The organism is Oceanobacillus sp. HCA-5259 (genome assembly GCF_037892815.1).
GTDB lineage: Bacteria > Bacillota > Bacilli > Bacillales > Amphibacillaceae > Oceanobacillus > Oceanobacillus indicireducens.
In genome coordinates this window covers 1-43456 of the sequence record NZ_JBBKBV010000032.1, presented here as the reverse complement: position 1 = coordinate 43456, position 43456 = coordinate 1, and the positions used below count along the sequence as shown (strand labels likewise).

General features: G+C 41.6%; 42 protein-coding genes and 1 tRNA gene. 4 read left to right on the top strand and 39 right to left on the bottom strand.

Going from position 1 to position 43456, the window contains the following annotated elements; translation table 11 throughout:
* Positions 1 to 274: 274 nt before the first annotated feature.
* The 14 genes from lysS to spoIIE all read right to left on the bottom strand — a co-directional run bounded on the left by lysS (position 275) and on the right by spoIIE (position 16084).
* Positions 275 to 1759, bottom strand: a complete 1485-nt coding sequence (gene lysS, locus WKU33_RS15045; protein ID WP_156857398.1) for a lysine--tRNA ligase — start codon at positions 1757 to 1759, stop codon at positions 275 to 277.
* A 113-nt stretch (positions 1760 to 1872) separates the two neighbouring features.
* Complete coding sequence (gene folK, locus WKU33_RS15040) at positions 1873 to 2361, bottom strand: 2-amino-4-hydroxy-6-hydroxymethyldihydropteridine diphosphokinase (RefSeq protein ID WP_156857399.1); 489 nt, start codon at positions 2359 to 2361, stop codon at positions 1873 to 1875.
* Complete coding sequence (folB, locus tag WKU33_RS15035; protein ID WP_156857400.1) at positions 2361 to 2723, bottom strand: dihydroneopterin aldolase; 363 nt, start codon at positions 2721 to 2723, stop codon at positions 2361 to 2363. Before folB ends, folK begins: the two co-directional genes overlap by 1 nt.
* Positions 2716 to 3543, bottom strand: coding sequence for a dihydropteroate synthase (folP, locus tag WKU33_RS15030; protein ID WP_156857401.1), 828 nt, complete (start codon positions 3541 to 3543; stop codon positions 2716 to 2718). Before folP ends, folB begins: the two co-directional genes overlap by 8 nt.
* Positions 3544 to 3804: 261 nt before the next feature.
* On the bottom strand, positions 3805 to 4731 hold the full coding sequence (cysK, locus tag WKU33_RS15025) for a cysteine synthase A (RefSeq protein ID WP_340455363.1): 927 nt from the start codon (positions 4729 to 4731) through the stop codon (positions 3805 to 3807).
* A 139-nt stretch (positions 4732 to 4870) separates the two neighbouring features.
* Positions 4871 to 5776 (bottom strand): peptidylprolyl isomerase, encoded by a 906-nt coding sequence (locus WKU33_RS15020; RefSeq protein ID WP_340455362.1) that lies wholly within the window; start codon positions 5774 to 5776, stop codon positions 4871 to 4873.
* 21 nt (positions 5777 to 5797) lie between these two features.
* Positions 5798 to 6667 (bottom strand): Hsp33 family molecular chaperone HslO, encoded by an 870-nt coding sequence (hslO, locus tag WKU33_RS15015; protein WP_156857404.1) that lies wholly within the window; start codon positions 6665 to 6667, stop codon positions 5798 to 5800.
* A gap of 13 nt (positions 6668 to 6680) precedes the next feature.
* Positions 6681 to 7457 carry a type III pantothenate kinase gene (locus WKU33_RS15010; protein WP_156857405.1) on the bottom strand — a complete coding sequence of 259 codons (777 nt, stop codon included), beginning with the start codon at positions 7455 to 7457 and terminating at the stop codon, positions 6681 to 6683.
* Between the two features lie 153 nt (positions 7458 to 7610).
* Positions 7611 to 9692: an ATP-dependent zinc metalloprotease FtsH gene (ftsH, locus tag WKU33_RS15005; RefSeq protein ID WP_156857406.1), complete on the bottom strand. Its 2082-nt coding sequence runs from the start codon at positions 9690 to 9692 to the stop codon at positions 7611 to 7613.
* A gap of 104 nt (positions 9693 to 9796) precedes the next feature.
* The gene (gene hpt, locus WKU33_RS15000) at positions 9797 to 10339 is read right to left on the bottom strand and encodes a hypoxanthine phosphoribosyltransferase (protein WP_156857445.1); all 543 of its coding nucleotides are present in this window, start codon (positions 10337 to 10339) and stop codon (positions 9797 to 9799) included.
* 28 nt (positions 10340 to 10367) lie between these two features.
* Positions 10368 to 11756: a tRNA lysidine(34) synthetase TilS gene (tilS, locus tag WKU33_RS14995; protein ID WP_156857407.1), complete on the bottom strand. Its 1389-nt coding sequence runs from the start codon at positions 11754 to 11756 to the stop codon at positions 10368 to 10370.
* A 57-nt stretch (positions 11757 to 11813) separates the two neighbouring features.
* Positions 11814 to 12731, bottom strand: a complete 918-nt coding sequence (locus tag WKU33_RS14990; RefSeq protein ID WP_156857408.1) for a protein kinase domain-containing protein — start codon at positions 12729 to 12731, stop codon at positions 11814 to 11816.
* Positions 12694 to 13434: a VWA domain-containing protein gene (locus WKU33_RS14985; RefSeq protein WP_188858596.1), complete on the bottom strand. Its 741-nt coding sequence runs from the start codon at positions 13432 to 13434 to the stop codon at positions 12694 to 12696. Before WKU33_RS14985 ends, WKU33_RS14990 begins: the two co-directional genes overlap by 38 nt.
* Positions 13435 to 13639: 205 nt before the next feature.
* Positions 13640 to 16084: a stage II sporulation protein E gene (spoIIE, locus tag WKU33_RS14980; RefSeq protein WP_156857410.1), complete on the bottom strand. Its 2445-nt coding sequence runs from the start codon at positions 16082 to 16084 to the stop codon at positions 13640 to 13642.
* Between the two features lie 434 nt (positions 16085 to 16518).
* On the opposite strand from spoIIE, the gene WKU33_RS14975 reads away from it, so the two are divergent.
* Positions 16519 to 16592 (top strand) — tRNA-Met (locus WKU33_RS14975).
* 323 nt (positions 16593 to 16915) lie between these two features.
* Here the strand turns inward: WKU33_RS14975 and WKU33_RS14970 are convergent.
* From WKU33_RS14970 to WKU33_RS14870, 21 genes are all read right to left on the bottom strand, one after another.
* Positions 16916 to 17299 (bottom strand): S1 domain-containing RNA-binding protein, encoded by a 384-nt coding sequence (locus WKU33_RS14970; protein ID WP_156857411.1) that lies wholly within the window; start codon positions 17297 to 17299, stop codon positions 16916 to 16918.
* 72 nt (positions 17300 to 17371) lie between these two features.
* Complete coding sequence (locus WKU33_RS14965) at positions 17372 to 17752, bottom strand: septum formation initiator family protein (protein ID WP_336252832.1); 381 nt, start codon at positions 17750 to 17752, stop codon at positions 17372 to 17374.
* A 5-nt stretch (positions 17753 to 17757) separates the two neighbouring features.
* Positions 17758 to 18357 (bottom strand): spore cortex biosynthesis protein YabQ, encoded by a 600-nt coding sequence (gene yabQ / locus WKU33_RS14960; RefSeq protein ID WP_336253658.1) that lies wholly within the window; start codon positions 18355 to 18357, stop codon positions 17758 to 17760.
* Positions 18354 to 18659 carry a sporulation protein YabP gene (gene yabP, locus WKU33_RS14955; RefSeq protein ID WP_156857414.1) on the bottom strand — a complete coding sequence of 102 codons (306 nt, stop codon included), beginning with the start codon at positions 18657 to 18659 and terminating at the stop codon, positions 18354 to 18356. The genes yabQ and yabP overlap by 4 nt, the downstream gene beginning before the upstream one ends.
* Before the next feature lie 52 nt (positions 18660 to 18711).
* Positions 18712 to 18966 carry an RNA-binding S4 domain-containing protein gene (locus WKU33_RS14950; RefSeq protein WP_336252831.1) on the bottom strand — a complete coding sequence of 85 codons (255 nt, stop codon included), beginning with the start codon at positions 18964 to 18966 and terminating at the stop codon, positions 18712 to 18714.
* Between the two features lie 2 nt (positions 18967 to 18968).
* Positions 18969 to 20414, bottom strand: a complete 1446-nt coding sequence (gene mazG, locus WKU33_RS14945) for a nucleoside triphosphate pyrophosphohydrolase (protein WP_340455359.1) — start codon at positions 20412 to 20414, stop codon at positions 18969 to 18971.
* Complete coding sequence (locus WKU33_RS14940) at positions 20411 to 21994, bottom strand: putative polysaccharide biosynthesis protein (RefSeq protein ID WP_336252829.1); 1584 nt, start codon at positions 21992 to 21994, stop codon at positions 20411 to 20413. The genes mazG and WKU33_RS14940 overlap by 4 nt, the downstream gene beginning before the upstream one ends.
* A 101-nt stretch (positions 21995 to 22095) precedes the next feature.
* Positions 22096 to 22632, bottom strand: coding sequence for a stage V sporulation protein T (spoVT, locus tag WKU33_RS14935; RefSeq protein WP_336252828.1), 537 nt, complete (start codon positions 22630 to 22632; stop codon positions 22096 to 22098).
* A gap of 113 nt (positions 22633 to 22745) precedes the next feature.
* On the bottom strand, positions 22746 to 26270 hold the full coding sequence (gene mfd / locus WKU33_RS14930; RefSeq protein ID WP_336252835.1) for a transcription-repair coupling factor: 3525 nt from the start codon (positions 26268 to 26270) through the stop codon (positions 22746 to 22748).
* A gap of 70 nt (positions 26271 to 26340) precedes the next feature.
* Entirely contained in the window at positions 26341 to 26571 is a 231-nt protein-coding gene (locus WKU33_RS14925; RefSeq protein ID WP_336252827.1) for an anti-sigma-F factor Fin family protein, read from the bottom strand.
* A gap of 73 nt (positions 26572 to 26644) precedes the next feature.
* Complete coding sequence (gene pth / locus WKU33_RS14920) at positions 26645 to 27208, bottom strand: aminoacyl-tRNA hydrolase (protein ID WP_336252826.1); 564 nt, start codon at positions 27206 to 27208, stop codon at positions 26645 to 26647.
* A gap of 303 nt (positions 27209 to 27511) precedes the next feature.
* Positions 27512 to 28141 (bottom strand): 50S ribosomal protein L25/general stress protein Ctc, encoded by a 630-nt coding sequence (locus WKU33_RS14915; RefSeq protein ID WP_156857421.1) that lies wholly within the window; start codon positions 28139 to 28141, stop codon positions 27512 to 27514.
* A 98-nt stretch (positions 28142 to 28239) separates the two neighbouring features.
* A complete protein-coding gene (locus WKU33_RS14910; RefSeq protein ID WP_156857422.1) occupies positions 28240 to 29193 on the bottom strand; it encodes a ribose-phosphate diphosphokinase in 954 nt (317 codons plus the stop codon).
* Between the two features lie 18 nt (positions 29194 to 29211).
* On the bottom strand, positions 29212 to 30585 hold the full coding sequence (glmU, locus tag WKU33_RS14905) for a bifunctional UDP-N-acetylglucosamine diphosphorylase/glucosamine-1-phosphate N-acetyltransferase GlmU (protein ID WP_336252825.1): 1374 nt from the start codon (positions 30583 to 30585) through the stop codon (positions 29212 to 29214).
* A gap of 192 nt (positions 30586 to 30777) precedes the next feature.
* Positions 30778 to 31068: a septation regulator SpoVG gene (gene spoVG, locus WKU33_RS14900; RefSeq protein WP_156857424.1), complete on the bottom strand. Its 291-nt coding sequence runs from the start codon at positions 31066 to 31068 to the stop codon at positions 30778 to 30780.
* Between the two features lie 132 nt (positions 31069 to 31200).
* Positions 31201 to 32010 (bottom strand): pur operon repressor, encoded by an 810-nt coding sequence (gene purR / locus WKU33_RS14895; protein ID WP_336252824.1) that lies wholly within the window; start codon positions 32008 to 32010, stop codon positions 31201 to 31203.
* Positions 32011 to 32074: 64 nt separating this feature from the next.
* Positions 32075 to 32929, bottom strand: coding sequence for a 4-(cytidine 5'-diphospho)-2-C-methyl-D-erythritol kinase (ispE, locus tag WKU33_RS14890; protein ID WP_340455358.1), 855 nt, complete (start codon positions 32927 to 32929; stop codon positions 32075 to 32077).
* Between the two features lie 151 nt (positions 32930 to 33080).
* Positions 33081 to 33260, bottom strand: coding sequence for a small, acid-soluble spore protein, alpha/beta type (locus tag WKU33_RS14885; protein WP_156857427.1), 180 nt, complete (start codon positions 33258 to 33260; stop codon positions 33081 to 33083).
* A gap of 231 nt (positions 33261 to 33491) precedes the next feature.
* Positions 33492 to 33734, bottom strand: a complete 243-nt coding sequence (gene veg, locus WKU33_RS14880) for a biofilm formation stimulator Veg (RefSeq protein WP_156857428.1) — start codon at positions 33732 to 33734, stop codon at positions 33492 to 33494.
* 443 nt (positions 33735 to 34177) lie between these two features.
* Entirely contained in the window at positions 34178 to 35089 is a 912-nt protein-coding gene (gene yabG / locus WKU33_RS14875) for a sporulation peptidase YabG (protein ID WP_156857429.1), read from the bottom strand.
* 76 nt (positions 35090 to 35165) lie between these two features.
* Positions 35166 to 36476 carry an alpha/beta hydrolase gene (locus tag WKU33_RS14870; RefSeq protein ID WP_340455356.1) on the bottom strand — a complete coding sequence of 437 codons (1311 nt, stop codon included), beginning with the start codon at positions 36474 to 36476 and terminating at the stop codon, positions 35166 to 35168.
* A 495-nt stretch (positions 36477 to 36971) separates the two neighbouring features.
* Between WKU33_RS14870 and WKU33_RS14865 the strand changes: the two genes are divergently transcribed.
* Complete coding sequence (locus tag WKU33_RS14865; protein ID WP_336252822.1) at positions 36972 to 38762, top strand: cation:proton antiporter; 1791 nt, start codon at positions 36972 to 36974, stop codon at positions 38760 to 38762.
* A gap of 205 nt (positions 38763 to 38967) precedes the next feature.
* On the opposite strand, the gene WKU33_RS14860 is transcribed toward WKU33_RS14865, so the two are convergent.
* Positions 38968 to 39228, bottom strand: coding sequence for a metal-sensitive transcriptional regulator (locus WKU33_RS14860; protein WP_156857432.1), 261 nt, complete (start codon positions 39226 to 39228; stop codon positions 38968 to 38970).
* Between the two features lie 210 nt (positions 39229 to 39438).
* Between WKU33_RS14860 and WKU33_RS14855 the strand changes: the two genes are divergently transcribed.
* Positions 39439 to 41133, top strand: a complete 1695-nt coding sequence (locus tag WKU33_RS14855; protein WP_336252821.1) for an FAD-dependent oxidoreductase — start codon at positions 39439 to 39441, stop codon at positions 41131 to 41133.
* A gap of 12 nt (positions 41134 to 41145) precedes the next feature.
* Complete coding sequence (locus WKU33_RS14850) at positions 41146 to 41391, top strand: glutaredoxin family protein (protein WP_156857433.1); 246 nt, start codon at positions 41146 to 41148, stop codon at positions 41389 to 41391.
* A 52-nt stretch (positions 41392 to 41443) separates the two neighbouring features.
* On the opposite strand, the gene WKU33_RS14845 is transcribed toward WKU33_RS14850, so the two are convergent.
* The 3 genes from WKU33_RS14845 to WKU33_RS14835 all read right to left on the bottom strand — a co-directional run bounded on the left by WKU33_RS14845 (position 41444) and on the right by WKU33_RS14835 (position 43373).
* Complete coding sequence (locus WKU33_RS14845) at positions 41444 to 41572, bottom strand: hypothetical protein (RefSeq protein WP_255454408.1); 129 nt, start codon at positions 41570 to 41572, stop codon at positions 41444 to 41446.
* Positions 41573 to 42327: 755 nt separating this feature from the next.
* Positions 42328 to 42651, bottom strand: coding sequence for an AzlD domain-containing protein (locus tag WKU33_RS14840; protein WP_156857434.1), 324 nt, complete (start codon positions 42649 to 42651; stop codon positions 42328 to 42330).
* A complete protein-coding gene (locus WKU33_RS14835) occupies positions 42648 to 43373 on the bottom strand; it encodes an AzlC family ABC transporter permease (RefSeq protein ID WP_156857435.1) in 726 nt (241 codons plus the stop codon). The genes WKU33_RS14840 and WKU33_RS14835 overlap by 4 nt, the downstream gene beginning before the upstream one ends.
* Between the last annotated feature and the right edge of the window lie 83 nt (positions 43374 to 43456).

The following is a 43456-nucleotide window of genomic DNA, read 5'->3' as shown; positions in this document are numbered from 1 at the left end:
TTGTTTGCCGTTTCCTAACGGCGACTTTTCTAATATACCACGTTAGAAAAATTATGTCAACAACTTTCTTCAAATCTTTTTCGCTGTTTCCATTTAATCCGTTGCAGCTGTTTTGGCAACGAATATAAATGTATCATGTTTGAGTTTTAAATGCAAGGACATTTTTTTAAAAAATACCTAGAAACTTTTCCTTCCTATATATATTACCTAAGAAACAAATACAAAATAAAATACCCAGCTTACTATGAAAGTAAACTGGATATTCCTTTTATATTTATTTCGTACGCATTTGCGGGAATAACAAGACATCACGAATGGATGGTGCATTGGTCAGTAACATTACTAAACGGTCTATTCCTATTCCTAATCCTCCGGTAGGTGGTAAGCCATATTCTAATGCCTCAATAAAATCTTCATCCATTAAGTGGGCTTCATCGTTTCCTGCATCTCTTTCAGCAACTTGGTCTTCGAAACGTTTGCGTTGTTCCATTGGATCGTTCAATTCACTAAAGGCATTTGCATGTTCACGACCAACAATGAATAGCTCAAAGCGATCTGTGAAACGAGGATCCTCTTTATTTGTTTTTGCTAACGGTGACACTTCTACTGGGTGACCGTAGATAAATGTAGGTTGAATGAGTGTATCTTCTACTTTTTGCTCGAAGAATTCATTTAAAATGTGTCCGAATGTCATATTTTCTGTAATCTTTACATTATGTTCTTTCGCCAACTTACGCGCCTCGTCATCTGACAGTTGCTCACGGAAGTCAACCCCGGTTGCTTCTTTCACCGCATCCGCCATATGGAGTCTCTTCCATTCCGGCTTCAGTTCGATTGTGTAATCTCCATATGTGATTTCGGTAGAGCCGAGCACTTCAAGTGCAATATGAGCAATCATGCTTTCTGTAAGTCGCATAATATCTTCATAGTCTGCATATGCTTCATATAGTTCAATCATCGTAAATTCAGGGTTATGACGGGTAGATACTCCTTCATTACGGAAGACTCGCCCGATTTCATATACTTTCTCCATTCCACCAACGACGAGTCGTTTTAAATGTAACTCGATAGCAATTCGCATGTAAAGTTCAATGTCGAGTGCATTATGATGAGTGATAAATGGACGTGCCGCCGCTCCACCAGGGATACTATGCATCATTGGCGTTTCCACCTCAAGAAATCCTTGGCCATTTAGATATTGTCTCATCGCTTGAATGATTTTACTGCGTAGAATGAAAGTTTCGCGACTTTCAAGATTCGTGATTAAATCTAGGTAACGCTGACGATAACGTTGTTCCACATCTTTTAGCCCATGGTACTTCTCAGGTAGGGGACGTAAAGCTTTCGTCATTAATTGAAGTTCTTCCGCTTGAACAGAAAGTTCTCCGGTATTTGTTTTAAACATTTTACCGGATACCCCAATGATATCTCCAAGATCCAGTGTTTTAAACATTTCATAAACATCATCACCAACCTCGTCTTTACGTACGTAGATTTGGATTTGACCGCTCATATCTTGAATATGCGTGAAGCTCGCTTTCCCTTTGCCGCGTTTTGTCATAATCCGACCTGCGACGACTGCTGGTATAGCTTTTTCCTCTAGCTCTGCTTTAGAAAAAACATCATATTTTTCAATTAAATCCGCTGCTAAATCGGTTCTTTCAAACTTATCACCGAACGGATCAATGCCCCGGTCTTGTAAATCTTTCAACTTATCTCTCCGCACCTGCATTTGTTCTGTAAGTTCTTCTGACACCATCAATCACTCCTGTCTTTGATATATGTAAACAATCAATTATCCTAGAATTTTATTTAAGCGTACCATAACGAAGAAAAACCTACCAGTAAACACCGGCAGAGCCCTTCTTTGAACTAGATCTTCTTTACCGTCTCCAGCTCTTTCTGCGGAAGTTCCGCTAGCTGTTCCCGAACAGTATTACCTGTATCCGGCAAGATAACATCACCTGCAATTTCTGCAAGGGGAACGAGCACAAAGGCACGTTCGGACATGCGCGGATGCGGCAATGTTAAACGGTCTACTGTACTATTTTCTTGATTATAGAGCAAAATGTCAAGGTCTATTGTTCGGGGACCGAAACGGATATCCCGAGTCCGGCCTAGCTTTTCCTCTATTCCTTGTGTCGTATCCAATAACTCAATCGGTTCAAGCAAGGTTTGGATTTCTATTACCATATTTAAAAAATCAGCTTGGTCTAAATAACCGACCGGTTCGGTTTCATAAATCGAGGAACGCTGTTGAATAGCGATTGATTCATGTGCTTCTAGTAAGTTTAAAGCTTCACTCAAATAGAAATCCCGCGGCTCGATATTTGTTCCAAGTGCGATATATACTTTATTCATTATTTTTTCTCCCTATATATTTCTACGGCGACTGAGTGATATTGTCCATCAATCGGAGGATTCGGTTTAATAACCTGGACACGGCAGGCAGATAACAAATGAAAACTTTCGAGTAGACTCTTCGCAATCGTTTCAGCAACTGTTTCAATCAGATTCTTCGGTTCGCCCTCTACAATGCTTTGAACGATATTAAATACTTCTCCGTAATGAACGGAATCCTCCATCGCATCCGTTGTACCGGCCTGCTGCAAATCGAGAAAGAGTTCAAGATCAACCATAAAGCGCTGACCAAGTTTCCGCTCTTCAGGAAATAGACCATGATAACCGTAGAACTGTAATTGCTTCAAAATTATTTTATCCATGATAAGCTCCTTTTCCAAGCATAGCGTCTGTCATCATTGCAAGTTCTGCATTCATTTTGACGTTATGGACCCGCACCATTTGGACACCCTTTACAATTCCGAGGCAAGTTGTTGCCCCTGTGCCAGTATCTCGCTCTGCCGGTGGAACGTCAAGAATATGACCAATCATTCGTTTCCGCGATGTTGCGAGTAACAATGGATAAGAAAGTTCTTGGAATCGCTCTAGCTGCTGCATGACGAGTAAATCATCCTCTCTAGACTTGGCAAAACCAATTCCAGGATCAAGGATAATATTTTCTTTGGGGATACCAGCCGCTTTAGCAATGGCAATACTTTCTCTAAGGTCCTCTAGCATATCCTCAATTAGATTGGTGTAATTTTCATCAGTCCGGTTATGCATCAATATAATTGGTACCTGATGTTTCGCTGCAACTTTAGCAATATCAGGATTTTTCTTTGCTCCCCATATGTCGTTAATGATATCCGCTCCAGCTTCAATTGCCGCTTCAGCTGTATCTGCTTTAAACGTATCTACCGAAATTGGCACATCTACTTTCGCTTTAATTGCTTGAATGACTGGAACAATCCGGAAGATCTCTTCTTCACTCGTAACCGGTATGTGCCCAGGACGAGTCGATTCTCCACCGATATCGATAATATCTGCCCCTTCTTCAACCATTCGAACTGCTTGTGCAACAGCCTTTTCCACCGTAGTATAGCTGCCACCGTCCGAGAAGGAATCAGGGGTTACGTTCAAGATTCCCATAATATGGGTTCGCTCCTGTAAATGCAACTGTTTCGTTCTTGTTTTTAAAATCATACCTTCTCCTTCTCCTCATCATCACTTTATTCCTATATCCTATCATATTCCTAAAACACAGGCATCTGTTTATCACGTATTAACGGTCTGTTATACCCCCACTGGATGAAGTTTCACTTTATTAATTCCCCAAAAACAAAAGAATAGCACCCAACGTAGAGAATGCTAGCATATATAGTTATTCACAGTTTCCACCTCATAACCTTCTATACAAAAAAAGGATTAACAGATTCAATCTGTTAATCCTCGTCATCAAACTTCTTATTCTTCATCAAATTGATATAGTGCGGTGGATAAGTAACGTTCCCCATTGTCTGGTAAAATAGCCAAAACCCTCTTACCCTTACCTAACTTATCTGCAACTTTTAGCGCTGCTGCCACTGCTGCCCCGGAGGAAATTCCGCCGAGAATACCATTTGTAATTGCAAGTTTACGGGATACTTCAAACGCCTCGTCATTCTCAATTTGAATGACCCCATCGTATAGCTCTGTGTCGAGTACTTTCGGTACAAATCCTGCACCTATCCCTTGAATCTTATGCGGGGACGGAGATCCGCCGGATAGCACCGGGGAGTCCTTTGGTTCTACAGCGAATAATTGCACTCCTTCAAAGTGAGATTTCAGCACTCTACCTGCACCTGTAATCGTTCCACCGGTTCCAATACCGGAAATGAATGCGTCAAGACCATCTTTCATTTGACGGATGATCTCTTTTCCTGTTGTTCTTTCATGGATTTCCGGGTTTGCCGGGTTATCGAACTGCTGTGGCATGAAATAGCCGTGCGCTTCCTTCAATTCATTAGCTTTACCGATTGCGCCTTTCATTCCATCCGCGCCCGGTGTAAGAACGAGTTCAGCACCATATGCGCGCAATAGATTACGACGCTCCTGACTCATCGTGTCTGGCATGACAAGAATAGCTTTATACCCTCTTGCCGCTGCTACCATCGCAAGTCCAATTCCAGTGTTTCCGCTTGTCGGCTCGATAATTGTATCTCCGGGCTTTAAATCCCCCGACTCTTCTGCAGCTTCAACCATTGCTACAGCAATCCGGTCTTTTACCGAGCTTCCTGGGTTCATGAATTCAAGTTTTACATAAACATCTGCTGAATCTTCGCCTGTCAGATTGTTTAACTTCACGATTGGTGTTTCACCGATTAATTTGGTAATATCATTTGCCACACGCATGTGATCACTCCTAATCCCTAGCATTTTTGTATGAATTGTTAATTACAATGTATGTTTAATTTATCGATTTGTCAACCATTTTAACGTATTCACTCATTGAATTAGCTGATTCGTTCCATGTTGTGGGCGGACCATGTATTTAGTTACCGTAGAGCCAATCTATTTCATGTTTTTCCCAAAGTGGGGCGGCTTGAAGCGGAAGATTCCCTTCATGCAGGGCAAGTTCATTTTCTACGTAAGGTTTAATTTCCTCATAGCTGAACTTGATTTTCGGAAGAGATTGATGTAAATAGATAATACCGACCCCGTTACCTGTTGTAAAAGGGGTACTATAGGAGTGCTCTTCCATCTCATTTGCAATTTCTTCATAACCATCCGGGAAGAACTGGCTGTTCGTATTGATGAAACCAAGATAGCCCCCGCTATTTTTTGTTTCTTCATCTATGGAATATTCCCTTGCCAGCTGGTCAAAATTCGCTCCCTGTTCAAGCTCCCCATAGATTTTTTCCGCTGTTTCCATATCCGATACAAGAATATGGGATAGCTGCATGGCCGGACTGAAATCATATTGATTCTTATACACGTCATAATACTCTTCCACTTCACCTTCCGGAATGGAAATATCTTCTGTCAGTAAAAACTCAAGCTGGTAGCGATAAACAATCTCTTCCCGCCATTTCTCCTCCGCCTTTGCAAGTTCATCTTCTGCAAGCGGTCCTTGCATGGATGTCAGATAAGCAAGTTCTCTTTCAATGACCTTCTCACTGATTTCAATGTGCTTCTCATTGGCCAATTTGGAAACGAGGTGGCGATCAATTAATGATTGCAGCGTCTTTTCCCCATGGGTTTCGCGAAGAGCAGTCATCCATTCTGCATAAGTTATATCTTCTCCGTCAATCGTTGCAACAGGTTCATTGCTTCTAATGGCCGTTTCTTCACCGTCTTCACTCACAATTACATTCTCATTTTGATTCATGAACAGGAGAGTGGCTATATTTGTAATAAGGAGGACCGTGATAATTCCCCATAATAATTTTCTTGACATACGATTCCCTTTCTCCCTCGTTTATTGTTTCAACTCTTCTAATTCTTCTGTTGTAAAATCATACTTTTCATTACAGAAGTGACAGGTTGCACTTGCTCCACCGTCTTCCTGGATCATGGCATCAATTTCCTCGTTGCCAAGACCGCTTATCGCATTTGCAATTCTTTCTCTTGAGCAGCGGCAGCGGAATTCAAGGGGCATCTTCTCATGAATTGTAAACTCTTCACCTTCGAACAGTTTTTCCAAGAGTTGTTCTGGTGAGTATCCTTCTTCAATCAACTTGGAAATTGGCGGGAACGCTTGAATCTGTTCCTCTAACCGTTCGATTACCTCTTCATCCGCACCAGGCATGACTTGCACAATGAATCCGCCAGCCGCAAGAATGGTATGATCCGGGTTTACTAACACACCTGCTCCGACCGCTGAAGGAACTTGTTCTGATGTCGCAAAATAATACGTGAAATCTTCACTAATTTCGCCTGAAACAATCGGAACCTCGCCTGTAAAATGGTCTCTCAATCCAAGATCTTTCACAACACTTAAATTACCTGACGTTCCTACAGCTCTAGCAACATCCAACTTACCTTTGTCATTTAATTCAAAGTCTACGTGCGGATTCGTAACATAGCCGCGCACATGACCAGATGCATTCGCATCTACTACAATCGCTCCAAGTGGTCCGCCGCCTTCAATTTTAATTGTATTGGAGTTGTCATCTTTTAGCATCGCTCCCATCATAGCAGCAATCGTCAGGGTTCGACCTAATGCAGCAGAGGCTGTTGCCCAAGTATCCTGTCTTCTCCTTGCCTCCTCCACTGTCGCAGTAGATGTTGCTGCATATGCACGGATTCTCCCGTTATAAGCAGTTGTCTTTATTAAATAATCCTTCATGTTCGTATCTCCTTTAACGAATATCTTTTAACCTGCGATAAATAATGTTCAATCCTTTTAGTGTCAGATGGCGATCTACCACATCAATTGTTCGTGAACCCTTCCCGATTAAACCAGATATCCCGCCGGTAGCAATTACCTGAACATCTTGATTAATATCCTCTTTCACTCTGTCAACTATACCATCTACCAAGGATACATAGCCGTTATATATTCCGGACTGCATCGCTTCAACTGTTGATGTTCCAATAACTTTCTCCGTCCCCTTGATTTCAATCTTCGGCAGTTTGGAAGCTTTACTATACAATGCTTCCATGGAAATATTAACTCCCGGAGAAATGATGCCACCGTGATAAGAGCTATTCTCATCGATGTAGCAAAAAGTGGTCGCCGTTCCAAAATCAATCACAATAACCGGCGCCCCGTAATTTTCTATCGCACTTACCGCGTTGACAATCCGGTCTGCCCCGACCTCCTTAGGATTAGGGTAACTCATGTTAATATATTTAGAAATATCCTGCTTCCCTACCACGACTGCATCAATTCCGAAATAATTCCGGCTCATTTTTTCCAGTGCATACATAATCGGTGGTACAACAGAAGAAATGATAACTCCATGGATATCAGAAAACGTGATTCCTTTATAGTCAAACAAGGAATGAATGAGTACGCCGAATTCATCCTCTGTTTTATGGCGATCTGTTTTAATCCGCCACTCATATAGTAGGTTGTCCCCTTCAAAAACCCCTAAAACGGTATTTGTATTCCCCACATCCAGAACAAATAACATAACAATCAAACCTTCCTATTTTTCTATGTTTAAATATAGCATAGGTAACAGTGAAAAAGAAAATCACAGGTACCCAATAGTAATGTTAAGCGCGCTTCAGCTTTTGAAACAAAAAAGCAGCCATATATATTAGCATGGCTGCTTTTTAATTTGTTATTTATCTTTATAATTATTGTCTTCTTCATCTACTGGAGATATTGGTTCTTCGCCCATGATCGGGTCATTGATATGTCGTTTATTCTTGGAGTCGCCTTTAGCTTCATCTGCATGTTCTTCATGCTTTTTCTCCTCGACTTCTTTTTTCACTTCTTCAAAAGATTTCCCGATCTTTTCTCCATCGTCTTCATCTTCTTTTGAATTGATAGAAACCTTCACATCATCTTCGTCCACGATATCTTCCAGTGGTTCTGGTAAAACACCTTTATGGAAAAGAGATTCAATCTGACGGCGGTCGAGTGTTTCGACATCAAGGAGTGTCTGAGCGATTAACTCCAACTGTCCGCGATGCTCAGTAAGGATCTTCTTCGCACGTTCATAACAGTAATTGATGAAGTTCTGCATTTCCTTATCAATTTCATAAGCGATTTTCTCACTGTATGTTTGGTTATTCTGCAAATCACGACCAAGGAACACATTGCCACCGTCCCCACTGGAGAATTGTAGTGGGCCAATTTCATCACTCATACCATACTCGGTAATCATCTTATGAGCGATGCTTGTTGCACGCTGGAAGTCATTATGTGCTCCCGTACTCACTTCGCCAAAGATGATTTCCTCGGCGACACGTCCACCAAGCAGTCCGGTTATCTTATCAAACAGTTCCGGTTTCGTCATGAAGTAACGGTCTTCTTTAGGAAGCATGACCGCATAACCGCCGGCCTGGCCTCGAGGTACAATCGTTACTTTGTGTACGACATCTGCATCGTCAAGTACCATCCCGATTACGGTGTGCCCACTTTCATGATAGGCAACAATATTTCTTTCTTTATCCGAAATAACGCGGCTCTTCTTCGCAACCCCGGCAATCACCCGGTCGGTTGCTTCATCGACATCCAGTGAAGATATCGCTTTTCGGTTATCCCTTGCAGCAACAAGCGCTGCTTCATTTAACAGGTTCTCAAGGTCCGCACCAGAGAAGCCTGGGGTACGCTGGGCAATTACTTTCAAATCGACTGTATTATCCAATGGTTTATTACGTGCGTGAACTTTAAGCACTGCTTCCCGTCCTTTAACATCCGGACGGTCCACCATGATTTGACGGTCGAAACGGCCTGGGCGCAGCAAAGCAGGGTCAAGAATGTCTGCACGGTTTGTAGCTGCGATAATAATGATACCTTCATTTGCGTTAAAGCCATCCATTTCAACAAGCAACTGGTTCAATGTCTGTTCACGTTCATCATGTCCACCACCGAGACCCGTACCACGTTGGCGTCCTACTGCATCAATCTCGTCAATAAAGATGATACATGGCGCATTTTTCTTCGCGTTTTCAAATAGATCACGTACACGGGATGCACCGACCCCGACAAACATTTCAACGAAGTCCGAACCACTAATAGAGAAGAATGGAGTTCCCGCTTCCCCTGCGACGGCACGGGCAAGTAATGTTTTACCTGTTCCTGGCGGTCCTACTAAAAGAACCCCTTTTGGAATTCGAGCACCGACTGCCGTGAATTTACGTGGATCTTTCAGGAATTCCACAACTTCAACTAATTCCTGTTTCTCTTCATCCGCTCCGGCTACGTCTTTGAAACGCACCTTTTCCTTTTCGCCGGAAACCATCTTAGCCTTACTTTTCCCGAAGTTCATCACACGGCCGCCACCGCCGCCACCTTGTGCTTGACTAAGAATGAATAAGAAAAATAGACCTATTAATAGGAAGGGAACTAAAGTCGTAAGGAATGTAACCCATGGACTTGGCCGTTCTTCTTCCTCTGCAGTTAATATACTTTGATCTCTTGCAATTGTTGTAATTTCAGCAATTACATCTGTGTTATCTGGTACTTGGGCAACAAAAGATTGGCCACCATCATTCAATGTACCGAAGAAACGGACGATTCCGTTTGCCGGCTGCAGTGTCAATTCTTTTATTTCACCATTATTTAAAGCACTTATAAATTGCTCCACATCATATTGTTCACTTTCTTCTCCTGGGCCATTTATGATGCCGAATACGCCGATTATGACGAAGAAAATCAGGACCCAAAAGAACACATTACGAAATATCTGACTCATTGCTTACCTCCTCCCATACCGGGAAAAACTATATTACATAGTACCATATGAAAAAGTCATTACACAACTAATTTAGCTTTATCATCCATTTTTATTTTTCAGGACTATTTTTCCTGATAAATCTCTTCTTTTAACACCCCGATATACGGAAGGTTTCGGTAACGTTGGTCATAATCTAAACCATAACCGACGACGAAAGCATCCGGTACTTCAAATCCAACCAAGTCTGCGGATATCGCAGCAGTGCGCCCTGATGGTTTATTCAGCAGGGTTACAATTTTAATAGAATTCGCTTTCCGGTACTTGAAGAGGTCGACTAAATAACTAAGCGTCAGTCCGCTGTCAATAATGTCCTCAATAATAAGCAGGTCGCGCCCTTCTACTTTTGTATCCAAGTCCTTTACAATTTTGACTTCCCCACTTGACTTCGTTCCGCTTCCATAGCTCGACACATCCATAAAATCGAGTTCCACATGGATATCCATGTGGCGAACGAGGTCCGACATAAAGGGTAGAGCACCTTTTAATACACCAATTGCAAGGGGAAACTTGCCATCGTATTCTGTAGAAAGCTGTGCTCCGATTTCTTTACATTTTGCCCGAATTTCTTCTTCTGTAATTAGAATATCCTTTATATCCTTATGCATACTGTCCTTTAGCATCCTTATCCTCCTACTAGTTGCCTTTATCCAATTGAATATATATAAACTGCTTAGCATTTACTTCTCTTCGTACACCTTTTTTTAATCCAATTAACCAAAGTATATGATCATCGTCATCCACGACGATAGGCCACGTTTCACGTTCATGAAGGGGAACTTTTGCATCGATAAAGATATCTTTCAGCTTCTTTGTTCCTTGGAGCCCTTTCCAGCTCATCCGGTCTCCATTTTTACGCGTTCTCACATGAAGAGGTAAGGTAACCTCTTTCGTGGGAATATAGAGCGAGAAGGGGTGGGCTCTATCACGTGTTGCTGTATATGTAGCTGTAAGTACCGATCCGTTTGGCAAGTATGTTTTGCCGGGAATGGTTAAGGTTAGGTTAAAGGACTGCTGCCCGGGATTATTCGCTTCGAAGTAAAGTGTCAGTCTGTCATATGCCCGATTCAGCTTCAAACCGTGCGGGAAATCTAGGGTTGCGTTCCCAGTGCGGCTTTTAATGAGGGTAAGAAATTGCTCCTCATGTTCATAAGAAAGTTGATTGGGTAATATTTCATACAGATAGTTCAATATTAGATGAAAGGCGCGTCTTTGTAAAGATTGGGAGTACTTTTTAAATAAATTAATTTCAACTGTTACCTGCCGCTTTCCCTTTTCAAAAATTACCGCACGTTGAAGTACTTTTTCCGCCTCTTTTTGCAGGAATTCTTCATCTTCCGCAAGCGTCATACTAAGATGCTGTGCTGTCACCTGGATATTTGTATTGCGTTCCTTTAGCAGCGGAACGACATGGTGGCGGTAATAGTTTCTTGTAAAATCACTTTCCAAATTCGTTGCATCGATCCGCGGCTTGATTTCGTTCTCTGCGCAGTAAGATTCTATCGCTTCTTTTGTAACAGCAAGGAGTGGCCGGATAAGCATTCCCCTCCCAATTGGACGTGTAATCGGAATTCCTTGGAAAGCTTGGGAAGATGCAGTCCGAACAAGTTTCATGATAAGCGTTTCCACCTGGTCATCCCCATGATGACCTAAAGCAAGATAGTCGGCTTCAAGATCTGCCATTTTCTCTTCAAAAAACTGATACCGAATTTTTCTTGCTGCGACTTCCGTACTAAGCCGCTCCTTATCCGCAAATGCCTGCACATCAAAGGAGGCACCATGAAACGGGATGCCCCAGCTTGCGCAAATATTCTTCACATAAATAAAGTCATCCTCCGCATCCTTCCCACGCAGCTGGTGATTAAGAGAAAGGGCATGTATATCCAACTCCCATTCCTTCCTCCACTTCACCAACAAATGCAATAGACCGATGGAATCCGGTCCGCCCGAGACTCCGACAAGTACCCGCGCGCCTTTATGTAAAAGCCGATGTTTTTTAATAAAGGATTGTACTTCTTTTTCCATTTCCTCGCTCCGTCCATAATCGATACTGTTCTTATCTTATCATAGTTACCGCTGCCTCTAAAAGCACAATGAGGTAAGGATGGAAAGGATACTAAATAGGAAAATCCACATGGCCTCCGATAAGCCGATTTTCCCTGTTTTACTTCTGCTCTGATTTTTCCGGGAAAAGATAATTTGTTTTAATTCTCGCTGCATTTCAGCACTTGTTGTATATTTGCCGGTAATTGCCTTCTTTAGCACAGGTGCGTAGGGTTGTAGTGCTTTCACTTTATCGATCTTTTTAAATAAAAGATTTGCTCTCTTCGTTTCTGGCCGCGCGAACCGCTGTGGGTAGAAGATTTCGAGGAAGATGATTGCAACCGAGAATAAATCATAGCTTGGTTCAGCTCGTCGGGAACCAAGACCCCAATATCCTCGGTCGTAAAACTCGGTATACTCTTTAATGGCCCGTCCGATTTGTGTCACCCCACCAACATCAATCCAGCGAATCTTCGGTGGCGCTTGGCTAATCAGGAGATTGTCAGTCTTCAAATCCCCAAACACCCAACCTGCTTTATGGAGCTTTTCCAAATCCTCTAAAAGTTGGACCATAAGCAGACCGAGCCAGCTTGCCCCATTTTTCCTGAAAAATTGCTGCATGCTCTCACCTTGCACATATTCCATAACATAGAATGTATATGTTTGCCTGTTCGGTGCAAGCCAATCGTCCACATCTAATAAAGCAGGCCCAAGAAGATTCCCTCGGACCTGCTTTAATGCTTTTAACACATTGACCTCCAAGGTCATCGATGTTTGTTTTTCACTTATTTTGAGAGCAGCTGTCTGTTTCCCGAATTGACAAAGGTAGACAGTACCAATTGCCCCTTCGCCGATCTTCCGTTTGATCAGGTAACTGTTTCCTTTAAATTTCCCTTGAATCTGAGTCCCTGAAGGTATACTAGTAACCTGTTTCTTCCAAGCCCGGTTCATCGCCATGACGAATACTCCTTAATAAACCCTTTTTACCAAACTGATAGATAGCCTCCCGAAGTGCGGGACCGGTCGGAGTGATTCCACCACTGGTTATCTTCGGGAATACCGATGAGATCGAATCAAGCTTCGGTGTCCAATCGAGCACCTTCTGGATATTTTTCCTTTTCCCTGGGAAGCTGTAGATGGTGAAGCGATTTTTTCCCGCCCGGGCATTGAGACTAATGGAGAGATCAATCAAAGCTTCCTTCACCATCTGGAGCTTATGATGCATGCTCGCGCTTGTATCTAGCAAAATCAATACCTCAAGATCAGTAGTTTCCCCCAACTCCTCGACTACTTCAATAATTTCACCGCGTTTTTCGGGTTCGAGGTCCTCAAGGCGCTGGTCTTTTCCAAGAATTTGTTTTAGCTCCTGATTAACAAAACCTTGCAATGTCTCGTTCATCGCTTGCTTCGTCACCATCTGGACAGTCTGGGATAATGCTTCACTATAAACGAGTTGACTTACTCCGCCCCCTGATAGAGCGATATCTTCTACTTCCTCAAGACCATGACTGTCTTCATTCTCATCATGATCAAGAATTCCAATAACGTTCACAGTAATCCCCTGCTCGAAAGCAAGGGCTGCTGTTGCCGCCGGATCCTCTCCGTAGTTCGAGCACCCATCCGTTAACAATAAAATTTGCCTTAATGTTCCTTTTTTCATTACGTTACCCTCCCGTTTCCTAGTTTTACTAGCATCACCAGAAAACAGATAGGATATACTTAGCCAAGTGCTTTATTTAGGCAAAGTGAAACTTCATTCAGTGGCGGGTTCATCCTCCACCGAATATTAGATGAACCAATCGAGCCGTTACAAGTATGTTCAACTCCCTCATAGAATTATAGAACCTTCTTGAAGTGGGAATTTATCAACCAGTTACACTGCGATAAATCGGAACTGACGCCCATTTCGGCTGGTTCTTTTTAATCTTCGCAACAAGAACGGTCATATCATCATCGATTTCTCCCGATTTTGTGCGAATCACCTCCTCTAGTAAAAGATCCGCGATTTCCTGTGGATCTTCCGTCTTCATTTCTTTTAGTGTCCGCTTCAACCAAAGATCTGTATTTTCCACATGTCTAGGACCATCGAACACCCCGTCACTAATCATAATTAACAGATCCCCAGAAATGAGCTGGTCACTTACAATATCAATATCAACATCGTGGAGAATCCCCATCGGTAAATTACCCGCTTCTATCTTTAATATTTCATCCCCCCGTTTCACAAAGCTTGGTGATGCACTAACCTTAAGGAACTTCACCATCGCATGGTTCAGATCAATAACAGCTAGATCCAACGTGGCAAACATTTCATCAGTTGTGCGCAGGGCAAGTATCGAATTGATCGATTTAATCGCCACTTTTTCCGGAATACCGATTTGTAAGATTTGCTGAAGCAGACGAAGCGTTTCCTCACTCTCCTCATGGGCTCTTCTACCATTTCCCATCCCGTCACTAATCGCCATGGCATACTTTCCTTCACCAAGTTCCATCGTTTTAAAGCTATCACCGGAAATGAAGCCACCACCTTTCGCCGCATTGGCTGCTCCTGTTTCCACAATATATTCTTTCGCTGACCCGAAAGACAAGTAGCTGTACCCATTTGGGAATGGTGAGATTTCTTCATCTTTTACAACGATCATTTCCCCCAAAATATCTGTCAGTACGGGAGCAATGAGTTTCTCCCCTTCCCCATGATAATCATAGAAGGAGACCATTATTTCAATATCGACACTCCCTTTATTCAGCTGATAGATATCCAATTTTTCCAATTCAATACCGAGTCCTTTTAATGCTTCGATAATTTGCAGTTCTTGTTTTTCATGATGTTCCCTTTCTTTTAAAATCTCATTGGCAAAGTCATCCATCACTTCAGAGACACCAAATAGTTGATCGGCCACAATTCGCTTGCTTTCCAAGACCTGTCTCCTGAGGTGATCGTTCGCCATATAGAACGTCATCTCCTCCTTCATGACTTCAAGCGTTTTCTTCGATTTGACACAATGATTCTCAAACTCCTTTCTGATTTTCAAGCTCGGTTCTTGATTTTTCGCATAGGCTTCCTTGACCCCCTCCATAAGCTGATACGTTTTATCGAAATCCTTCTCCCAGCAGCGTTCCTTCATGAAGCAACTCTGGCATGTCCTTTCCGTCACCTGACTAAGAAATTGATCGGTATCCCGTTTCTTTGCCAAGTGACTGGATGGATCACTTTCACCCACGGCGAAACTGCGGGCAAGTGCATCGAACACACCGGAAAACTGTTTCACCCGTTTTGCCGTCACATCACGCACCTTCTGAGAGTATTGCTGCTGTTCCTGTGCATGTTCTTCCGTTCCTGGTATGTAACGAGAGATACTTGAAAACCAGCTTGCCGGTGTAATAAAGAAGAGGAAAATAGCAATAAATGACTCGGTTAGCGAATGGGCTAAGGTAAAACTCTCTCCGTAGATGACGATAAGTAAAGTCCCGACCAATAAACCGGCTGCGACACCAAACTTCCTCCCTTCTTTTAATAAACCTCCTAATAGTCCCGAAAAAGCTAGTAAACTCATCTGAAATAGATTGGCCACATTGGCAAGGGATAAAATTAAACCGACAACGACACCGACAGTAGATCCGATCGCTGCCCCGCCGACATAAGCAAAGACTAAAACAAAGTAACGGGCAAATATTTGCTCTAATGCAGCTCCGTAGATAACCCAGCCAATTGTGCCGGTTAAAATCGAGGCAATTAAAATAATCATACAGACAATCTCTTCATTTCTTAGAGCCGGTTTATATCTTTTTGGTGATAATAAAGGAATGCTCTGCATAAAGATAAGTACAAGCACCGCACCAAGCACACCTTCCACAACAATGAGTAGCCATTCATAAGACGTTATGGGTCCCTGCAGCGAATATAAGAAAATACGCGGCAGCATCGTCGCAAACCCAACTGCAAAAGGAAGTATTAATTTCTCCCTGTTAAGTTGCATGAATATCGCGAGAAGGATTAGAAATACAAGAACAGAAAGCATAATGAACCCAGTGTGTTCAAATGAATAAGTCACCGCTCCTAAAGAAATGGCTAACAGCGCATGTAACGTTTTCTTACGTTGCATCAGCCATACACTTGCAAGAAATGCTAGAGCAAACGGAGAAACTGCTGATAAAATGACTGCCCTCCCCAGTAAAAAGCCTATCATCACTAACAACAGGCCTCGATCGATAAACAATACTTTCGCCTTTGTTTTCCATGGATGCTGTTTCTTCTTCTGGACCTTTTCTTTCCAACCGACATACCCCGCCGGTTCCACCGATTGCATCATTCACCATCACTCCATTCTTTTCTGTTTAGTAAACCATATTCAGAAAACTTTTGTTGTCAAAATTTCAGTGCTCGTCCTAAAAATCGTTCGACGGAAAGAGATAAAGAACCCAAGATTAAGGCACGAACGCCTGTCTGCTTCTAATCTAGTAAACTCGATGGCAGCAGCGAGAAGTCGGTAGAATGGAAGCGGCCAGAAATCTGCAGAAATGATGAATGTTTGACGAATAAGTGGGAAAGAAGGAGCTAGGCGTGTGAGATTCGGGCCGGTATTTGTGAACTTCGATATTTTAGTTGTTAACTTCAGCGAATACTTTTTGAACTTCAGCATCTTCATGATGAACTTCAGCAATACCACTGTGAACTTCAACATTCTTTAAAAAATCATTGACATAACCTTATTCTTGTTGTATTATAAATCTCGTTGACAATTTTGGCGGCGTAGCTCAGCTGGCGAGAGCGTACGGTTCATACCCGTAAGGTCGTGGGTTCAATCCCCTCCGCCGCTATATCCAAAAGTAAAAAAGACCGGTTAGGGACTGACGAATTGGACTGTGGTGCAGGAAGATAAAGGAAACACGGTGAGGCAACGAACCGATGTTGACTTATCGACCGGAAGCACAGGAAATTCGTGCAGTCCCTGGTCTTTTTTACTAGACGATTCAAAAGTAAAAAAGACCGTTTAGGGATTTCCACACAAATCCCTAAACGGTCTTTTTCAATCTCCCAAACAAAGAGCCAATAAAAACACAAAGCAGCAGACCCATCTTCTAGATGAATCTGCTGCTTCTCTATCACAGAGCATTGTAATTTCCTTCGGGCAGCAAACTTATTAACCGCGCTTAGCACCTCGACCTCCACGCTTGGATTCCGTATGCTTCTTAAGTGAGGCTAGACGATCTTCAGAATCCTTAAGGAAACGACTCATTTTCGATTCGAAACTTTCTTGACGCTCTTTTACATTCTTTTGGCGAACCGGACGTTCCTTTGCCTTCTTGATTGATAGGCCGATTTTACCATCCTTCTCGACATTGATTACTTTAACTTCAACAGTATCGCCAACACTTAAGTGATCGTTAATGTCCTTTACATAATTGTCAGCAACCTCACTAATGTGGACCAAGCCTGTTTTACCTTTCTCGAGCTCAACAAACGCTCCAAAATTTGTGATTCCTGTAACCTTACCTTGCAGCTTGCTGCCTACTTCGATTGACATAAAAAAAATGCTCCTCCTTAAAAGTTTGAGTGAAATTCTCTACATATAGTATATGTCTGTTCATGTAAAGTGTCAATATGACGGGTCTTCATTCGGAAGTTTAAAGATCAATTCTCCCTTTTTTGTAAAAAAGTAATTCGTTCTAGCGATATCCAAAACGTATTCTTCATCATTTAATAGTTCAATTTCCTCAAGCAGTTGTTCTTCTTCCTGCTGTAACCCCGCTAACTCGGATTGCAGCTGCTCGTATTCCTCCGTTTTTTCGGCATGTAGTGCCCGTTGGTTCCAATGATAGACTCCCATAAAACCAATAATCAACACGGTCACAAGGGAAGATAGAACAAGACGACGAATTAAGCGCTGCTTCTTGCGTTTCTGTCTTTCTATGTATGCATCATACTGTTGTACATAGCTCGAATCTAATCTCGTTACCCTTTCTCTTTCTGCGGACAATCATCCTACCTCCTTTTAAACGTGGCATACTTTAAGCCCTTTTTTAATATATCTCTTATTGTACTATAAATTGGATATAATTTGTGTAAAAATTTAATAAGATTTTCAGGAATGAGGGGTTTAAGTAGCTTTCCGATTAATAGGAACGGAAATAGGATAACTTTCAATAAAATTGCCAGTATCTTTACTATCATATTTAAAAGAAATAGGATGATGCTAGCACTTAGAAGAAATATCCATTTAATCGGTGTGACAATAAGAATGAAGAATACTTGTTTGAAAAACCTAAAAACCGCACGAAATACCGAAATTAATCGTTCCAGCCCCTGCCGGTAGACAGTTTTCAATAAGGCTTGATAAAATGAGAAACCTAACAGACAAGCTAAAAATATATAAAAGCGAATTTCCCCTGAATTGACAAGAAATAAAAGATAGAAAATAATAAGAGTCTGTAAAAGCCAAAAACCAATTTCAAAAGAATAGCTGATGATTGGTCGCTTTTTCCAATGAACAGAAATACGCCGGAACGTGTCCTGGGCAAGCCCTAAGTAAATTCCACTTAGCACCATAACAGCCATTGTCGTAAATTGCACGGAGAGCGTCATCGGAATAACTTGCTAAGGAATCCCTTAGCTTTCTCCCCGCTTGCTTCATCAATATAGGAAAACTCATAAATTTTTCCTTTTATCGTTACATTGCCAGCATTGACATCAAGGTTTTTCAACTGAAGGTTTTGTCCGCGGATGATGAGATAGCCTTGCACAGTTTCTAGTAGAAATTCTTCATTATCAAAGCTATCGACTTCCTTGACGCCACTTATTTCAAGCGTTTTGCGGTTCACGAGTCTTACCTGATGGTCTAAATCTGTCCGATTATTATTAGATGGATAATTCCCTAATTCATTCATAAAAAAACCTCCTTCTCATTGTAATTTATGAGAGGAGGGACAAGTATAGAACTTATATTTTTTCTTCTTTTATGACGGTATATAATGTTTCTGCTTCGCCCTTTCTTACCGTTTCCCTTGTATCGTTCACTTGGACAGTGACAAGCTTCTGTCCAAATTCGATCGTGAGGGTGTCACCAGGGGCAATCGTCGTCGATGCCTTCGCTTGATTCCCATTCACTGCAATCCTGCCTTGTTCAGCAACTTCTTTTGCAAGTGTCCGACGTTTAATCAACCGGGATACTTTTAAAAATTTATCCAAACGCATTGTTATTCACTCTCCTTTGCTTCTTGCCAGTACGCTTCCATTTCGTCTAGCGTTGCTTCTTCCAATCTTTTCCCTTTTTCCTTGGTTCTTTGTTCCACATACGTAAATCTTGAAGTAAACTTCTGGTTCGTGCGATTCAAGGCAACTTCCGCATTAATCTGATAAAACCGCGTCAGGTTAGCAATGACAAATAGAACATCACCAAACTCATCCTCAATATCTTCACGTTTTCCACTTCTAATCGCTTCTTCGACTTCCTTTATCTCTTCTTCAAGCTTGGCCCAAACGTCTTTTACCTCAGCCCAGTCGAAACCGACCTTCGCTGCCTTTTGCTGAATTTTCGCTGCTTTTGCAAGTGCTGGTAGATGCTTCGGAACTCCCTCCAGGACGGAATTCCTTTGTTTACCCTTTTCTTGTTCCTTCAGCGCATCCCAATTCGTAAGCACTTCATCAGCCGAATCAACTTGAACGTCACCGAAAACATGGGGATGACGATGAATCATCTTTTCAGTAGCCGACAGGATGACATCATCAATTGAAAAATATCCCGAATCTGCGCCAATTTGACTATGGAGGACGACGTGCATGAGAAGATCACCGAGTTCCTCCGTAATATTCTCATCATCTTCTTGATCAATCGCATCAATCAGCTCGTATACTTCCTCAATTGTATGAGCTCGCAAAGATTCATGTGTCTGCTTCTGATCCCACGGGCAACCTCCAGGCCCACGCAGTGCAGCGATTACTTCCACAAGACGGGTAAAGCGGTGGGATAGTTGTTCATGATTAATTGGCGGAACATAAACACTTGTCAGGTTATTAACCTCAATAGATCTGTCCAGATCTTCTAACCTGAGCTTCGTAAGCTTTTCTCCAGCCGTCCCAGCCGCTTCCACAATCGTCACTTCATACTCAGGAGGTAAGTCTTCAAGCAAGCTAAGCTTTACTTCTGACGCAATGAAGGAATCATATACTTGGCAAAAGACGAGATGCTGTTCATAATTCAACTGTCTACGCTCGAAGCTCGTCCCATCGACAAATTGAAATCCATCAATCGGATCAATTTCGAGCGAGGTAAATAGTGCATCCAGATAACTTTGTCCACCCAAAATTTCAACAGGGATCTCCTGTTGCTCCAATAGCAGTTGCACCGTTTGCTCGGCAAGCATCGGATGCCCAGGAACGGTATAAATAATAGAACCCTCTTTCGCCTTTTCCAATAAATAGGCACTGATTTTCTCATAAACACCGGAAAAATCTGCCGTCTCCTCATAAACCTTGTCAAAGGAATGAAAATGGACTCCTTCCTGCTTTAAATCAGCAATAACAGGATGGTCCAACGTCCGTGTGTAGACAACTTTTTCAGTATTTACTAGTTTCTTATATACTCCTAACGGAAGCTGATTTAAATCACCAGCTCCAAGGCCAATTACTTCAATTTTGTTCATGGACTCTTCCTCTCCTTATAAATACGCATCCAAACATGCGACCATGGCAACATATTTATTTCCTCGGAAATAAAAGTACGCCCGCGCAATAAAATGAAAAGATAAATACATGCTCCCGTCCCAGCTACAAAACCAACGTAAAGCAGGGAACCGAACCGCGAAGGCTCAGTCGGGACAAATAAATCGATAACAAAAATATATATAAGCATAGCAGAAACAGCAAGTACCAAGGTCGACCAATTGATTTGTCTCATTAACTTTAATGCCGGCAATTTTCGCTTCAACCCTATATAGACAAGTAAGGAAAAGCATGCTAAACCTAGAATCGTAGCAAGTGCTGCTCCAGTTATTCCGAAAATTGGCACAAGCATCCGATTCCCAAACCACTTTATAAAGATTGAAAAGATGATAAAAACAGCTGTCTGCTTTGTCCCGCCGAGTCCTTGTAAGATTGTCGCACAGGTTACTCCGATGGAACTGAGCAAGATCGCAATAACGAGAATCCGTAAATCATTTGTTCCTAGCGTATCCTGATACAATAACATATTTGCTTGAGGCATAATTGCAATTAGACCTGCAGTAGCGCCTACCGCTAAATAAAACCCAATCGCAATACTACTACGGATATGCTGATAAAATGCAGCTTTCTCGTCTTGTAATTTCTGTTGTGAAACAGATGGGATCATCGCTAGCGCAAACGACGAACCAAGTACAGTCCCTAACTGAATAAGCGGCTGGCCCCGATCGAGCACCCCTTTTGCCTCCATAGCCTTAGTCTGCGAGAGTCCATATTCCTGTAAACCGGAAACGAGCGTGAACGCATCAGCAAACTGAAACAGAAGAAGCACCATATGATTGAGCGAAGCAACAAGACCGAACAGGAGCAATGTCTGAATATAATAACGCCAGGGAATAGTTGCTTGCAGCGGTAGAACCGGTTGTTCCGACTTGCGAATAAACATAGTTAACAAAAGAATAGCTGCAAGACCGCCACCAATACTTGCAATTGCCGCCCCTTCCCCAACCCGGTAAAGGTCTGCTCCTGTGAAGCTAACGTAAATCGCAACGGCAATAATTAGTAATACGCGAAAGAGCTGCTCTCCCATTTGCGAATAAGCGGTTGGTTTCATATTCCCATTTCCCTGAAACACTCCGCGGAGCAAAGAAGTAAAAGGGATAAGCAATAAACTCAAAGCCACAAGCTGATAGGCCTGTGTTAAACTAGGATCTCCAATCCAACTTGCTAAACTACCAGCAGAAACAAATAGCAACACGGCTAGTGTTCCTACTACAAGGAGCAGAATAAGAAAGATCGGGAAATAAAAATTAGCAGTCGTCTGGGTGTGACCCTTTTCTTTTGACTCCGCTGTCAATTTCGATATTGCAGATGGGAAACCATATAACGCAAGAATCATCCCCATCCCAAGCAATGGATACACTTGCTGATAAATATAAAATCCGATATCACCTGTAAGATTCTGAAGCGGAATCCGGTATCCGGCACTCAGCACTTTACTGATCAACCCAGCAATTGTTAAAAGCAAAGCTCCCCGCAGCCAACCTTTACCATCACTACTCATTAAAAAACGTCCCTTACAATACATAATTTGAGTCCATTATACCACTTAAAACACAAAAATGAGCCATTCAAGGATACCCCTGAATGACTCATTCCATAATGTTACTCCATTTGCTTTCCTAAAAATACCGCCGCTGTTTCGGTTACTTTCGCTTCTACATCGGTCAGTTTATCACCCTCTGTCGAAAACAGGAATACACAGCCAATCGGGTCGCCATTAGCGATGATTGGACTCAGGCAATAAGAATCAAGTTCCAATTCCTTGCCTTCCAACAGCTCCATCGTTTCTTTATCGGTTTTAAGTAGTTGGGAGCGATTTTCTATTGCTTTCGTGACATCTGAACCAATCATTTTATTTAAATAGTCCTTTTTCGATTCACCGGCAACCGCAATGACGTCATCACGATCACAAATTAACACTGGTATTTTTAATGAATCAAATAGAGACTCTGCATATTCCTGCGCGAAATGTCCCAGTTCGCTAATAGGCGAATATTTCTTTAAAATAACTTCTCCATCCCGATCGACGAAAATTTCAAGCGGGTCTCCCTCTCGAATGCGTAATGTACGCCTTATTTCTTTAGGAATAACAACTCTGCCTAAATCATCGATCCGTCGTACAATTCCTGTCGCTTTCATACCATGCCTGCCTCACTTTCAACTAAAAATTACAATTCTTAAGAAGTTGTAAATATCACCAGTGTTGTTTTAGTATGAGGCAACTTGGGATAAATATACATGATGAGAAAAGTTTAGGATTCGCGGTTTACTTCTGCCAAATTTTTAATCAACTCTTCTGCCACTTTATATCGTTCATGTTCGGTTTCCCTCTTCCATGTGACGACAATTTTAAGCTTCGTGTTTTCTGTTCCGAGTTGGACATTACGACCAAAGCGGTTTGCGAGTTCAAAGAGCTTCGCACCATCGACCATGTGGCTCCGATCTTCTTCCAATAATAATTCTAATTTTTTATTTTTCTCGGTAATAAATTCAACTCGTTCTTTGCGGCCATACAAGCGAAGTTTCGAGACAGTGAATAAATGTTCCACTTCTTCCGGATAGTCACCAAATCGATCAATGAGCTCATCCTGCAAGTCCGTAATATCCGTTTCTGAATCGATCGTCTGGAATAATTTATAAATATCAATCTTCTGCTTGCCATCCGGGATATAGTCTTCCGGAATATAAGCATCAATCTTCAAGGATATCTCTGGATCAAATGGCGTAATATCCTCGATTTCTTTCCCTTGTTTACGGGCATCGATTGCATCTTTCAACATTTTCGAATACAGATCATACCCCACGGAATCGATGAATCCATGCTGCTGGGAACCGAGGAGATTTCCTGCACCGCGAATCGATAAGTCGCGCATCGCAATCTTAAATCCAGAGCCTAGCTCCGTGAATTCCTTGATCGCCTGTAAACGCTTCTCAGCAACTTCGCTTAAGATTTTATCTTTTCGGTAGGTAAAATATGCATAAGCGACTCGGTTCGAACGACCGACACGTCCTCTCAGCTGATAGAGCTGACTTAATCCCATGCGGTCCGCATCATTGACAATAAGTGTGTTCACATTTGGAATATCAACACCCGTTTCAATAATCGTCGTACTCACCAACACATCAAATTCACCTTCAAGAAAGCTTATAATTACATTTTCAAGCTCTGACTCGTTCATCTGTCCATGGGCGACCCCAACACGAGCACCGTCAACGAGCATGCCGACATCCCGGGCAACCTTATCGATATTCTCGACACGGTTATAAAGGAAAAACACTTGCCCCGCGCGAGCCATCTCCCGTTCAATAGCTTCCCGTACGAGAATTGGATTGTATTCCATTACATACGTCTGAATCGGGAAACGATTTTCCGGCGGTGTTTCAATAACAGATAAATCACGCACACCGAGCATCGACATATGAAGGGTACGCGGAATTGGTGTTGCTGTTAGAGTAAGGACATCTACATTCGTTTTAATCTGTTTAATCTTCTCCTTATGCTTCACACCAAAGCGCTGCTCTTCGTCAACAATCAATAAGCCTAAATCAAAATACTCCACGTCTTTTGATAACAATCGGTGAGTACCTACAACAATGTCAACAGTACCTTTCTTCAAGCCTTTCAATGTCTCTGTTTGTTGTTTTCTTGTGCGGAAACGGCTTAATAATCCGATATTAATCGGGTAATCCTGGAACCGTTCACGGACCGTTTCGTAATGCTGTTGGGCTAGGATCGTTGTCGGGACAAGGAAAGCGACTTGCTTTCCGTCCATAATCGCCTTGAATGCAGCCCGAATGGCCACTTCTGTCTTCCCGTATCCAACATCGCCGCAAAGCAGCCGATCCATTGGCTGTCGTCTCTCCATATCCTGCTTAATTTCCACAATACAGCGCAGTTGATCTTCCGTTTCTTGATACGGGAAGGCCGCTTCAAACTCCCGCTGCATTTCAGTATCCGGGGAAAAGGCATATCCTTTCCGTGATTCCCGTTCAGCATAAAGTTTAATAAGATCATCTGCAATATCCTCAACTGAAGACTGGACCCGGCGTTTTACCTTTGTCCACTCTGATCCGCCAAGTTTATAAAGCTTCGGTTCCTTTCCTTCCGAACCGACAAATTTCTGTACGAGATCGATCTGATCAATCGGGACGAATAACTTGTCATCCCCAGAGTAACGAATCAGCATATAGTCATTATGCATGCCATTCATTTCTAATGTTTCAATTCCTAAATATTTCCCTACTCCATGATTCGCATGGACGACATAATCCCCGACATTTAATTCCTGATAACTCTTGATGCGCTCCGCATTGGAAATTTTTTGGCTTTTCGGTTTCCGTTTCGTCTGTTTTTTGAAAAGTTCATTTTCCGTAATCACAACTAGTTTATGCATCGGAAGTTCAATCCCGCTCGATAAGCTCCCTGTAACAATGGTCGGCTTCGTTACCGGAAGCTGCAACTCCTTCGCAACGACTGATTCAATTTGATAATCTTCTAAAATTGATTGGATCTTTCCGGCTCGTTCCGCGTTCGGTGCTAGAATTAAGACAGATACGCCACCTTTTTCCCAGCGTTCGAGTTCACCTTTAAATAAAGGCATCTGTCCGTGGAATTCCTGCATTGCCCGAGATGAGAGATTAATAATATTCTCTGGTTGTGTATTCGGGATATGTCGGAGGAAAACAGACATATATATGCGCTGTTGCTTCATCTTCTCCATTACGGTCTGCCAATCAAAGGAAAAATGGGTGTCTTTCACCATTCGGTTCGATTCAAGTAAGCTGCTATACCACTCGGCCTCCTCTGTATCAAGGTTCGTAGCCGTTTCTTGAATTCTTCCCATTTCCTCTAAAATAAGCAGACCGTCACTCGGAAGATAATCTAGTAAACTCTTAGGATCTTCGTAGAAAAATCCAATATACTTATGCATCTCCTGAAAGCGTTCCATGTTCCTGAGTCGGCTAATATCATACTCGACCGTTTCAAGCAGCTCTTCCTTTGCTTCTTTCGATGTTTTATTCTTGAGGCTTTCCGCCAGTGCCTTTTCAATTCGTGCAGCAGCGGCAAGAAGGTCTTCCTGCGTGAGAAGAAGCTCGGTTGCCGGGCCAATTGTAATTTCTTCAGTCCGTTCGAGAGACCGTTGTGTATCCGCATCGAAAAAGCGGATGGAGTCAATTTCCACATCAAATAATTCAATCCGGACTGGATGTTCCTCTGTTAGTGGATAAATATCAATAATTCCACCGCGTTGGCTGAATTCTCCCGGCGCCGTTACCATCTGCGCTCGTTCATAGCCCATCTCGACTAAAAAGGAGAAATAAGCTTCTACATCTATTTCTTCACCCTCTTTAAAATAGAGCTGATATTTCAACCATTCACTAGGATGTGGCAGCATCCGTTTCAGGCCTGCAATCGGGGCAATTAAAATATCCGCCTTCCCGGCAGTCCAGGCCGAAAGTGCTTCCAAACGCTGACTTCTCAATTCGGGGCTAGCTGTCGCAATTTCTGATGCGATCAGCTCGTTCACCGGGTATAGATGTACCCGTTCCTCTCCTACAAGCTCGGCTAAATCGTCATATAGCTGCTCCGCCTGCAACAATTGATGAGTAACTAATAATACCGGTCGCTTCAACGACTCATTAATAGCTGAAACGAGCATACTCCTAGCGGGCCCAGTAAGACCCGCCACGAGCTGCTCCCTCATCCCATTCGATATTCCACTCATAATCGACTGGAAATCTTCTTTTTCCTGTAAAAACTGATATATTTCTTTAATCATTATACCACTCTACCTATTTCAAAATAAATGCAAAAAACGCTTTGGTCCGTACCAAAGCCTGTTCAACCTATTGTATAAAATAATCGAGTTCATGATAATGAGGATGCTCCTGCAATGCAGCCTCACACGTATCACAAATCGCGTAAATCTTTATATCACCATTTGCCTGATATTCCATCATTTCCTGTTTTTCCTTTGCTGTTAATCGATCAATTCCAAGAACCGAGGCATCTAGAACTTGTTCCTCCAGTCTGCCAATCTCTTGGGTGCAATGTCTGCAATGATAGATAATTGCCACGTAAATCGCCTCCTCGGATATCTATACTTAAAGTGTATCCGAAAAAGCCCCGATTATACGCGCCTACTCACACTTACTCGTTATAATCATTCATGACATCAATGAACTTTTTACCTGCCACCCACTCTTCGCAAGCGTCAGCAGATTTCGCGATACTTTCCTTGATCGTGTCCCGTTCTGCTTTAGCAAAATCAGCAAGTACATAATCAACGACAGCAACCGTATTAGCCGGTCTACCTACGCCGAAACGAATGCGGTTAAACTCTTTCGTTCCAAGATGTTCGATTATAGAACGCATCCCATTATGACCACCATGACCACCTTTTGCCCGCAAGCGAATCTTTCCGGTCGGTAAATCAAGATCATCATAAATGACGAGCAAATCTTCCGGTTCAATGCTGAAATACTCCATTAATGGGCGGACAGCATTACCGGACAAGTTCATGAAGGTCTGAGGTTCTAAGAAAATGACCTTTTCCCCAGCGAGGTTCTCCATTGCATATTCACCGTTGAACTTCTTCTTATTCAATTTAAACCCATGACGGGATAACAACTCGTCGACGACCATAAAACCAATATTATGACGTGTCTTCTTGTACTTTCTTCCAGGGTTTCCTAACCCGACAATTAGCTTCATCCTTATTCTTCCTTCTGTAAAATTTTATCACGTATGAACAGTCTGTAATACCCCCTCCTCAAAATATGAGGGAAACCCAAAATATGAAGGTGTGGGGATATACAGTCCGTAAATACCTGATTCTGTTCAACTAACATTCAGGGGCGGGTGGTAAGGAAACCCCCACTGAATGAGTTTCACTTCATCCGGAATTTTCAAAAAATATGCCCTTATATTCTCATAACACTTAACAAGCCCTCCTATAGAAACCAATATGTTCCTGCTAGGAGGGTTGTTCTTTACTATATCATTAAACTGCTTAAATTATTCTTCGTCTGATTCTTTCGCATCAACAAGCTCAGGCTCTGCACCATCGTCAGGAAGCTGTGTTTCTGGCTCCTCTTCAGTTGGAGGTACGATTGTGACAATAACTGCATCCGGCTCATCCACAAACTCATACTTATCAGATGCTGGTAAATCCTGCACGGTGATTACATCTCCAATTTGAAGTTCAGATACATCCACTGTAATCTCATCTGGGAAGTTAGCAGGCTTTGCATTAACAAGCACTTCATACTGTGGCTGCTGCATGACGCCGCCCTCTTTTGCACCAGCTGCTTCTCCTTCGATACGTACCGGTACAGAAACTTCCATTTCCTCGGACATATCAACAACGTAAAAGTCAACATGGATGAGCGAGTCTTTAATTGGATCGATTTGATATTCGTGAAGCATCACATCAACGGAAGTGCCATTTTCAACATCCAATGTGATAATTGCGTTTCTTCCTTCGTCACGAACTGTTTTCAATAATTCAACACTATCAACTGCAACGGTTTTCGAATCTTTATCTTTACCGTAAACAACTGCAGGAACTTGTCCATCTGCACGTAATTGTTTTGTTACTGAATTACTTAAATCGTCCCTCTTTAATGCTTTAAGCTTTATTGCCATCTTCATCATCCTCCAAATAATTTTCTATTGTAAAATAGACAAATTTGATCATGTAATTAAGTATAGATATATACCTTTTTACGTAATGAATGAAACTATTAATCGAATAGAATGCTTACAGACTGCTCTTCGTGAACACGAATGATTGCTTCACCAATTAAAGGAGCGACCGACAAGGCAGTAATTTTATCCAGTTTCTTCTCTTCTGGAAGTGGAATACTGTTCGTAACAACCAACTCTTTGATCGCGGAATTTTCAATTCGGTCAATAGCTGGACCTGATAAAACAGGATGTGTACAACAAGCATACACTTCTGTCGCACCATTTTCAATTAAAGCGTCTGCCGCGAGGGTGATTGTACCACCTGTATCAATGATATCATCAATTAAAATTGCAGTTTTACCTTCCACGTTCCCAATGATATTCATGACCTCTGCAACATTTGGCTTCGGTCTGCGCTTATCAATAATCCCGAGAGGCGTTTTCAGACGGTCAGCAAGTTTTCTTGCTCTTGTTACACCACCATGATCCGGAGAAACGACGATAATGTCTTGTAAATTCTTTTCCTCAAAGTAGTCAGAAAGAATCGGCACACCTTGTAAATGGTCAATTGGAACATTAAAGAATCCTTGAATCTGCGGTGCATGAAGATCTAGTGTGATGACACGCGTTGTACCAGCTGTCTCAAGTAAATCAGCAACAAGCTTCGCTGCAATTGGTTCCCTTGCACGCGCTTTCCGGTCCTGTCTTGCATATCCATAATAAGGCATCACGATATTGATTGATTTTGCTGAAGCACGTTTCAGTGCATCGATCATAATTAATAATTCCATTACATGATCATTAACCGGTGCACAAGTGGATTGCAGAACGTAAACATCACTGCCACGAATGCTTTCCTCGATATTAATTTGAACTTCACCGTCACTGAATCTTGATACGGTACATTTACCCAGCGGGATACCAAGATGTTCTGCGATCTCCTCTGCCAGTGCGGGATTTGAATTTAGTGTAAATAGTTTTAACGAGCCATCCTCATATTTAGATGCCATGGAATTAACCCTCCGTTGTTATTTTTTTCCTTTAAATCGTTCTGCATAATCTTCTTTATTCGTTTGTCTTGCTCTTGCAATTGATAAAGCATTTTTCGGTACATCTTTATTGATTGTTGAACCTGCAGCCACATAGGATCCTTCGCCAATCGTAACCGGCGCAATCAAGTTTGAGTTACAGCCGACAAATGCATTGTCTTCAATTTTTGTAAGGTGCTTTTTCTTCCCGTCATAGTTAACTGTAATCGTTCCGCAACCAATATTTACATGTTCCCCAACATCCGCATCACCCATATAACTTAAATGGGAAACCTTACTATTATTGCCAAGGGAGGTTTTCTTCAATTCGACAAAGTTACCGACCTTCGTATCGTTGCCGATAACAGACTCTGGGCGCACATGAGCAAATGGTCCAACAGCGACGCCTTCACCGATTTTACTATCGTGAACAACGCTTTGCTTGATCACTGTTCCTTTACCAATCGTCGACTGGTGCAGTTCACTGTTCGGACCAATCACAGCATCTGCTTCTATGGTTGTCTTTCCGGTAATCCGTGTTCCTGGATAGATCGTCACATCTTGACCGATAACAGCATCTGCTCCGATATACGTATTGTTCGGGTCAATAAGCGTAACCCCGTTTCGCATATGCAATTCATTGATACGTTGCTTCATAATCCGCTCCGCTTCAGCAAGCGCCACTCGGTCGTTTACCCCAAGTGTTTCCTCAAAGTCCGGTGTGAGATAAGCGGTTACTAATTTATTTTCGGCTTTTAAAATTTCAATAACATCTGGTAAATAATATTCACCCTGGGCGTTATCATTGGAAACTTTCCTAAGTGCCTCAAATAAATCTTGGTTATTAAAGCAGTATGTACCAGTATTTATTTCATTAACGAGTAATTCGGCTTCATTCGCATCTTTATGTTCGACAATGCGTTCCACTTCTTTATCCGCATTCCGAATAACCCTCCCATATCCAGCAGGGTCAGGAGTGTTCGCTGTTAAAATTGTTGCGCTAGCTTTCGTTTCCTCGTGATGTTCTACTAGCTTGCGGAATGTTTCTCCTGTAATCAGCGGGGTATCTCCGCATGCAACAATCGTCGTCCCTTGGGCATCCTTTAATAGATCTTCCGCCTGGAGGACAGCATGGGCTGTTCCTAATTGTTCTTCCTGCACAACATATTCTGTTTGTGCTCCAAGCTCTTCTTGAACTTTTTCCGCACCAAAACCAACAACTGTAATATTTTTATCTAAATTAACGACATTTAACTGGTCAATGACATGCTGTACCATCGGCTTTCCCACCACAGGGTGCAGCACCTTATAAAGCTTTGATTTCATTCTTGTACCTTGCCCTGCAGCAAGAATTACCGCATAGCGATTTGTCATAAAGAAACCTCCATTATTCTATTTGTCCACTTTAAAATATATCGTAAACGTATGAGGATTTCAAGAATTGTTGAATATTGCGCTGGATTTTAAACGCCGAAAAAAGATGGTATTGGAAGGTTTGTGAATTAATGGCAAAAAAAAGAGGCTAACCTGTGTAAGATTAGTCCCCCCTGTCTATCATCAATCATTTTAGGAAGCACCTGCTTCTTCAAATTCGACTTCATTTTCTCCCGATAGTCGGTAAGCTTCCAGTACCGCCTCTTGAATCTTATTTCTCGTATTTGAATTAATTGGATGGGCAATATCTCTAAACTCTCCATCCGGCGTACGTTTAGACGGCATTGCTACGAAAAGTCCATTATTTCCGTCAATCACACGAATATCATGGACAACGAATTCTTGGTCCAAAGTAATTGATGCAATTGCACGCATTCTGCCCTCTGTATTTACGCGGCGCAATCTTACGTCAGTAACTTCCACGATGTGTTTCACCACCTTTTCCCATTTGAACTCTACATGTATAGTTCAACAAAACTCTTAAAATTCCTGCTTTAATTCATAAAAAATTAATTTTCTTACTAAAAGTTTTAAAAGGAAAAGATTACGGTGAAATTATTTGAAATTACCAGGTACAATCTCCATCTGATTTCCCTTTGTATCCACTTCGGAAATCTTAATCAGTGATGTATAGTTGGTTACTTTTCTTTCTTCGTCTTCGTCATCTGCTTCCGCGAATACTCCAATTGCTTTCACTTCCGCATCAAACTCGGCAAGTAAATTCGTAATCCCTGTTATCGTTCCTCCTGCCTTCATGAAATCATCGATGATACATACATTTGAACCTTCTTTCAAACTGCGTTTCGGAAGGACCATCGTTTGAATTCTTCGGGAGGAACCTGAGACATAATTGATACTGACCGAGGAACCCTCCGTCACTTTCGGGTCCCTTCTTGCAATTACGACCGGTACCTGGAGAAAAGATGCTACTGCATAGGCAAGTGGAATCCCCTTCGTTGCTACGGTCACAATTGCATCAAGTTCAATTTCTGAAAATCTGGAAGCAAAAATACGGCCGATTTCTCGGACCGTTTTCGGGTCACCTAAAAGGTCACTCATGTATAGATAGCCACCGGGTAAAATCCGTTCCGGGTCTTTTAGCTTTTCACATAATTCAAGGATGAAAGACTCGTCATAAGCATCAGCATTTTTCGGAATATAACGGACGCCTCCACCAGCTCCTGTCGTCCGGTGAAGTATCCCCAGCCCTTGCTGCTCAAACACGTCATGTATAATATCAAGATCCTCACTTATCGAGGACTTTGTTGTACCGCATAAGTCCACAAAGTAAGGTAATTGTGTATGTGTATGGGGGTTTTCCAAGAAAAATTGTGTTAACACGATTAAACGGTTACTTCTTTTCATTACGACACCTCAAAACCGTATATTTTATCTAAATATACCACTTTCGTACGTGTTTTGGCAATATTTAGCCGAGGAGGCGGACGAGATACACTTCATCACAGAAACCGCGCATTCCATTATAAATCTTCTTCGCCTTCTCTTGATGCTCCACTAAACCATATACGGTCGGTCCCGTACCGCTCATTAAAACACCGGGTGCCCCCAAATTTTTCATCGTATCTTTAATCTGCTTTACTTCCGGATGAAGCGTAATTGTAATTGCTTCCAAAGAGTTGCCAATATACTTACAGATTGCGGATAAATCTCTCGCATGAAGCGCTCGAATAAGGGCTTCATTATTAGGATGCGTTAGCTCCTCCACTTTTACATGTTGGAAAATCGTTCGAGTCGATACACCAATATCCGGTTTTGCCAAAACAACCCAACAGGGCGGCGGAGAGGGAAGCTTTTCCACAATTTCACCGAAACCACGCGCAATTGCCGTCTCACCGTACAGACTAAACGTCGCATCGGACCCGCACTTCGCCGCAATGAGGGCTAAGTCCGCCAGTTCAAGGTCAAGGGACCATAATCGATTGAGTCCTCGAACCACAGCCGCCGCGTCGGTACTACCGCCCCCGAGACCGGCCGAGACAGGAATATGTTTATCAATCTTAATATGGACACCTTTTGTAATACCAAATTTTTCTTTAAAAAGCTTTGCCGCCCGATATGCTAAATTCCGCTCATCATTCGGTACATAACGGCTTTCCATGGAAATTCTAATTCGATCTTCTTCAAGAGATGTAAATTCCAGTCGATCAGCTAAATCAATTGTCGTCATAATCATTTCCACATCATGGTATTCATCAGTTTCCCGTTTGCGCAATACATCAAGCGACAAATTTATTTTTGCTGGTGCCTTCTCTATGATCGTCATGCTCCTTCACCTGCTCCTGAAACGAAAAGTTAAACAAATTGTATCATAATCCCCATAGAGGTGCGACCTTCAAAAGCAGAAGCGCCCGCATATCGACGTACGGCGCCGGAGTGGGACTAACGGAACCTTCGCAAAGGAAAAAAGCAAGCGACTAGCGCTTGCCTTTTTCTAGGTTCTCCTCAGCCATTTCAATAGCACGTTTCACCATATTCCCGGCATCCCGTGCTTTGATGCCACCCCAGCCCTCTTGCTGGACCGTGTCGTAAAACCCTAACTCTTTGGCGATTTCTTCTTTCAGCTGGTCTGACATGATTCCTCTACGCCTTCCCATGAAAAAACAGCTCCTTTTCGTTAGTATCGTTACGACACACTTAGCTTGACCTATCTGCAAAGAATGAACCGCGGAAGGTTACGGAAACGGTGGGAAAATCGAACAAAGGAGCTTGAGCCGGACGTGCTAGCCCTGGATACTTAAGTTATCACAGCATTTTTATTTTATACTTATCTTTTTTAAAAAAATAAAGCAGTGGAGTTGTAATAATCCACTGCTTTATTCGCGTCTCTATCTTTGGTCTAAAAATTTTAGTTCAACTGTCTCTGTTAAAATGTCTGCGTAGCTGTATGACACACGTTCGAATGCATTTTCGTCTTGATCAAGTTCCACGATAAATACAGAAGGATAAGTTTCTGCTAATACCCCGGATCTGACAATCGTTTTTCTTCTGCCTCCATTTGCCTTCAAGCGCAAACGTCTACCTATTTGGCAGTCAAGACCTTGCTTAATTTCGTTCAATGTTTTAGCCAATACACTCCACCTCACTGCTTCTTATTATAGCATAGGCTCGTTCATTAGTCAAATGAAACTAAATATTATAACAGGATTGCATTTTACCTGTCAACAATAAAATTAGGTCTTATTACGTATTATTAGTAATTATTAACTTTTTATGTACGGTTTGCATAAAAATTATCGGATAACGCTTTATTACTGCCCAAGTCTCCAAAAAAACAAGACAAATATCCTGAGCTAGAAAGCAGATAAAGGAGAGGAGAGCAGCGCCCGCATACACACTTTTTTCAATATCGGGTTTAGCATGAGTATTAAAGTCCATTATGTGTAGCGTTTCAGCGGGGATGATTACACATCGTATCGCCGCTGGAGAGCACTGACAGAGCTTATCAGTGATCTACTCCCTGCATTTTATTGTCACTGGAAGTCACGGACAAGCTCTTCGTATTTTTTAGGTTTTAAAATTCAATGATGTTATTGGTTGAGGTGTTTGGCTCGGTAGGTTCTTCTTCTGTGCCGTCAAGGTAAGGCATTCCCGTTCGAAGGAGACCGCGAGTTTCGACGCCACCCATGCCTTTTTCTCCAGTTAATGTGTTGCGGAGAACGTCCGAAACATTGACGCTTTCCATAAAAGGAGTATAAGCAATTTTTGCTGCGATATAAACAGGATCCAATGCGTGAATGTTAATTCGGTATGGTGAGCTTGCGAAATTCGCACCAGCTCGGATAATCGACTCAAAATGGGATTGGCACGCACCGGCAAAAATAACGAGCTGATCAAGATGGGGATTCACCCTTCTTGCTTCCCGCACCGTTTCGGCAAAATACTTGGAATTTCGGTATGCACGTAAATCCTTTTTTTCGCCTTTGTTTTTTGAATAGGAGTCATGACCGGTAATGATAATTAAATTTGGCTGAATCCTTTCAATCAGTGGGCCAATCGCCTGGGGCATATCCTTTTCAAGTAAGTGGACACCGTGCACATGTAAGCCTACCCGCTGATAAAGACTGATACATTTCCGCAAATAAATCGGGTCACCATCCAAGTGTAGGACCTTAGCAGGAAGCTGGAAATATGAAAAGTTCCGCTCATAACCGCCACTTATCTGATGTGCTTTTTTCTCCCGCATCAACTGGTAATCTTGACGGAATAAACGATAAGAAAATTCTTCTTTCTCTTTCGATTTTTTTTGCCGTATTTCCAAATCCGCACGAGCTACTATCGTTAAATCTTCAATTGGCGCATCAGCTTGCAGACGCATTTCCGTACCACGCAAGAGTACTTGCTCTTTTTCTAATTCGGACACACGAAAAACTATATCATGGTTATAGGATTTCCGTGTTACAATATCACCAATTTTTATATCCATATATCCACCTCATCGCCCAGCATTCCTTTTATAGGCTATGAAAGATGTTTATAATCTGTGCTTTTAAATCCGTGCTTCACTGTTTTAAAACTTGCCTTAAAAAAGCTAATTTTTTCTTTGTATAATCAGTGGTGTAGGTGGAATAGGTATCCATAAAAACATGGCTTAATCTTACTTTATTTTTATCAATTAGATACAGCTCATTTGTTACACCAAGACGATTTAATTTTGCCGCCAAATCCTTTGCTTGATCAGGGAATGTACCTGTATTCCCATCTGCAATAAACACAGGTGGAAAATGTTCCGTCGCGTGGTCAATTACATTTCCTTGTTCAGCATATTCATCCGTACCATTAAGCAAATGTTCCTTTTGGAAATAATTTCTGCTGAATTGATAGAAAATCCAATTAGAAGAAGCAACTGGGGATTTTGTTTTCCCCATTCTTTCTAAATCAAGTGCCGCAGAATCTAAAACAGCAGCTTTAATAGCATCCCGAGAGATAACAGGAGTAATTCCTATTTTCTCTGCATACGCCTGATTCGTTTGCACGTTCAAAAACTGTCCGACAATCTGCCCTCCAGCACTGCTACCCGCAAAAATAACTGCTGACATATCTACCCCATATTTATTCCCCTGTTCTTGCATAAATTCGACAGCCTGAGACAATTGTTGTAAAGGCACTGGATAGGTATATCCTGGAGATAGAGCATAATTGATTGAGACGACATTATATCCTGCATCAAGCAACTGCTCATAGTAAGCATTATCCTCCAGCTTTTTATCACCTATCGTCCAACCACCGCCATGCACAAAAAAATACGTTGGTCTTTCTATATTCGGATCGTTGTTTACAATATACACATCTAAATAGCTATTTGGATAATCCTTGCCATACTCAATATCACTTATCTTTAAATGACCATGTTCCAACGTTTTCTTTTCCGGGGGAAGTGCATCATAACTATTGCCATATCCCTTGTACGATTGAACGACACTCATTAATGGAGCGGGCGTTATAAAGTTTACAATCACAACAAATGAAACCAAACTTGAAATGACAATTCCTACTGATTTTAGCAACCGACGTGTAATTCTCCACCTATTCGACCCAGTATTTTTATCACGTTCAAATAACTTTCCGCTGATAATAAAGCAATAAAATCCAATTCCAATTACAAGCATTTGAGCCACTACAAAAGCTGGATACCAATCCGTAATAAGCCAAGTCACTTCAAACAAAATAGCAAACCCACTGGAAGCAAGCGTAACAGTTCGAATAATTCCTCCATTCCTTTTAAGATAAAGGCTGGAGATAACAAGAAAAATAAGCAAGCATAAAATCAGTACACCTATCATTCTGCCAGCATTCACATAATAACTTTCCATCCACACTAGGAGTATGAATAGTCCCCCCGCTATACTCCATACATAACGATATAAACGGCGGCTTTTATTCCCCATTAGCATTTACATCACCCAACACATTTTTAGGATTTTTTATACACTTTCTTTAATCAGGCTTCCACTTATTTTCTAAATCAAACGTATACGACAAAGAGAAGGCCACAATTACTATTATACAAAACAATTCCCCTTAAGATTAAAATCTTAAGAGGAAATTGATACTTATATCTTCATCTTAATTGAGCAACATATTTATGATATATTCTTCTTTTAAATCAGGAGAAGCTTCGCGCTACAATAGTATGAAATGAATGCGCTTTAGCTTTTGACTTTTCCGTCCGTGCCCCGTCACCATGTTTGAAAGAAGGGGGAATGACAGCCGATTAAAGTGAAATTAAAAACTACTTTTTCAATAAAACATAGGGCTGAAATTACCGCATTTCTTAACATGAATACAAAAGAATCGGAGAATGGTATATGGAAAATATTGTTTTGGTTAGTATCGCAGTTATCATTGTCGTTGGTATTTTCTCACAATGGCTAGCTTGGAGGATTCAATGGCCATCCATTGTCATCATGTCAATTGCCGGTTTATTGCTGGGACCTGTATTTGGCCTGTTTAATCCACAAGAAGCTTTGGGAAACCTGTACAGTCCATTGATCTCGCTCTCGGTCGCGATCATTTTATTTGAAGGCAGCTCGAGTCTTGATATTCGAGAAATCAAAGGCGTATCCAAATCCGTCTTTCGGATTGTTACGATAGGTGCATTCATCGCTTGGATCGGTGGAGCAATTGCTGCGCATTTTATAGCCGGCCTGAGCCTAGAAATTTCATTTATTATCGGTGGTCTATTTATCGTAACAGGACCTACCGTTATTCTTCCTTTGCTAAGAAACGCAAAGTTAAAACCGCGAACGGCAGCAGTACTTAAATGGGAAGGTATTATTGTAGATCCCTTTGGTCCGCTGCTTGCACTATTTGCTTATGAAATAATCAAAGTATTAACGAATGATAGCCTGCACGCAAATTATATATTTAATTTCCTTTTAAGTGCAGTTATTGCTATTATTCTCGGTTATGTAATCGGTATGCTTGTCAGTTTTATGATTAACAAAGGATTATTTCCGGAATATTTAAAGTCCCCTATTATCATTTCCTTTGTACTGCTTTGCTTTACCTTGGCAGAAGTTGTGATGCATGAAACAGGTATGCTCGCAGTAACCGTAATGGGATTAACGATAGGTCGTACGAAACACTATATATCATCGATTGGGCAAGACGTGAGCCAATTTGTGGAAAATGTTTCTGTTTTATTAACGTCAACCATTTTTATTTTACTAACCGCTTCCTTGACACGTGAAACCATTGCCGAAATGTTTACATGGCCAATTATCGGGTTCGTTCTTGTAATGCTATTTATCGTGCGTCCTTTATCCATTTGGCTTTCTACTGCCGGTACAGAGCTTTCCAATGCTGAAAAAATTCTGATTGGCTGGATAGCGCCACGAGGAATTGTCGCACTATCTGTTTCCGGATATTTTGCGACCATTCTCTTGAATGATGGGGAAGGTGCTGCAATGCTTACAGCCCTAACCTTTGCACTTGTATTTATTACGGTTTGCGCACATGGTTTTTCCCTCAGACCAATCGCTAAGGCTCTTGGGCTCGCTAACGACGCTGCACCCGGTATCCTTTTAGTTGGGGCCAATAGTTTTTCAATTGCACTCGCGGATTATTTACAGAAGATAAATATACCTGTGTTAATTAGTGATTCTTCGGCCACACTGCTTCAACCTGCCGTGAAAAAGAAAATTCCTGTCTACCACGGTCAAATTCTTGCAGAACACAGCGAATACGAGGTAGACCTGACACCATATGAAACCATCCTTTGCTTAACTGGAGATGCTGCATTTAATGTGCTAGTCAGCCAATCCTATGCACCAAAATTCGGACATAATCACACCTTTACGCTTACCAGCGAGAGCTATAAGCAGCAGGATTCGAAAAAAATTCCTTTTGCAGGGAAGGCTAACCTTTTATTTCGTGAAGATGCTGTATTCACTGAACTAAATAAGAAAATCAATACGGGATATAAAATACAAGCATTGCCAATGAACCACCAAGATAAAATAGATTTGCTTCCTGAGGACGCTATTCCGCTGTTAATCAGAAAGAAGAATACCATTCAGCTGATTACGCTTAGAAGCAAAATAATGCTTGATGAAGGAGATCAACTCGTCGTTTTACAAAAAGGTAAGTCAGAATAACAGAAAACCACCACTTATTCTTCTTTTATAGAACAAGTGGTGGTCTAGCTTGTTGACTTACTTTATAATTGTGTAGCTAAAAAAATTAATATTTTTTTAATAATCATGTATTACAGTATAGACAACACGATAAATCAAGGAGGTAAAAGTATGGGTCCTCTACTATTATAAGATATCCGGTAGAAAAAAAGTCAACCTCCTGTTCTTATCTGCTTTTAACAAGTAGGCTGACAGCTTCTTTAATTAATTCTCCTTCATCTGTTCCATCTTTTTCTGCTGCTCGAACACATTCAACTAAATTCGAACTCACAATAACACCTAATGTTCTATCTACTGCGGACCGAACAGCTGATAATTGTGTAACAACATCCTTACAATCTTTATTTTCTTCCATCATCTTTAAAATCCCTCGGAGCTGCCCTTCCATCCGCTTTACTCTATTTTTCATTTGATCATTATATTCCATGCTTATTCTCCTTTTTCAAGAAATAGTAAACAACCTTATAATATACCCACGCCCGTATTTTGTCAATATAACTGCAAGGACTCACAATTTCATAACAATTGACACATTACCCTAAGGGGTATATGATATAAGCATAAGTCAAATTTCTTACGCCTTACGATAAATAACATATACCCTACCAGGTAAATTAGTAAAAGAGGAGTGTGCATGATGGGAAAAAAGATAGTAATCATTGGCGGAGTGGCCGGTGGAGCCTCCGTTGCCGCTAGAGTAAGAAGATTGGATGAGCGTGCAGAAATTATCATGTTTGAAAAAGGACCTCATGTATCATTTTCCAACTGTTCCTTACCCTATCATCTGAGTGGAATTGTTGAAGATAGCGAGCAACTCGTTCTAATGAATCCAAACATATTTAAACAACGCTATAACATCGAGGCACGAGTTAATCAAGAAGTTATCAAGATCAATCGAGATAGAAAAACAATCACTGTAAAAGATTTAATGACAGATAAAACCTACGAAGCAGCATACGACAAATTGGTATTATCACCTGGAGCGAAACCGATTAAGCCAAACTTAGAAGGCATCCATAACGACAACGTGTTTACGATCCGTAATGTGGTCGATATCGAGAATGTAAGGAATTTTATCAAACAAAAAGACTTAAAGGACATCGCCGTAATTGGGGGTGGCTTCATTGGTGTAGAAGTTGCTGAAAACCTTAAGCTCGCTGGACACAATGTATCATTAGTCGAGTTTGCCAACCAAGTCATGGCACCGTACGATTACGATATGGCACAAATCCTTCATAAAGAAATGGTGGATAATGGCATTGAACTCATTCTAGACGATGGATTAACAAAAATTGGAGACGGTTATGTCGAAACAAGTTCAGAGAAAAGGATAAAGGCAGATGCGGTCATCTTAGCCATCGGTGTGAGACCGGAAACGACATTAGCGGAAGAATCAAACCTCGAAATTGGGAACACCGGCGCAATCAAAGTTGATCATAACTATTTAACAAATGATAAAAATATTTATGCTGTCGGAGATGCAATTGAAGTGCATCATCGCTTATTACACAAACCGACAAGACTTGCACTGGCAGGACCAGCTCAAAAGCAAGCGAGGGCTGCGGCTGATCATATGTATGGTATTCCGAACAGAAATCAAGGCGTAATCGGTTCATCATCCATCAAGCTTTTTGACTTGAATGCAGCTTCAACTGGACTAAATGCGAAAACCGCTGAACAAGCTGGAATTACTCATGATACCGTTTATGTCATGCCTGGAGATAAGGTAGGTTTGATGCCGGACAGTAATCCGATGCATTTTAAATTAGTCTATGAATACCCGACAGGTAGAATTCTTGGTGCTCAAGCAATCGGGAAGGGAAATGTCGATAAACGGATTGATGTTATTGCAACGATGATCACAATGAATGGTACATTGGAAGACTTAAAAGACCTTGAGCTAACATACTCTCCAATGTTAGGGACAGCTAAAGATGTTGTAAATCATGCTGCACTTGTGGCCCTCAATCAGTTAGAGGGACGCTATCAGGAAGTAAAAGTTTCCGAAGTCCGTGGATTAGTTGAGAACAATGCCTTTATTATCGATGCTAGAGAAAAAGGCGAATTTGAATCAGGTCATCTAAAGAACGCAGTGAATATTCCGCTAAGTGAATTCAGAGAACGACTAACCGAAATTCCTACAGACAAACCGGTGTATATCCACTGTCGCTCAGGTCAACGAAGCTATAATATGGTCATCGCGTTAAATAATCTTGGGTATACAAACATACACAATATTTCCGGTTCCTACTTAGGTATTAATCTTTATGAATACTTTAATGATCTCGTTACTGGAAGAGAAAAAATCGTAACTGCATATAATTTTAACTAATGAGGTATTCACATGAATCAGACAACAATCGTATATACATCAGCGCTATGCCCAGTATGCGGCATGGTTAAAAGCTTTCTCGATACGTTAGAAATACCGTATCAAGAAGTGAATGTGGATATGAACCCGGTCGCCATGCTTCAACTGATCACGAAAACAGGAAGGTTGTCTGTTCCACAAACGAAGATAAATGGGAAGTTGATTTCCGGTTTTAATCCGGAGAAGATGATGCAAGCATTGAATGGTTCATTACTATAGCAAAAGGCTGGGACAAAATAGAGCAGAGCGATGTCCCTGCCTTTTTACTTTTTCATTCAAAAATATGACTTAAATCCAGCTCCAATCCAGGTAAGCTTTGAATAGCAATGTTATCATCTTTTGTAAATATTCCTTGCAGTTTGTACCCAGCATCCGTTAAAAGATGAATAAACTTGCCCATCAATTAATTCGATTCGTTTTCCTTCAGACCATATTAGGTAATCAGCATACGAATACTTTTTATCACTGCTCGGGATAGCCATATTACCATTCCTTTCAACTACTATTAAAGTCTAAGAAAACTAACGATCAATTCTTCCGATCACTTTCATTCAGCGTTAGTGCAATTTTCTTCTGGAGGTCCGCAGTCCAGACACCTCTCGCTTTCCGCAGGCGGCTGGTGAGCCTCCTCGTACGCTTTGCGTACCGCGGGGTCTCACCTATGCCTTTCGACGAACAGGAAGTTCTAATGCCAGCGTTGGTCGCAGGACGTGACCGTTCTTAGCCGGCCTCCTGCAGGAGTCTCGAGGTGTCTGGACTGCTCCGAGGAAAAGCGTGATTTGGATTACTGTTTAATATTCCGGAAGTACAATCCTTATCATAACGGAATAATTTCTTTTTAAAATAATCCTTTAGACTAGTTCAGTTGCCCGGCGGACGGTGACTCCTACGGGAAAAGCACGAGTCCGAAGACCTGAGCGGGAACCGAGGCAGACTAAGAACGCTCTCGTATGTGGCAACGTCTGCATTAGCACGTCCTGTGCGTCGAGGCTTCGGCCGTGCCTTAGGATGCGCATCCGTCCGCCGGGCAATTGAACGGCGATTAGAACGCCATAATTAGTGAACGAACCAGACACTAACGCTGAATGAAAGTAATAGGGTCTCTTTTAGATAAGGATATCCAAAGAAGGCTGGTTATGCAACATGATCTAGAATTCAAACGAAAAACCGGACCGTCGCCATACATATAATCCCTACAAGAACGGTAGCTGATAAACTCTTTGTCCACAAGGCAATAAAAAGCGTTGGGATGATTGCAGCAAGCACTCTCCAATCTATTGCTAATACTGACGCATCTTGAATGATAAAGCTATCAACAATCAAAGCGGTAAAAATACAAACCGGTATAAATGAAAGCCATTTGACGACAACTTTTGGAAGGGCTATATTTCTAATAACGATGAATGGAATAACCCTCGGAATAAAAGTTACAATCGCACAGCCCAATATAATTAAAAGTACGGTTAGATTAATACTCATTTGTCTTTTACCACTCCAATCGTAGCAACAATGACTGTAGTTAAAAGAATCGCGATATAGGAAGGTACGAACAGACAAAATACGATCATCAGTACAACGACATAACCAATTAAAGATAAATAAAAATTCAGTTTACCTACATCGATATGCTCTAACTGCAGTACAAGTAAGGCAAGGAACATAGCGGTTAAAGCAAAGTCCAATCCGAGTACTTCCGGATTGGAAATCCATTTTCCAAAAATCGCACCTGCGACACAGGATAAAATCCAAAAGATATACGCGGTTATATTCAATCCGTTCATCCAGCGATCATTGAACGTTTCTTTTTGGACAATCTTATTCGCAGCGACACCAAATGACTCATCTGTGACAAGGGCACCGATCCCAATATTTTTCAACAGAGAATAGTTTGTGAAATAAGGAGCCAATGTCATACTCAATAGCAAATGCCTTAAATTCACAATGAAAGTTGTAAATACAATAACAGAAAAAGGACTGCCTGCTACAATCAAAGCGCAGATAATAAATTGGGATGCACCAGCATAAACGAGTATAGATAAAAGGGCAACTTCAAGCACACTCAAATTTGATGAAGCACCCACAATTCCTGCAGCAATGCCTATACTGATATAACCAAATAAAGTTGGAATACAATCCTTTACACCTTGAGAAAAAGTAGACAATTTATATCCATCATCCATCTTTTTTGCCAACTCACTCATTATTTCCTCACCCTCTTGTACGCAATACTAAACATATGTATGTTATATTATTCCCTACATGCTATAATAAACATATCAAAGAG

Coding starts and splice junctions, on each gene's coding strand:
- WKU33_RS14940 (WP_336252829.1), bottom strand. CDS start 21,994: ATGAGTAGTGATGGTAAAGGTTGGCTGCGGGGAGCTTTGCTTTTAACA.
- WKU33_RS14910 (WP_156857422.1), bottom strand. CDS start 29,193: ATGGCATCTAAATATGAGGATGGCTCGTTAAAACTATTTACACTAAAT.
- hpt (WP_156857445.1), bottom strand. CDS start 10,339: ATGCATAAGGATATAAAGGATATTCTAATTACAGAAGAAGAAATTCGG.
- folP (WP_156857401.1), bottom strand. CDS start 3,543: ATGATTTTAAAAACAAGAACGAAACAGTTGCATTTACAGGAGCGAACC.
- spoVT (WP_336252828.1), bottom strand. CDS start 22,632: ATGAAAGCGACAGGAATTGTACGACGGATCGATGATTTAGGCAGAGTT.
- yabQ (WP_336253658.1), bottom strand. CDS start 18,357: ATGACGCTCTCCGTGCAATTTACGACAATGGCTGTTATGGTGCTAAGT.
- mazG (WP_340455359.1), bottom strand. CDS start 20,414: ATGAACAAAATTGAAGTAATTGGCCTTGGAGCTGGTGATTTAAATCAG.
- pth (WP_336252826.1), bottom strand. CDS start 27,208: ATGAAGCTAATTGTCGGGTTAGGAAACCCTGGAAGAAAGTACAAGAAG.
- WKU33_RS14855 (WP_336252821.1), top strand. CDS start 39,439: ATGGGAAAAAAGATAGTAATCATTGGCGGAGTGGCCGGTGGAGCCTCC.
- WKU33_RS14885 (WP_156857427.1), bottom strand. CDS start 33,260: ATGGGAAGGCGTAGAGGAATCATGTCAGACCAGCTGAAAGAAGAAATC.
- WKU33_RS14850 (WP_156857433.1), top strand. CDS start 41,146: ATGAATCAGACAACAATCGTATATACATCAGCGCTATGCCCAGTATGC.
- WKU33_RS14860 (WP_156857432.1), bottom strand. CDS start 39,228: ATGGAATATAATGATCAAATGAAAAATAGAGTAAAGCGGATGGAAGGG.
- purR (WP_336252824.1), bottom strand. CDS start 32,010: ATGAAAAGAAGTAACCGTTTAATCGTGTTAACACAATTTTTCTTGGAA.
- ftsH (WP_156857406.1), bottom strand. CDS start 9,692: ATGAGTCAGATATTTCGTAATGTGTTCTTTTGGGTCCTGATTTTCTTC.
- WKU33_RS15010 (WP_156857405.1), bottom strand. CDS start 7,457: ATGTTATTTGTTCTGGATGTGGGGAATACAAATACCGTTTTAGGGGTT.
- yabG (WP_156857429.1), bottom strand. CDS start 35,089: ATGGATATAAAAATTGGTGATATTGTAACACGGAAATCCTATAACCAT.
- cysK (WP_340455363.1), bottom strand. CDS start 4,731: ATGCGTGTGGCAAATGATATTACCAAATTAATCGGTGAAACACCAATC.
- WKU33_RS14970 (WP_156857411.1), bottom strand. CDS start 17,299: ATGTCAATCGAAGTAGGCAGCAAGCTGCAAGGTAAGGTTACAGGAATC.
- folK (WP_156857399.1), bottom strand. CDS start 2,361: ATGAATAAAGTATATATCGCACTTGGAACAAATATCGAGCCGCGGGAT.
- WKU33_RS14985 (WP_188858596.1), bottom strand. CDS start 13,434: ATGAAAAAAGGAACATTAAGGCAAATTTTATTGTTAACGGATGGGTGC.
- WKU33_RS14840 (WP_156857434.1), bottom strand. CDS start 42,651: ATGAGTATTAATCTAACCGTACTTTTAATTATATTGGGCTGTGCGATT.
- yabP (WP_156857414.1), bottom strand. CDS start 18,659: ATGAATGAATTAGGGAATTATCCATCTAATAATAATCGGACAGATTTA.
- tilS (WP_156857407.1), bottom strand. CDS start 11,756: ATGGAAAAAGAAGTACAATCCTTTATTAAAAAACATCGGCTTTTACAT.
- glmU (WP_336252825.1), bottom strand. CDS start 30,585: ATGACAAATCGCTATGCGGTAATTCTTGCTGCAGGGCAAGGTACAAGA.
- WKU33_RS14845 (WP_255454408.1), bottom strand. CDS start 41,572: ATGGGCAAGTTTATTCATCTTTTAACGGATGCTGGGTACAAACTGCAA.
- hslO (WP_156857404.1), bottom strand. CDS start 6,667: ATGAAGGATTATTTAATAAAGACAACTGCTTATAACGGGAGAATCCGT.
- WKU33_RS14990 (WP_156857408.1), bottom strand. CDS start 12,731: ATGGCGATGAACCGGGCTTGGAAGAAACAGGTTACTAGTATACCTTCA.
- lysS (WP_156857398.1), bottom strand. CDS start 1,759: ATGGTGTCAGAAGAACTTACAGAACAAATGCAGGTGCGGAGAGATAAG.
- WKU33_RS14870 (WP_340455356.1), bottom strand. CDS start 36,476: ATGGAAAGTTATTATGTGAATGCTGGCAGAATGATAGGTGTACTGATT.
- WKU33_RS14865 (WP_336252822.1), top strand. CDS start 36,972: ATGGAAAATATTGTTTTGGTTAGTATCGCAGTTATCATTGTCGTTGGT.
- WKU33_RS14835 (WP_156857435.1), bottom strand. CDS start 43,373: ATGAGTGAGTTGGCAAAAAAGATGGATGATGGATATAAATTGTCTACT.
- folB (WP_156857400.1), bottom strand. CDS start 2,723: ATGGATAAAATAATTTTGAAGCAATTACAGTTCTACGGTTATCATGGT.
- WKU33_RS14915 (WP_156857421.1), bottom strand. CDS start 28,141: ATGGCAATAAAGCTTAAAGCATTAAAGAGGGACGATTTAAGTAATTCA.
- ispE (WP_340455358.1), bottom strand. CDS start 32,929: ATGACGATCATAGAGAAGGCACCAGCAAAAATAAATTTGTCGCTTGAT.
- WKU33_RS14950 (WP_336252831.1), bottom strand. CDS start 18,966: ATGCGTTTGGATAAATTTTTAAAAGTATCCCGGTTGATTAAACGTCGG.
- spoIIE (WP_156857410.1), bottom strand. CDS start 16,084: ATGATGCAATCGGTGGAACCGGCGGGGTATGTCGGTTGGAAAGAAAAG.
- WKU33_RS15020 (WP_340455362.1), bottom strand. CDS start 5,776: ATGTCAAGAAAATTATTATGGGGAATTATCACGGTCCTCCTTATTACA.